General features: G+C 38.0%; 54 protein-coding genes, 1 tRNA gene, 3 pseudogenes and 1 riboswitch (1 of these 59 cut by a window edge). Of the genes and pseudogenes, 40 read left to right on the forward strand and 18 right to left on the reverse strand.

The genetic code is table 11. The features are described from left to right. On the forward strand, positions 1-1,082 hold the 3' portion of the coding sequence (locus BW721_RS01425; protein WP_076765447.1) for a M20 family metallopeptidase. 109 nt of this gene lie to the left of the window's left edge; 1,082 of the gene's 1,191 nt are visible here — the last part of the coding sequence; the start codon falls outside the window, past its left edge; the stop codon is at positions 1,080-1,082. Positions 1,083-1,098: 16 nt separating this feature from the next. On the opposite strand, the gene BW721_RS01430 is transcribed toward BW721_RS01425, so the two are convergent. The 4 genes and pseudogenes from BW721_RS01430 to BW721_RS01445 all read right to left on the reverse strand — a co-directional run bounded on the left by BW721_RS01430 (position 1,099) and on the right by BW721_RS01445 (position 2,529). Then, positions 1,099-1,584, reverse strand: coding sequence for a nucleoside deaminase (locus BW721_RS01430; protein WP_076765449.1), 486 nt, complete (start codon positions 1,582-1,584; stop codon positions 1,099-1,101). A 77-nt stretch (positions 1,585-1,661) separates the two neighbouring features. After that, positions 1,662-2,015 (reverse strand): annotated as a pseudogene (locus tag BW721_RS01435) (ATP-binding cassette domain-containing protein); the annotation flags it as partial. A 17-nt stretch (positions 2,016-2,032) separates the two neighbouring features. Continuing rightward, positions 2,033-2,170, reverse strand: a pseudogene (locus BW721_RS01440) (winged helix-turn-helix domain-containing protein); the annotation flags it as partial. Positions 2,171-2,250: 80 nt separating this feature from the next. After that, a complete protein-coding gene (locus BW721_RS01445; protein WP_076765451.1) occupies positions 2,251-2,529 on the reverse strand; it encodes a hypothetical protein in 279 nt (92 codons plus the stop codon). A 266-nt stretch (positions 2,530-2,795) separates the two neighbouring features. On the opposite strand from BW721_RS01445, the gene recQ reads away from it, so the two are divergent. From recQ to BW721_RS01465, 4 genes are all read left to right on the forward strand, one after another. Beyond that, entirely contained in the window at positions 2,796-4,619 is a 1,824-nt protein-coding gene (gene recQ / locus BW721_RS01450) for a DNA helicase RecQ (RefSeq protein WP_076765453.1), read from the forward strand. A gap of 299 nt (positions 4,620-4,918) precedes the next feature. Further along, a complete protein-coding gene (locus BW721_RS01455; protein ID WP_076765455.1) occupies positions 4,919-6,502 on the forward strand; it encodes a hypothetical protein in 1,584 nt (527 codons plus the stop codon). A gap of 147 nt (positions 6,503-6,649) precedes the next feature. Next, on the forward strand, positions 6,650-7,615 hold the full coding sequence (locus BW721_RS01460; RefSeq protein ID WP_076765456.1) for a tocopherol cyclase family protein: 966 nt from the start codon (positions 6,650-6,652) through the stop codon (positions 7,613-7,615). A 472-nt stretch (positions 7,616-8,087) separates the two neighbouring features. Continuing rightward, the gene (locus tag BW721_RS01465) at positions 8,088-8,702 is read left to right on the forward strand and encodes an NUDIX hydrolase (protein ID WP_076765458.1); all 615 of its coding nucleotides are present in this window, start codon (positions 8,088-8,090) and stop codon (positions 8,700-8,702) included. Positions 8,703-8,736: 34 nt separating this feature from the next. On the opposite strand, the gene BW721_RS01470 is transcribed toward BW721_RS01465, so the two are convergent. Together BW721_RS01470 and BW721_RS01475 are read right to left on the reverse strand one after the other, a co-directional pair. Next, positions 8,737-9,153, reverse strand: a complete 417-nt coding sequence (locus tag BW721_RS01470) for an acyl-CoA thioesterase (RefSeq protein WP_232222932.1) — start codon at positions 9,151-9,153, stop codon at positions 8,737-8,739. Between the two features lie 65 nt (positions 9,154-9,218). Next, positions 9,219-12,650, reverse strand: a complete 3,432-nt coding sequence (locus BW721_RS01475) for a pyruvate carboxylase (RefSeq protein WP_076765462.1) — start codon at positions 12,648-12,650, stop codon at positions 9,219-9,221. Between the two features lie 275 nt (positions 12,651-12,925). Here BW721_RS01475 and gcvT point away from each other — a divergent pair, with 275 nt between their 5' ends. The 15 genes from gcvT to BW721_RS01550 all read left to right on the forward strand — a co-directional run bounded on the left by gcvT (position 12,926) and on the right by BW721_RS01550 (position 29,200). Further along, complete coding sequence (gcvT, locus tag BW721_RS01480) at positions 12,926-14,044, forward strand: glycine cleavage system aminomethyltransferase GcvT (RefSeq protein WP_076765464.1); 1,119 nt, start codon at positions 12,926-12,928, stop codon at positions 14,042-14,044. 1 nt (position 14,045) lies between these two features. Next, positions 14,046-14,429 (forward strand): glycine cleavage system protein GcvH, encoded by a 384-nt coding sequence (gcvH, locus tag BW721_RS01485; protein WP_076765466.1) that lies wholly within the window; start codon positions 14,046-14,048, stop codon positions 14,427-14,429. Between the two features lie 3 nt (positions 14,430-14,432). Next, entirely contained in the window at positions 14,433-15,788 is a 1,356-nt protein-coding gene (gene gcvPA, locus BW721_RS01490) for an aminomethyl-transferring glycine dehydrogenase subunit GcvPA (protein ID WP_076765468.1), read from the forward strand. Further along, positions 15,781-17,235 carry an aminomethyl-transferring glycine dehydrogenase subunit GcvPB gene (gene gcvPB / locus BW721_RS01495; protein WP_076765471.1) on the forward strand — a complete coding sequence of 485 codons (1,455 nt, stop codon included), beginning with the start codon at positions 15,781-15,783 and terminating at the stop codon, positions 17,233-17,235. Before gcvPA ends, gcvPB begins: the two co-directional genes overlap by 8 nt. A 138-nt stretch (positions 17,236-17,373) precedes the next feature. After that, complete coding sequence (locus BW721_RS01500; protein ID WP_076765473.1) at positions 17,374-18,072, forward strand: hydrolase; 699 nt, start codon at positions 17,374-17,376, stop codon at positions 18,070-18,072. Between the two features lie 146 nt (positions 18,073-18,218). Beyond that, positions 18,219-18,590: a GntR family transcriptional regulator gene (locus BW721_RS01505; RefSeq protein WP_198031384.1), complete on the forward strand. Its 372-nt coding sequence runs from the start codon at positions 18,219-18,221 to the stop codon at positions 18,588-18,590. Beyond that, positions 18,583-19,272, forward strand: a complete 690-nt coding sequence (locus tag BW721_RS01510) for an ATP-binding cassette domain-containing protein (RefSeq protein ID WP_076765476.1) — start codon at positions 18,583-18,585, stop codon at positions 19,270-19,272. Before BW721_RS01505 ends, BW721_RS01510 begins: the two co-directional genes overlap by 8 nt. After that, positions 19,269-20,096: a hypothetical protein gene (locus tag BW721_RS01515; protein ID WP_076765478.1), complete on the forward strand. Its 828-nt coding sequence runs from the start codon at positions 19,269-19,271 to the stop codon at positions 20,094-20,096. The genes BW721_RS01510 and BW721_RS01515 overlap by 4 nt, the downstream gene beginning before the upstream one ends. A gap of 11 nt (positions 20,097-20,107) precedes the next feature. Next, entirely contained in the window at positions 20,108-21,295 is a 1,188-nt protein-coding gene (locus BW721_RS01520; RefSeq protein WP_076765480.1) for a hypothetical protein, read from the forward strand. Between the two features lie 17 nt (positions 21,296-21,312). Next, positions 21,313-21,693, forward strand: coding sequence for an SMU1112c/YaeR family gloxylase I-like metalloprotein (gloA2, locus tag BW721_RS01525; RefSeq protein WP_076765481.1), 381 nt, complete (start codon positions 21,313-21,315; stop codon positions 21,691-21,693). Positions 21,694-22,051: 358 nt separating this feature from the next. After that, a complete protein-coding gene (locus BW721_RS01530; protein WP_076765483.1) occupies positions 22,052-23,431 on the forward strand; it encodes an FAD-dependent oxidoreductase in 1,380 nt (459 codons plus the stop codon). After that, the gene (locus BW721_RS01535) at positions 23,409-24,869 is read left to right on the forward strand and encodes a helix-turn-helix domain-containing protein (RefSeq protein ID WP_076765485.1); all 1,461 of its coding nucleotides are present in this window, start codon (positions 23,409-23,411) and stop codon (positions 24,867-24,869) included. Before BW721_RS01530 ends, BW721_RS01535 begins: the two co-directional genes overlap by 23 nt. Before the next feature lie 185 nt (positions 24,870-25,054). Continuing rightward, complete coding sequence (gene glpK / locus BW721_RS01540; protein WP_076765487.1) at positions 25,055-26,569, forward strand: glycerol kinase GlpK; 1,515 nt, start codon at positions 25,055-25,057, stop codon at positions 26,567-26,569. 14 nt (positions 26,570-26,583) lie between these two features. Further along, positions 26,584-28,410, forward strand: coding sequence for a type 1 glycerol-3-phosphate oxidase (gene glpO, locus BW721_RS01545; protein ID WP_076768613.1), 1,827 nt, complete (start codon positions 26,584-26,586; stop codon positions 28,408-28,410). A gap of 85 nt (positions 28,411-28,495) precedes the next feature. After that, the gene (locus tag BW721_RS01550; RefSeq protein ID WP_076765489.1) at positions 28,496-29,200 is read left to right on the forward strand and encodes an MIP/aquaporin family protein; all 705 of its coding nucleotides are present in this window, start codon (positions 28,496-28,498) and stop codon (positions 29,198-29,200) included. A gap of 54 nt (positions 29,201-29,254) precedes the next feature. On the opposite strand, the gene BW721_RS01555 is transcribed toward BW721_RS01550, so the two are convergent. Further along, positions 29,255-29,587, reverse strand: coding sequence for an iron-sulfur cluster biosynthesis family protein (locus tag BW721_RS01555; RefSeq protein ID WP_076765490.1), 333 nt, complete (start codon positions 29,585-29,587; stop codon positions 29,255-29,257). Between the two features lie 140 nt (positions 29,588-29,727). On the opposite strand from BW721_RS01555, the gene BW721_RS01560 reads away from it, so the two are divergent. Genes BW721_RS01560 through BW721_RS01580 form a run of 5 tightly spaced genes read left to right on the forward strand, consistent with a single transcriptional unit; the run spans position 29,728 to position 33,360 of the window. Next, positions 29,728-30,300 (forward strand): chromate transporter, encoded by a 573-nt coding sequence (locus BW721_RS01560; RefSeq protein WP_076765492.1) that lies wholly within the window; start codon positions 29,728-29,730, stop codon positions 30,298-30,300. A gap of 3 nt (positions 30,301-30,303) precedes the next feature. Next, positions 30,304-30,873: a chromate transporter gene (locus tag BW721_RS01565; protein ID WP_076765494.1), complete on the forward strand. Its 570-nt coding sequence runs from the start codon at positions 30,304-30,306 to the stop codon at positions 30,871-30,873. Between the two features lie 18 nt (positions 30,874-30,891). Then, positions 30,892-31,470 carry a hypothetical protein gene (locus tag BW721_RS01570; protein WP_076765496.1) on the forward strand — a complete coding sequence of 193 codons (579 nt, stop codon included), beginning with the start codon at positions 30,892-30,894 and terminating at the stop codon, positions 31,468-31,470. Further along, positions 31,457-32,806, forward strand: a complete 1,350-nt coding sequence (gene gorA / locus BW721_RS01575) for a glutathione-disulfide reductase (protein WP_076765499.1) — start codon at positions 31,457-31,459, stop codon at positions 32,804-32,806. The genes BW721_RS01570 and gorA overlap by 14 nt, the downstream gene beginning before the upstream one ends. 11 nt (positions 32,807-32,817) lie before the next feature. Beyond that, positions 32,818-33,360 carry a DNA-3-methyladenine glycosylase I gene (locus BW721_RS01580; protein WP_076765501.1) on the forward strand — a complete coding sequence of 181 codons (543 nt, stop codon included), beginning with the start codon at positions 32,818-32,820 and terminating at the stop codon, positions 33,358-33,360. A 58-nt stretch (positions 33,361-33,418) separates the two neighbouring features. Here the strand turns inward: BW721_RS01580 and BW721_RS01585 are convergent, their stop codons facing one another. Continuing rightward, positions 33,419-36,133: a cation-translocating P-type ATPase gene (locus BW721_RS01585; protein ID WP_076765503.1), complete on the reverse strand. Its 2,715-nt coding sequence runs from the start codon at positions 36,131-36,133 to the stop codon at positions 33,419-33,421. 215 nt (positions 36,134-36,348) lie between these two features. Next, positions 36,349-37,812, reverse strand: coding sequence for an NCS2 family permease (locus tag BW721_RS01590; RefSeq protein WP_076765506.1), 1,464 nt, complete (start codon positions 37,810-37,812; stop codon positions 36,349-36,351). Between the two features lie 229 nt (positions 37,813-38,041). On the opposite strand from BW721_RS01590, the gene BW721_RS01595 reads away from it, so the two are divergent. Then, the gene (locus BW721_RS01595; protein ID WP_076765507.1) at positions 38,042-38,785 is read left to right on the forward strand and encodes a metallophosphoesterase; all 744 of its coding nucleotides are present in this window, start codon (positions 38,042-38,044) and stop codon (positions 38,783-38,785) included. A gap of 20 nt (positions 38,786-38,805) precedes the next feature. After that, complete coding sequence (locus BW721_RS01600) at positions 38,806-40,986, forward strand: Tex family protein (protein WP_076765509.1); 2,181 nt, start codon at positions 38,806-38,808, stop codon at positions 40,984-40,986. Positions 40,987-41,034: 48 nt separating this feature from the next. On the opposite strand, the gene BW721_RS01605 is transcribed toward BW721_RS01600, so the two are convergent. Beyond that, a complete protein-coding gene (locus BW721_RS01605; protein WP_076765511.1) occupies positions 41,035-41,703 on the reverse strand; it encodes a DUF421 domain-containing protein in 669 nt (222 codons plus the stop codon). A gap of 141 nt (positions 41,704-41,844) precedes the next feature. Between BW721_RS01605 and BW721_RS01610 the strand changes: the two genes are divergently transcribed. From BW721_RS01610 to BW721_RS01625, 4 genes are all read left to right on the forward strand, one after another. Further along, complete coding sequence (locus tag BW721_RS01610; RefSeq protein WP_076765513.1) at positions 41,845-42,363, forward strand: type 1 glutamine amidotransferase domain-containing protein; 519 nt, start codon at positions 41,845-41,847, stop codon at positions 42,361-42,363. An 88-nt stretch (positions 42,364-42,451) separates the two neighbouring features. Continuing rightward, positions 42,452-42,904 carry a SprT family protein gene (locus BW721_RS01615; RefSeq protein ID WP_076765514.1) on the forward strand — a complete coding sequence of 151 codons (453 nt, stop codon included), beginning with the start codon at positions 42,452-42,454 and terminating at the stop codon, positions 42,902-42,904. A 66-nt stretch (positions 42,905-42,970) separates the two neighbouring features. Further along, entirely contained in the window at positions 42,971-43,822 is an 852-nt protein-coding gene (locus tag BW721_RS01620; RefSeq protein ID WP_076765516.1) for a DegV family protein, read from the forward strand. Between the two features lie 172 nt (positions 43,823-43,994). Then, a tRNA-Leu gene (locus BW721_RS01625) sits at positions 43,995-44,077 on the forward strand. A gap of 53 nt (positions 44,078-44,130) precedes the next feature. Here BW721_RS01625 and thiT read toward each other — a convergent pair. From thiT to BW721_RS01640, 3 genes are all read right to left on the reverse strand, one after another. Next, positions 44,131-44,706: an energy-coupled thiamine transporter ThiT gene (gene thiT, locus BW721_RS01630; RefSeq protein ID WP_076765518.1), complete on the reverse strand. Its 576-nt coding sequence runs from the start codon at positions 44,704-44,706 to the stop codon at positions 44,131-44,133. A gap of 65 nt (positions 44,707-44,771) precedes the next feature. Beyond that, positions 44,772-44,875: riboswitch (TPP riboswitch) on the reverse strand. A gap of 69 nt (positions 44,876-44,944) precedes the next feature. After that, positions 44,945-45,241 (reverse strand): hypothetical protein, encoded by a 297-nt coding sequence (locus BW721_RS01635; RefSeq protein WP_076765519.1) that lies wholly within the window; start codon positions 45,239-45,241, stop codon positions 44,945-44,947. Positions 45,242-45,317: 76 nt separating this feature from the next. Beyond that, entirely contained in the window at positions 45,318-46,109 is a 792-nt protein-coding gene (locus tag BW721_RS01640) for an NAD-dependent epimerase/dehydratase family protein (protein WP_076765521.1), read from the reverse strand. Between the two features lie 172 nt (positions 46,110-46,281). Between BW721_RS01640 and BW721_RS01645 the strand changes: the two genes are divergently transcribed. The 4 genes from BW721_RS01645 (at position 46,282) to BW721_RS11585 (ending at position 49,760) form a co-directional block, all read left to right on the forward strand. Further along, positions 46,282-47,037, forward strand: a complete 756-nt coding sequence (locus BW721_RS01645) for a threonine/serine ThrE exporter family protein (protein WP_076768614.1) — start codon at positions 46,282-46,284, stop codon at positions 47,035-47,037. Next, positions 47,037-47,495 carry a threonine/serine exporter family protein gene (locus tag BW721_RS01650; RefSeq protein WP_083686751.1) on the forward strand — a complete coding sequence of 153 codons (459 nt, stop codon included), beginning with the start codon at positions 47,037-47,039 and terminating at the stop codon, positions 47,493-47,495. The genes BW721_RS01645 and BW721_RS01650 overlap by 1 nt, the downstream gene beginning before the upstream one ends. A gap of 85 nt (positions 47,496-47,580) precedes the next feature. Continuing rightward, entirely contained in the window at positions 47,581-48,240 is a 660-nt protein-coding gene (locus tag BW721_RS01655; RefSeq protein ID WP_198031388.1) for a YrrS family protein, read from the forward strand. A 75-nt stretch (positions 48,241-48,315) separates the two neighbouring features. Further along, positions 48,316-49,760 (forward strand): IS3 family transposase gene (locus BW721_RS11585; protein ID WP_442905233.1). Its coding sequence is split into 2 segments (ribosomal slippage): positions 48,316-48,858 and positions 48,861-49,760, totalling 1,443 coding nucleotides; the frame shifts between segments, so codons are not numbered across the junction. Between the two features lie 445 nt (positions 49,761-50,205). On the opposite strand, the pseudogene BW721_RS11590 reads toward BW721_RS11585, so the two are convergent. The 3 genes and pseudogenes from BW721_RS11590 to BW721_RS01690 all read right to left on the reverse strand — a co-directional run. Further along, a pseudogene (locus tag BW721_RS11590) lies at positions 50,206-50,950 on the reverse strand (KUP/HAK/KT family potassium transporter); the annotation flags it as partial. 142 nt (positions 50,951-51,092) lie between these two features. Then, a complete protein-coding gene (locus BW721_RS01685; RefSeq protein WP_076765531.1) occupies positions 51,093-51,320 on the reverse strand; it encodes a hypothetical protein in 228 nt (75 codons plus the stop codon). A gap of 11 nt (positions 51,321-51,331) precedes the next feature. Next, positions 51,332-51,775: a GNAT family N-acetyltransferase gene (locus BW721_RS01690; RefSeq protein WP_076765533.1), complete on the reverse strand. Its 444-nt coding sequence runs from the start codon at positions 51,773-51,775 to the stop codon at positions 51,332-51,334. Between the two features lie 124 nt (positions 51,776-51,899). Between BW721_RS01690 and BW721_RS01695 the strand changes: the two genes are divergently transcribed. The 3 genes from BW721_RS01695 (at position 51,900) to BW721_RS01705 (ending at position 54,134) form a co-directional block, all read left to right on the forward strand. Next, entirely contained in the window at positions 51,900-52,418 is a 519-nt protein-coding gene (locus BW721_RS01695) for a transcription repressor NadR (RefSeq protein WP_076765535.1), read from the forward strand. A 107-nt stretch (positions 52,419-52,525) separates the two neighbouring features. Further along, positions 52,526-53,065 (forward strand): hypothetical protein, encoded by a 540-nt coding sequence (locus BW721_RS01700; protein ID WP_076765537.1) that lies wholly within the window; start codon positions 52,526-52,528, stop codon positions 53,063-53,065. A gap of 97 nt (positions 53,066-53,162) precedes the next feature. Continuing rightward, a complete protein-coding gene (locus BW721_RS01705; protein WP_076765539.1) occupies positions 53,163-54,134 on the forward strand; it encodes a DUF1002 domain-containing protein in 972 nt (323 codons plus the stop codon). Between the two features lie 45 nt (positions 54,135-54,179). Here the strand turns inward: BW721_RS01705 and BW721_RS01710 are convergent, their stop codons facing one another. Continuing rightward, positions 54,180-55,094: an AEC family transporter gene (locus BW721_RS01710; protein WP_232222956.1), complete on the reverse strand. Its 915-nt coding sequence runs from the start codon at positions 55,092-55,094 to the stop codon at positions 54,180-54,182. Positions 55,095-55,228: 134 nt separating this feature from the next. Between BW721_RS01710 and BW721_RS01715 the strand changes: the two genes are divergently transcribed. Both BW721_RS01715 and BW721_RS01720 read left to right on the forward strand, forming a co-directional pair. After that, positions 55,229-56,326, forward strand: a complete 1,098-nt coding sequence (locus tag BW721_RS01715) for an iron-containing alcohol dehydrogenase family protein (protein ID WP_076765543.1) — start codon at positions 55,229-55,231, stop codon at positions 56,324-56,326. Between the two features lie 80 nt (positions 56,327-56,406). Beyond that, the gene (locus BW721_RS01720; protein ID WP_156892259.1) at positions 56,407-56,814 is read left to right on the forward strand and encodes a cytidine deaminase; all 408 of its coding nucleotides are present in this window, start codon (positions 56,407-56,409) and stop codon (positions 56,812-56,814) included. 35 nt (positions 56,815-56,849) lie between these two features. Here the strand turns inward: BW721_RS01720 and BW721_RS01725 are convergent, their stop codons facing one another. Beyond that, the gene (locus BW721_RS01725; protein WP_076765545.1) at positions 56,850-57,647 is read right to left on the reverse strand and encodes a hypothetical protein; all 798 of its coding nucleotides are present in this window, start codon (positions 57,645-57,647) and stop codon (positions 56,850-56,852) included. Positions 57,648-57,671 lie beyond the last annotated feature (24 nt).

Genomic DNA, 57,671 nt, shown 5'->3' on the forward strand with positions numbered 1-57,671 from the left:
TTGCTTGCGAAACATTATCAGACAAATTAAAAGCAGAAGGCTTTGAAGTTGAAGTGGATGTTGCAGGTCACAGAACAGGATTTGATGCACGTTATAAGAGCAGTAAACCAGGTCCAACGATTGCGTTCTTAGCAGAATACGATGCCTTGCCAGGGATTGGACATGCATGTGGGCATAATATTTTTGGAACAACGTCTTCTCTAGCTGCTGTTGCTTTAAAGAGTGTGATTGAGGAGATTGGCGGCGAAATTCGCGTTTATGGGACACCTGGTGAAGAGGGTGGCGAGAATGGTAGTGCAAAAGGTAGTTTCGTCAGAGAAGGCTTTTTAAATGACGTCGATGCTGCTTTATGTGTTCACCCTGGTTTTGGCCATGGTTTAACAGGTCCATCTTTAGCGAATGATCCTGTAGATGTTGAATTTTTCGGACGTTCGTCTCATGCTTCTGCAGCGCCTGAAAAAGGAATTAATGCTTTGGATGCCATTATTTTTGTTTACAATGCGGTAAATGCATTACGTCAACACTTAACCGATGATGTGCGTATCCACGGTGTGATTACACATGGTGGCGATGCAGCGAATGTGGTGCCTGACTATGCCAGCGCTCGTTTCTATTTAAGAGCGGCTAGCCGTCCAACATTAAATGATGTTTATGAAAAATTTGAAAACATCGTTAAAGCTGCAGCACTTTCTACAGGAGCAACATATAAATTTGGATTATTCCAAAATAGTGTCGATAATACGGTATTAACGCCAAGCTTTGATGCGATTTATGAAAAACATTTGCTAGCTTATGGTGAAGAAATTACTCAAGAAATCCCTGCAAAGGGTGGTGGTTCAACGGATGTTGGGAATATTAGCCAAGTTGTACCAACCATCCAACCTCATATTAGCATCTCAGATAGTTATATCGCTGGCCATAGTATTGAGTTTAAAGAAGCATCTAGAAGTGAAAAAGGGCTTGATTCGATTGCACTGGGCGCAAAAGTATTAGCTCAAACCGCATATGACTTAATTGTGGATGCAGATTTATTACAAACTATTAAAGAAGAACACGCAGAAAACGTTAAAAATCAAGATTAAAAAAAATGGGTTAGCGCTAAGCTAGCCCATTTTTATGCCTTTCTACATGAAGCTCTTTAACAACTTGCGCTAATTCTGGATCTGGTCCATCAACATGAGCATGGCGAATAACATCTTGAATAGCTAAGGGTTTGACAGGAGAGGGAGCTAGACCCATTTCAGCTAACCAATCTGCTAACTGCGAAGATGAAGAAGCACAAACGATTCGCCCTAAGCCTACCCAGCCATGAGCGGCGGCACACATAGGGCAGTGTTCACCGGAAGTGTAAACCGTTGCTTTTTTCCGTTCATCAGCGGATAGGTGGTTAGCTGCCCAACGCGCAATGGCAAATTCAGGATGCTGTGTGTGGTCGCCACCAGACACATGATTATGATCTTCAAATAAAATTTCGCCTTCTTCAGAAACTAGGAGAGAGCCAAAGGGTTCATCACCGACTGCTAAGGCTTCTTTAGCTAAAGAAATTGCCCGTTTTAGGTAAAATCTGTCTTGTTCACTAATCATAGATGTTAGCCTCCTTATATTGTCTTTATTATAACAAAAAATGAACCACTCCTTAATAGAAGCAGTTCTTTTTTAAATTAAGCAACTTCGAATTGACTGTTGTATAGGTCAGCATAAAATTGACCTTGTTCTACCAAGTCATCATGTGTGCCACTTTCGATTATATCGCCGTCTTTCATAACTAAAATTAAATCAGCATTTTTAATAGTAGATAAACGGTGGGCAATAATGAATGATGTACGGCCAACCATTAATTGGTCCATTGCTTCTTGGATTTTAACTTCTGTACGCGTATCAACAGAACTTGTCGCTTCATCCAAAATCAACATTGGTTTATCCGCAATCATTGCACGTGCAATGGTAATCTGTTGTTTTTGTCCCTCTGAAAGGGAGACTTGATCATTTAAAACCGTATCGTATCCTTTCGATAACCTAATCCACGTACAGATTATAGCTCAAATTCTGGCCAATCTTCAAAACGTTTACGCAGCCGTCCGATATGAACGTTGACGGTTTCCCAACCAGTATTTGAATCAACACCCCAAATGTCATCCATTAATTGGATGCGTGTAAAAATTTTACTAGGTCAGGACTTGGGAGCTAGATAATCCCCTAGTCTGTAAAAAACCCGTTTGACAAGTAAGAACCTGTCAAACGAGCGTTTGATTAAACCGCTGCTTGCCAATCCACTTCATAATAATCATTGCCTTCCTGAATAAATAAAGGGAAGTTAGTCCGATAAATACTACCATTGGGGTCTTGTTCAAGGTACATAACGAACTCATTTGGATAGAGAGATAGTAATTTGGAAAAGACATGGTCTTGATCAATAATAATGGTTTTAATTTCTTGGTCACTTTCAAACCAGTCTGTTTTTAAGTGAAAGTAGGCGCCTGGTGCAATGGTTGTTTCATAACGGCAAATAGTTAAAATCGATTGTGTCATACTCATTCATCCTCTCTAGTTCGGTTATGTTCATTTTATCACAAAATAAGTGTCGCTATAAGCTATTAACAATTATTTTAAAAAAAGGTCAATGATAACAGCTGCTCTCCTCTGACTAATCGTTTCAGCTGATAAGGACGATTGGACAATCAAATTGCCACTTTAAATGACGGATTGAACGGCTTCTTATTTTAATTAGACGAGGATCAGTGAAATTTTTTGTTTTTCATGTATACTAGATAAGTAGAAAATCATGGAGGGAACGAATGAAAACAATACAAAACGTGTTAGAAAGACATTATGGTTTTGATTCTTTCCGACCAGGGCAAGAAAATATAATTGAAGCTATTATGAATGGTGAAGATGCTCTAGCCATCATGCCAACAGGCGGTGGGAAATCTTTGTGTTATCAGATTCCTGCCATTTGTATGCAGGGGACAGCGCTCGTTATTTCTCCCCTCATTTCATTGATGAAAGATCAAGTAGATAGTCTACAGGCCATGGGTGTACGAGCAGGTTATATTAACAGTCAAATGGACAAACATACTTATTTAGATACGATGGATAAAGCCATGTTTGGTTATTATGACTTACTTTACATTGCTCCTGAGCGATTAGATAGTGATCATTTTATGGCGACCATTTCAAACATGCAGATTAACTTGATTGCAGTTGACGAAGCGCACTGTATTTCACAGTGGGGTCAAGACTTTAGACCGAGCTATCAAAATATCCCTCGCTTAAGAGATAGTATGGAATACCCGGTACCATTTGCGGCTTTTACGGCTACAGCGACAACGACAGTAAAAGAAGACATCAAGCGCCAGTTAATATTAACGAAACCGCACGAATATGTTGCCAGTTTTGATCGACCAAATCTGTATTTTTCGGTTATTCCGACTAAGAAGAAATCAGCTGACTTGTTAAAATATGTGAGTGATTCGGAGTCGGCCGTTATTTATTGTAATACTCGGAAAAATGTGGAGACTGTTTACCATAGCTTGGCTAAAAAAGGATTCTCAGTTACCTATTACCATGCGGGTATTCCAGCAGAAGAACGGAATAAAAACCAAGATGATTTTATTTATGACCGCAAATCAATTATGGTCGCGACAAATGCCTTTGGAATGGGGATTGATAAATCAAACGTCCGTAAAGTCATTCACTATAATATGCCACTCGATATGGAAAGCTATTACCAAGAAGCAGGACGAGCTGGACGAGATGGGGCACCTTCAGAGGCTGTTCTCCTTTATTCGAGTCAGGATATTATTACGAATACGTTCTTAATTGAACAAGGAAAGCAACCCCACGCAAAAGAAAAAATGAACCGCATCATTTCCTATTGTAAAACGGGTAAATGTTTAAGACGATATATTTTAAATTATTTTGATGAAGTGCCGAGTTGGGAAACTTGCGATCAATGTTCGAATTGCAATGGTGAAACGGAAACCATGGATGTGACGGTCGAAAGCCAAAAAATCCTATCTTGTATTTACCGCATGAATCAACGTTTTGGAACAGGGATGGTAACGGACGTTTTAAGAGGGAAAAACAATGAGCGTATTAGAAGTATGCATTTTACTCAGTTATCTACGTACGGAATTATGTCTGATTATAAAGATGATACGATTAAAGACATTATCTCATTGCTCATCAGTGAAGGATACCTTGCGCTATCAGGCGATCAATATCCTATTCTTACCCTCACAGCAAAAAGTAACCAATTATTAAAATCGGAAACCACCTTATTAATGACACGAAAAGTAGTGGAAGAGAGTCCTAAAAAAGGTAAAAAAGATCGGGCAGATGTTCAGGATTACAATGAATCTTTATTCGACGAATTACGCCATTTACGTTCTGAAATAGCGAGTGAAATTGGCAAACCACCTTTTATTGTTTTTACTGACCGCTCACTAATTGATATGGCAGCTAAACTCCCTCTAACAGAGGAAGAATTTTTAGATACACATGGCGTCGGGCAGAGTAAATTGGAAGATTATGGGGAAGCCTTTATGACAACCATCTCTGATTTTATCGAAGACAACCAGCTAGATGTTGAAAAGGAACGACAACGAAATAACGACTAAGAGGAGAGGCCGCTAGGTCTCTTTTTTTGTAGACTAGGGGATTATAAGTTCAGCCATCACTGTCTAGCTCCCAAGTCCTGACCTAGTGAAAAAAAGATAAATTTGCCCCATTGCGCGCTTCGCTGCTCGCTAACGCATATCATTCGACTAACCCGCTGAAGCGTGAAGTCTCCTGACAATTCAGGGTCAAATGTCCTATTTTTTCATAGGCCAAGGCGGACTTGTCCGCTTTTCTTATAAAAATAACGTTGGCACAATGAACTATGTTATAATTTTTATAGAAAGAGGTGGAAAAATTAATGAAAAAGTGGCAAACAACGGCTTTAGCTTACGGTGTTCCATTGATTGGTTTTATCATGTATTGGTATTTTTCTCTAACACCATTAACGTTTCAATCGTTAGAATTTTGGATTAACTTATTCATTTATTTTGCTATTAGTGCATTCATTGCTTATACGCTAAACCCAAAAACGAGTGTCGGCGTTATTCGGATAAATGGCGTACTAATGGCATTGGGTGTTTTAGCATTGATAGTGGGAAGTGTGATTAGCTCGCCGATTTTTAGATCGAGAGATTATGCTGGTTTAATCACTCATGAAGAAGGAAATTTTGAAGAAGATGTTAGTATTAATAATCCCAACCAAATTCCAACCATTGACCGTGATATGGCAGAACGCTTGGGAAGCCGTAAGATCGGTGAAGTGTTGGATTTGGTGTCTCAATTTAACGTCTCTAACGAATTTACGCAAATTTCCTATCAGGGCGAATCAGTTCGTGTGTCGCCATTGGAGTATGTGAATGCTTGGCGTTGGTTTAGCAACCGTAGTGACGGTATTCCGCACTATGTCTCAGTTAACATGGTAACAGGCGAGGCTGACTTAGTTGATTTAGATGAAACCATTCGTTATTCTCATTCTGGTTTGTTGAATGATGATATTAGCCGTCATATCTTTTTAAGATACCCGACAACTTTATTTGAGAAACCAGCTTTTGAGGTGGATGAAACCGGTCATCCATACTACATTGCACCGATTGTTGAGCGCCAATTTAGTTTCTTTGGCCCTAAAGATGTTGTGGGTGCCTTTGTCGTGGATGCCGCAACCGGTGATATTGAAAAATATGATTTAGCAGCTATTCCGGAATGGGTAGACCGTGTCTTCCCAGCAGAATTAGTCATGGATCAAATCAACTATAATGGCCAATACCAAAGCGGATATTGGAATAGTGTCGTAACTAAGCGCGGTGTTATTCAAAATGCTGAGGGGTATAATTACTTAGTGATGAACGATGATTTATATCTTTATACTGGCTTAACGTCTGTTGCTTCTGATGAGTCAAATATTGGCTTTTTACTAGTTAATTCACGTACAAAAAAATCCTATCGTTATAATATCTCTACGGCAACTGAATGGAGTGCGATGGAGAGTGCGGAAGGATCTGTTCAGGAAAAAGAATACGACAGTACATTCCCATTACTCTTTAATATGAATGGCAAACCGGTTTACCAGTTGTCACTAAAAGATTCAGCTGGTTTAATTAAACTCTATGCCTTTGTTGATGCCTTGAATTACCAACGCGTTGGAGTCGGTAATAGCTTACAACTAGCTTGGAATGCTTATAACGGCGAGACTGTTACGATTACTGACGAAGCAGATGACGATGAGATTGTTGTAACAGAAGAAGTTACTGGTGAGATTAGTGCCATTGAAGCTGTCGTCATCAATGGTGAAACGCATTATTATTTTACACTAGATAATAATCTTGATCTGGTTTATACCGCTAAAGTTAGCCTTTATAACCAATTGCCTTTTATAAAAGCAGGGGATAGGGTTATCTTAGAAGTAGAACAAACGAACGTAAGAAGTATTCAATTAACAGAATAACTGCTAAATAAGCGTCTCGGAAAATAATCCGATACGCTTATTTTTATTTTGGAGACTCAAGAAGGAACTATGGCTTATTATTTGACAATAAAGGCGGATGTCCATCATAGTTAAGAAAAGAGAAACGAAGAAGGTGGCGTATCAGACATGTGGAGAAAGAATGTTTTGCCTTTCCAAGGAGATAAAAATAAAAGCCCTTACTTTGAAGGTTGGTACTATAAACAAGTTAGCTATGACCAACAGACTGCACTCAGCTTAATAGTGGGAATGAGTGTGACGAAAGAGGATTCTCATAGCTTTATCCAATACATTTTTGTTTCAAAAAATACTCAAGGGGAATCGATCACTAAAACAGGCTATAGTCGCTTTTCTTTAGATGATTTTGTTTATCAAAAAGACCCATTCGTCGTTAAAATTGCGGATAATTTATTTAGCGAAAGTCTCATTTCAGTTCACTTAGAAGATGATGACATCAACATAGCCGGTAACTTGCGTTTAGGAAAATTTCAGGACATTAAGCGAACAGCTTATTCTCCAACTATTATGGGACCTTTTACTTATATCCCTCATATGGAATGCCAGCATGAAGTTGTCAGTATGAGCCATTTTCTAGAAGGGAGTCTGGAAATAAATAATCGCTCTATCGATTTTACAGGCGGAAAAGGCTATATCGAAAAGGATTGGGGGCGGAGTTTTCCAAAAGACTATATTTGGATTCAGAGCAACCATTTCAATGATAACCAACGCAGTTTATTTTTTTCTTATGCCCATATCCCTTTTTATGGCAAAGCTTTTCAAGGCTTTATTTGTAGTTTTTATGACAAGGGAAAAGAGTATCGTTTTGCGACCTACAACGCCAGTAAAATAGCGGTAACCTATCCCTCTGATGTTGCGGTTGCTATTGAGCTTGAAAATACAGAAGGTATACTAAAGTTAAATGCCATTATTAAAACGGAGGGGCAATTGATTGCGCCATTGGAAAGGGGTATGAAAAAAGCAATTAAGGAGGGAATCGAAGGTGAGGTTTATCTTTCCTTCTACAATAAAAAAACGAAACAGACAACTGAGGATAAGGGAATAATGGCAGGTATTGAATTAGTCGACGAATCTTGAAAGGAATAGTAGGATTGAATCAATCAGAAATTGAAACTCAATCGTATTGTCGTGTCTCAGAAAGCGTCCTAAATTTTGAAGTATTGTCCCATCATCAATCAACAGAAGCAGATCGAGTGATTAAGAAAAAGAAGATGTCTTTATTTATGCGACTGCAGAAAAGGGTAAATAAGCGAATCCAAAAGAAATGACTGCTTAGCAAAAATGAGCTATTAAGGGTGACTTGACCGTTTGTTTAGCCGAGATTCTCACTGATCTAAGGGTTGCTTTGACCACTTCCAATCAATTGCAGTTTCATCCGGTAAAATTCTTAACAGCCGTGTTAAATGATTTTATTAAAGGAGGGGCAAAGAATATGAAAAGGGTAGTGAAAAAATGGTAGCAGGTAAACGAACTCCTAAAAAAAGAGATGTTTCGAATTTGAAACATCTCTTTTTGTTTGCTATAATACTTTTAACAGAGGAGGTGCAGCATGTTAGATCAAATAGAAGACGTATTAAGAAATCGTCCGTGTCAGCCATTAGGTAAACAACGTTTTTTCTCAGTTATGTTACCCTTGATTCAACGAGAGGGTGAATGGCATATTTTATATGAAGTGAGAGGGACACATATTTCCCAACCGGGTGAAACTTCATTTCCAGGTGGGGCAGTTGAAGCCAATGAGAGTTTCGAAGAAGCAGCTGTTCGTGAAACCATGGAAGAATTGAATGTTGAACAATCAGATATTCGTGTATTGGGAGAAATTGACTACATTGTTAGTGAGTTTGCAGTCATTCATTGTTTTGTAGGTGTCATTAATAAGCCATTTGACTCAATTCAGTTTAGTAAAGCTGAAGTTGCTAGCATTTTTACGATTCCTCTATCCTATTTTTTAGAAAACCGTCCAACTTATTATGTGTCCGATTATCAATTAAGTCATCCAGAAGATTTCCCTTTTGACCGTATTCCAAATGGGAAAAATTATCAATTTAAAACTGGCCAACATCTGATTCCGTTCTATGATTTGAATGGGCATTCATTATGGGGCTTTACCGCGAATTTAACAGATCATTTTGTAGAAATATTAGAAGAAAATAAAACCAAGTAATTGAGCAAACTGACTCGATTACTTGGTTTTATTTTTACTTACTAGCATCTAAAAAGAGTTGATGAATGACTGGCGCTGTTCTTTTCAATGAAACAGGACGTCCAGCTTCATTTAGGAAGCAATGTAGGCTCGAACCCCTTGTTCGCAAATCACCTGTTTCTTTATCAGTAATCTGATAGTCCAAAGCCAGCTTCACACCGTTATACGAGCTAATAGTTATTTGAATAATAACTGTTTCGCCAAAACGAACCATGGATTTATAGTCAGCTGAAACAGAAAGAACAGGGATGATAACTCCCATTTTTTCCATTTGGTCGTAGCTCATTCCCAATTGATCCATAAAGTCAATGCGGGCTTCTTCAAACCAACGAATATAGTTCGAGTGGTGGATAATTCTCATTTGGTCAGTCTCATAATATTGGGTTTTATGTTTATAAAAATGCTTATTCAACAGGCAAAACTCCTTCAATAAAAAAATCGGGCTCATCTCATTTTAAATGAGTGAACCCAATTTTGCTATTTTTTAGCAATCTCAATTAATAAATCGCCAGCATCAATTTGATCACCTTCGATAACGTAGAACTGATCAGCGATACCATTGGCAGATGAACGAATGGTTGTTTCCATTTTCATCGCTTCTGTAATCACTAATGGATCACCTTTACGAACACGGTCACCTTTTTTAACTAAGAATTCTAGAACAGACCCTGGCATAGTTGCGGCAACGTGTTGTTTGTTCGTTGGTTCAGCTTTTTTACGAATGGCTTTTGTTGATGTAATACTTGCATCTTTCACTAAGACTTCACGGCCCTGACCGTTCAGTTCAAAGTAAACGACACGTTTACCTTCAGCGTCAGGTTCACCAACTTGGTTGAGTTTGACAATCAAAGTTTTACCTTTTTCAATGGTTACTTCAATCTGCTCACCAGGGCGCATACCGTGGAAGAAGGTTGGTGTATCAAGTTTTGTAATGTCACCATAAGCGTCATGGGTTTGTACGTAGCCAAGGAAGACTTCTGGATACATTAAGTATGAAAGGACATCCTCTTCGCTCGGTTCCCATGATATCTTATCAGACAATTCATTTTTAAGGGCATCAAAATCAATTGGCTCACGTAGACTACCAGGGCGGTCAGTTAACGGTGCTTCATCTTTCAAGATAATTGCTTGAAGTTTTTCAGGGAAGCCACCTACTGGTTGACCTAAGTCACCTTTGAAGAAACTGACAACCGAAGCAGGGAAGTCAATTTCAAGCCCTTTCTCATAAACATCTTCTTCAGATAAATCATTTTGAACCATAAATAGGGCCATATCGCCGACTACTTTCGAAGAAGGTGTTACTTTAACGATGTCACCAAACATGTCATTAACCACGGAATAACGTTCTTTTACTGTATCCCACTGGTCCTCTAAACCAACAGCTTTTGCTTGTTGTTGCAAGTTAGTATATTGACCACCAGGCATTTGATGGTTGTATACCTCTGTTGACGTTGTATGGATACCCGCTTCGAAAATATCGTAGTATTTACGTGTATCTTCCCAATAGCGGTTAATTTGTTGAACATTATTAATATTTAATTCAGGTGCACGTTTTGTTCCCTCGAGTGCATAGTAGAAACTACTCATCGAAGGTTGACTAGTTGTGCCACTCATCGCGCTTTGTGCAACGTCGACAATATCAACGCCAGCACGTGTTGCAGCAGCCAATGTATAAATACCATTGCCACTTGTATCGTGAGTATGTAAATGAATTGGTAAGGAAATTGTTTCTTTCAGCTCTGATACTAAGCGATAAGCTGCTTGTGGTTTTAATAAACCTGCCATATCTTTAATAGCAATAATATGGGCACCTAAACTTTCCAATTCTTTCGCCATATTTTTGTAGTAGTCAACAGTATATTTTGTTTCAGTTGGATCGTTGATATCACCTGTATAACAGATAGCCGTTTCAGCAATCTTACCCGTATCACGAACAAATTGGATACTTTTCTCCATTTGTTTCGTCCAGTTTAAACTATCAAAAATACGGAAAACATCGATGCCATTTTTAGCTGCTGCTTGAATAAAGGCTTCAATGCCATTATCAGGATAGTTTTGATAACCAACAGCATTTGATCCACGGAACAACATTTGGAAGAGAGTATTCGGCATTAATTGACGTAAACGGGCTAAACGTTCCCAAGGGTCTTCGTTTAGGAAGCGATAGGCCACGTCAAAGGTTGCGCCTCCCCACATCTCGTTAGAGAACAATTGTGGGATTCCTGCTTGTGTTGATTCTGCGATAGTTAATAAATCATTTGTCCGAATACGCGTAGCTAGTAAACTTTGATGAGCATCACGGAAAGTCGTATCAGTTAGTAAGACATTTTCTTGTTCTAATACCCATTTACTTACGGCATCGGCGCCTTTTTCATCTAATATCATTTTAGCTGTAATGATTTTTTTCTCAGGTAGTTGAATGTTTTCTGGTAAACGTGGTGTTTCATAGAATTTCTTTTCGCCACGAGGAATACCAGGGAAGCCATTGACAGTAATATTAGAAATATAAGACAGTGTTTTATTACCACGGTTCAATGTTTTCGGGAAAACAAACAAGTCAGGTGTTGAATCGATAAAAGTTGTTTTCGCATCGCCTGAAATAAATTCAGGGTGACGAATCACATTTCTTAAAAATGGAATATTCGTTTTAACGCCACGAATACGGAATTCTGTCAGCGCACGGTCCATTTTTTTGATCGCTTGCTGGAAGTTCAAGGAATGTACACAAGCCTTAACGAGCAATGAGTCGAAGAAAGGTGTGACAACTGTACCTTGGAAACCATTACCCGAGTCGAGACGGATTCCGAAACCACCTGGAGAACGGTAGGTATTAATTTTCCCAGTGTCAGGGAAGAAGTTATTCAATGGATCTTCTGTTGTAATACGACACTGAATAGCTGCACCAATCAATGGAATATTAGCTTGCTCAGGAATTTGAATATCTTTATGGATATCAAGTCCTTGGGCAATTTGAATTTGGGCTTGAACAATATCAATACCTGTAATTAATTCTGTAATAGTATGCTCAACTTGAACACGTGGGTTAACTTCAATGAAGTAGAATTTATCTCCCTCAACGAGAAACTCAACCGTTCCAGCATTCACATAGCCAACATGTTGCATTAATTGTAAAGCAGATTCACAAATCTCATTACGTAGGTCGTCTGACATATTGATACAAGGCGCAACTTCAACCACTTTTTGGTGGCGGCGTTGAACTGAACAGTCACGTTCATAAAGGTGAACGACATTGCCATGTATGTCCCCTAAAATTTGAACCTCAATATGTTTCGGATTACTGATGTATTTTTCAACGTAAATTTCATCACTACCAAATGATGATAGAGCTTCACTTTTAGCACGGTTAAAGCCTTCAATTGCTTCTTCATCGGAATGAGCGACACGCATACCACGTCCACCACCACCAAGTGCGGCCTTAATAATAATTGGATAGCCATGCTCGTTTCCAAATGCCACGACATCATCAACTGATGAGACAGGACCGTCAGAACCAGGAATCGCTTGAATACCCGCAGCTACAGCAGCTTTTTTTGCCTTAATTTTGTCTCCAAAAATATCTAAGTGTTCTAATTTAGGACCGATGAAAATAATACCTTCTTCTTGACAACGGCGTGCAAAGTCGATGTTTTCAGATAGGAATCCATAGCCAGGATGAATGGCTTCTGCACCGGAGTCTTTTGCGATTTTAATAAGTCCTTCAATGTCTAAATAGGCTTCAATTGGTTTCTTGCCTTCTCCAACAAGATACGCTTCATCAGCTTTAAAGCGGTGAACAGCACCAGCATCTTCTTGTGCATATACACCAACTGTTGAAATGTCCAACTCGCTTAATGCTCTAAAAATACGGATGGCAATTTCACCACGGTTAGCTACTAATACTTTTTTCACAGTTCCACCTCTTACCATAATAATTTTGATATTTATCCATTTTAACAGAAAAATGATTTTAATTAAAATTTAATCATAAATTTAAGAAAATGTTATTTTACTATTCTACTATGAAACAATTTGTCCTACAATAGAAAATGTGTGTGAAATGGAGAAGTAAATCTCTTTTTTGATACATCGTATATAGTCCATCATTGATAGAATATGCTAAAATAGAGAAAATCACAATAGAATAAAGACTTTATTTGCTGAGAAGCAGATGGGAGGAGGAAGAAATGACTGAGCTAAGACAAACGCCCCTTTTTGATTATTATCAAAAAAATCAGGTGAAACTTGTTGATTTCGGTGGATGGGCAATGCCTATTCAGTTTACTGGGATCATTAAGGAACATGAGGCTGTAAGAGAGCGATTAGGATTATTTGATTGTTCTCATATGGGGGAAATTGAGGTAAGCGGTAGTGGAGCAGAAGCCTATTTGAATCATTTAGTCACTAATAACGTGAGTAAGATGACTGATGGGTCAGTGCAATATAATATTATTTGTCAAGAAAATGGCGGTGCCATTGATGATGTGATGATTTATCGCTTTAATCAAGAAAAATTTGTGGTGGTGCCAAATGCATCTAACGCCGATCGCGTGTGGACATGGATGGGAAGCTATCTAACTGAGGATGCGCAGATTGAAAATAAAACAGCTGCAATTGGTCTGATTGCTGTACAAGGACCTTTAGCAGAAAGTGTGCTCCAGTCATTAACAGACCAAGCTTTGTCAGAGATAGGCCGTCATCGTTTTATTGAAGACGTACGTATTGCGGATTACCGCTTATCATTTATATCAAGAACAGGTTATACGGGGGAAGATGGGTTTGAACTTTACTTGCCTGCGGAAGACACAACTGCCGTATGGGAAGAAATACTAAAAGCCAGTGAAGCTGTTGGCGGATTAGCTTGTGGGTTAGGTGCACGAGATACCCTAAGACTCGAAGCAGGATTGCCTTTATATGGGCAAGAATTATCAGAAGATATTTCGCCGATTATGGCTGGAGTAGGATTTGCTGTTAAAACCAAAAAAGCAGCAGCTTTTATTGGTCAATCAGCTTTACGACAACAAAGAGAAGAAGGCACAACTCATAAAGTAGTTGGCTTTGACGTTTTAGAACGTGGCATTCCTCGTCATGGTTACACCGTATTGAATCAGGATGGTCATCCGATTGGAGAAGTGACATCCGGTACACAGTCACCAACTTTGAAAAAAGGGATTGGTATGGCTTTAATACAAAGTGATCATAGTGAAATTGGAACAGATATTCTAATTGAAATTAGAAATAAAACTGTGGCAGCTAAAGTAACGAGTAAAACATTTCTAAATGAACAAACACTTAGGAGGAATTAAAATGGCAGAACAAAAAACATATTATACAGAGGAACATGAATGGGTAACACTGATTGACGAAAACGTTGCACGAGTAGGTATTACAGACCATGCACAAAGTCAATTAGGTGATATTGTCTTTATTGATTTTATTGCTGAACTAGGCGATATTGCAGCAGGCGATGACATTGTAACGGTTGAATCTGTTAAGTCAGTATCAGATGTTTATGCACCTGTATCGGGAGAAATTACAAAACAAAATGTTGTTTTAAATGACAGCCCAGAAACAGTTAATGATTCTGCTATGGAAGATGGATGGATGATTGAAATTGTCTTATCTGACCTTAGTGAACTTGATAAATTAATGGATTTAGAAGCTTACCAAACATTTGTGGAGGAGGAATAAGTAATGACTGATCAGTTCTTCCGTTATTTACCTGATACAGAAGAAGATATTAAGGACATGCTTGAAACGATTGGTGTCGAAACCATTGACGGTTTATTTGCAGATATTCCGCAAGACATTCGACTGACTGAAGAGCTTGCTATTCCACAGCCCCTATCTGAAGGAGAGCTATTGCGTCATATGCAAAAGCTAGCAGCAAAGAATACAAGTTCAAATGAAATGCCTATTTTCCTAGGAGCAGGAAGCTACGACCATATGATTCCATCTGTTGTTGATGCGGTTATCTCACGGTCAGAATTCTATACGGCTTATACGCCTTATCAGGCTGAGGCGAGTCAAGGTGAATTACAAGCTATTTTTGAATTCCAAACGATGATGAGTGAATTAACAGGAATGGCAGTAACGAACTCGTCATTATACGATGGCTTTGCTTCTCTAGGAGAAGCAGTTGGCTTAGCACAAGCGGCAACTAAGAAAAAACGCATTCTAATTTCGCAGGCTGTTCATCCTCAAGCACGTGAAGTGATTGAAACTGCTTCACCGGGTAGAGGAACTGACATGATTACGATTCCCCTTTTAAAAGATAAAACAGACTTAGAAGCTTTGAAAAAAGAACTAGACGATGAGACAGCTGCTGTAGTCATTCAATATCCTAACTTCTTTGGAACAATTGAAGATTTGGCAGCTGTGAAAGACTTATTAGCTGATAGTAAAGCACGCTTTATTGTACTAGCTAACCCATTAGCACTTGCTTTATTAGAAGCACCGGGACATTTAGGAGCTGACATTGTTGTTGGAGATACGCAACCATTTGGCTTGTCAATGTCTTATGGCGGTCCACATTGTGGTTACTTCTCTGTAAACAAGGCAGATGTTCGCCGTGTTCCCGGTAGAATGGTCGGCGAAACAGTCGATTCAGAAGGTAAGCGTGGCTTTGTATTAACGTTACAAAGTCGTGAACAGCATATTCGTCGTGAAAAAGCGACCTCATATATGTCCTCAAATCAAGCATTGAATGCACTAGCATCAGCAGTTTTCATGTCTTCTTTAGGCAAGCAAGGCATTCAAGACATGGCACAACTTAATGTAAATAAAGCAGGCTACTTAGCTGATCAATTGAAAGAAAAAGGCTTTTCAATTATGAATGATGGTCCATTCTTTAATGAATTTGTTGTGGAATTACCATTTTCAGCTGACCATGCCAATGCTAAGTTATTAGAAATGGGTATTATTGGTGGTTATTCATTGGCGAATGATTACAAGAAACCTAACCATCTTTTAGTTTGTGCAACAGAGAAGCGAACAAAAGCTGAATTAGATCAATTTGTTGCTATTTTAGGAGGGTTACGTCATGAATAAACAACCATTAATTTTTGAATTAAGTCGTTCAGGCCGAGTTGGCTATAGTTTACCTCAGTCAGATGTAGCTGAAAAAAAATTAGCAGACCATCTGCCAGCCCACTTAGTTCGTAAAGAGGCCGCTCGCTTGCCTGAAGTGAGTGAACTACAGTTAATGCGCCATTACACACAGCTTTCTCATCAAAACTTTGGTGTTGAAAATGGCTTTTACCCATTAGGCTCTTGTACGATGAAATACAATCCTAAAATAAATGAAGTAACAGCACGCTTAGATGGTTTTGCAAACATCCATCCATTGCAACCTGCTAGTACGGTTCAAGGTGCCTTGCAATTGATGCATGAGCTACAAGAAGACTTAAAAGTTGTCACTGGCATGGATGCTGTTTCGCTTCAACCTGCTGCTGGTGCTCATGGTGAGTGGACAGGACTGATGATGGTTCGTGCCTATCATGAAAAAAATGGTCAGAGTCAACGAACGAAAGTCATTGTACCCGATAGTGCTCATGGAACTAACCCATCGAGCGCAAATATCGCTGGTTACGATGTGATTAGTATTCCAACTAATGACAAGGGACTTGTTGATACAGTTGCTTTGAGAGAAAAGGTTGGCGATGACACAGCGGCATTAATGTTAACCAATCCAAATACGCTAGGCCTATTCGAAAAAGACATTGTTGAAATTGCAGCGATTGTCCATGAAGCAGGCGGATTAGTTTATTACGATGGTGCCAACTTAAATGCGATCATGTCTAAAACGTCACCTGGTTTAATGGGATTCGATATTGTGCATTTAAACTTGCATAAAACCTTCTCAACGCCTCACGGTGGTGGTGGACCTGGTGCTGGCCCTGTGGGTGTTAAAAAACACATTATCCCATTTTTGCCCGTTCCTAGAATTGAGAAAAAGGAAAAGACCTACGAACTTGTTACTGACTTTCCAGATACCATTGGTCGCGTAAAAGCTTATTATGGTAACTTTGGTGTTCTTGTTCGTGCCTATACTTATATTCGTACAATGGGACCAGTAGGATTGAGAAAAGCATCAGAAAGTGCAGTTCTCCATGCCAACTATTTAGCTGCTCGCTTGAAAGATACCTATCACTTGCCATATGATTATATTTGCAAGCATGAGTTTGTATTATCAGGAACGCTTCAGAAGAAATTAGGTGTTCGAACAGCTGATATTGCTAAACGTTTGCTTGACTATAATTTCTATGCGCCAACTGTATATTTCCCATTAATCGTTGAAGAAGCGATGATGATCGAACCAACGGATACAGAATCGAAAGAAACATTAGACGAATTTGTTGAAACAATGATTGCGATTGCGGAAGAAGTCCGTCAAACGCCTGAATTAGTTCAAGAAGCACCTCATAGTCAACCAGTCACACGTCTGGATGAAACGCGTGCAGCACGTCAAATTAAAGTAAATTACTTTGCCGAGTAATTAATTTAAGAAGAAAGAATTGATCACAAACTGGTCAATTCTTTCTTCTTTTTTAACATTATTCACTTACCAAATGCTAGTCAGTTCAGGAAATATCAACTATAATAACACTATGAAAAGAAAGAAAGGAGCGTGTTTATGGCTAGAGAAAAGAAACATATTCCTGGCGTTATTAGTGACCTTCGTAAAGACATTGTAGAAGTTCCTGAGGTTATAACAAAATGTAGTGGTATTAACATAAACGGACGAAAATTAAAGTCCTTTTTATTTACAACGGATATTGCCATTATCTGTAACACAGATGCAGATGCGGTTTTAGCCGTTTATTCTTTTACACCACATCCTGGTATTATTCAAGCCATTACATCAGTGGCAGCCATGCCTGTTATTGCTGGAGTTGGCGGTGGCAAAACAAATGGTGCACGTTCAGCTAATATCAGTTTATTTGCTGAATCGTTAGGTGCAACAGCTGTCGTTGTAAACGGACCAACACCTGTAGAAACGATTCGTATGATTAATAATATGGTTGATGTTCCCGTTATTGCAACGGTTGTGTCGGACTATACTGATATTCAAGAAAAAATTGATGCTGGAGCTGATATTTTAAATGTGAGTGGTGGGGCGAATACGGTTGAAATTGTGAAGAACATTCGCAAGGACTATCCAACAATCCCAATTATTGCAACAGGTGGTCGAACAGACGAACAAATTTTAGCAACCATTGAAGCAGGTGCTAATGCAATTTCTTACACACCTCCTTCAGTAGCGGATATGTTTAAGAAAAAGATGGAAGAATACCGCGAAGTTGAAAAAGAAAAATTCGAAGAAGAAGCGTAATATAGGATGACACACTGGCTGGAAGTTTTTACTTCTAGCCCGTTTTTTTATTATCTAATTGACAGTTGGGTGTATGGTGCATATAATACAGTTAACAAGAGATGTGTATTAAGCGGTTGATACATAGAAAGAAAGGTGGGGAAGAAATGGAATTCGATAGGCGAAGCCCCGTTTATGAGCAGGTTATTCAGTATTTCAAAGAACAGATTGCAGCTGGAAACTTTTCAGCTGGTAGTGAAATTCCATCGAGAAGAGAGCTAGCTGCCCAATTTAAAATAAACCCTAACACCGCTCAGAGAGCTTATAAGGAAATGGAGGAACAGGGATTGATTTATACAGAAGGTAACTCACCAAGTAGAATAACAGAAGATAATACGACGATTGGTAAACTACGAATTGAGTTGATTGATTCTGCTTTAAATGAGTTTCTGTCAGTAGCTAAACAGCTCGGTCTATCTTCTGAAGAAATTTCTGTACTCATTCATGACCGTTATGAGGAGGTTACTAAGCATGATTGAAATACGTGATGTTTACAAGCGTTTTGGACGAAAAAAAGTATTAGATGGTGTGTCATTTACAATTAAACCTAATGAAGTCACTTGTATTACAGGGATTAATGGGACCGGTAAAACCACATTAATGAATAGTATTATGAGGTTAATGCCGATTGATAAGGGACACATCATGCTTGATAACCAACCTATCACCAACAATGATTTTGAAAAGGTTGCTTATATTGCGGATAGCTTAACAGTCCCAATATCAATGACCATTAAAGAAGCCATGGAATTTATGAGTATTTACTATGAGCGTTGGAATCAAAAGAAAGCAAATGAATTACTCACATTCTTCAGATTAAATCCTGAGGACAAATTAAAAAATCTATCAAAAGGTAGCCAAGCCAAGGCGAATTTCTTACTAGGACTTGCTCAAGATGCTGATTACTACTTAATGGACGAACCTTTTTCAGGTGTCGATGTGTTTGCTCGCAAACAAATTCTAGATGTCTTTACTAGCCAGTTTGTCGATGGTAAGGGTGTTTTAATTGCGACCCATCACATTGATGAAATTGAAGTCTTAGTTGATCGCATTGTGATGCTTCAAGCGGGGAAAATTGAACGTGATTTTTATGCAGAGGACATGCGTGAAAACGAAGGAAAAGCAATTATTGATGTCATGAGGGAGGTTTATCAAGGATGAATAAGACTATAAATTTACTCATTCATGAATTAGACCGTGTTAAATATGGCTTTATAGCGTTAATTATTACCATTTTTGGCTTACAAATCGGTCAAGTATTTTTAACATATTTCCATTTTAAAACTAATTTGACGTATTTTAAAAGAGAATCGCAAGGGAATATTGTGGACTACGTTAGAGACTATGGCCCAATTAGTATGATTAATAACATAAGTGAGAGCAGTATATTTTATTTTTCCATTATGTTGGCAATTGTTTGTCTGCTAGGCTACTGTGTTGTCATCTGGTACCGAGACTGGTTTGGAAAAAACAACTTCTTTTACCGCCTACTTAGTTTACCAGGTAACCGTATCAGTATTTACCTATCTAAGTTAGCAACTATTCTAGTGATGTTAGTCATCTTATTGGCTTTGCAACTTATTTTTGTTTATTTAGAACAGGGTTTGTTAAGCTTGCTGATCCCCAAAGAGGTGTTTCAAACTAACTCAGTATGGCAGATTATTCAATCCCATCAATTGTTAAGCATAATCTTACCGAATTATGTTCTTGATCTTATTCTTCATTATGCGGTTGGCATAGGGTCATTATCCGTACTGTTCCTTATTATTTTAGTGGAGAGAAGTTACAAATGGGTGGGCTTATTATGCAGTGCAGCGACAATCATTCTTGCCTGTTCAGCTGTTATCTATATTAGTTATGTAGAACTACAGTTTAACCTTTTTCCAATTGAGTGGCTTTTATTAATCATTGTCTTATCAGTAGGCATTAGTATTGGAGCTATTTTTGTTGGACGTTATTTATTGGAAAAGAAAATATCAGTTTAGGAGGAGATAGGATGAACCAAAAGAAATGGAATAGTTTGCTTGTCGTATTATGTTCACTCATTACCATAACAATATTCTATATCTCTTCCAAAGAAGTAGATAATCTAGGACGCGTTCAGTTTACGACCCTCGAAGGTGATGCTAGTCGAGTAGAAAATATGGTTTTAAAGGCAGATCTTGTTTCGTATACAGCAAATCAGAGTAAGCCAATCATTATTAAAAAAGATACAGTGGCATTAGATGAACATAATCAAATGAAAAGTAGTTATTTTAACTATGAAGATTCAATCGCTCAGTACATAGAATCTTATCCGTCTTTTATGAGAGGAAAAACACTTTATTTAGGAAATTTTGCTGAAAATGACACAAGCATTTATTATGTCGAAGATTTTTATAGTAGTCGTCGTCATGAAGCGATAACCGAGTTATCAATTGATATTGAAGAGTTAGACAAGGAAAGTGGCGAAATCACTGTTAAAGAATTTAATGTTCAATTTGAGAAAGCTGTTCAAAATGTTGTGTTTTATGGTATTTATGAGTGGCAAGGCTATTTGCTCTTAGATGTTTTACTAACTGATCCAGAAGGTTATAATGATCATAATAATTATTATGTCTATGATACAAAAGCAGCTAAGGTGATTGATCAGTTTAATACGGGAGATATTAGCGATTGGGGAAGTTCACAGTTATTTTTAGTAGATGAAAAAAAGGGTGATTTTGTTCTTGAAACAAGAAGCTACAATGAAGAAACTGATACGTTAGAAGAAAATCACCTATATTCCTACAATATAGTTAGTCAAAGCTTTAAGGAGCTATTTTTTGACAATGAAGCCATTTTAAATAATGAAGAGACTATTAGACATGGACAAGATGGTAAACTATACTATTTTGTAAGAGATAGAAAAACCATTGTAGTTCATGTTTATGATATTGCGACAGAATCATTTGTTTTAGAAAAAGAAGTTTCCATTAATCCAGATATTTTTACCGAATGGGCTTATATAGATGTTCAGAAAAATTCTAGTGATGGGTCTATCCTCTTATATGAGCCAACGATTCAATGGGATGTTGAAATGGATGATAAAATAGGGATGATGATTTTGAATCCCGAAACGCTGGAGTTGGAATTTAGTGGTTATTTAGAGTATCAATACGATGATGACCGGCAATTTCTAAGTGTGAAATCTCTTAAACTTTAAAAGGGGAGTTAGCCACTATGAATATTAAACAGATTCACCATGTTGCGATTATCGCATCTGATTATCAAGTTTCAAAACACTTTTATACAGAAATACTTGGGTTGCCTGTTATTAGAGAAACCTATCGAAAAGAAAGAGACTCTTATATGTTAGATTTGCAGCTAGGTAATAGCCAAATTGAATTATTCTCTTTTCCAAATCCGCCACAACGTTCGACTAGTCCAGAAGCAACTGGATTAAGACATTTGTGCTTTCAAGTAGAGGATTTTGATGCGGCCATCAAGCATTTAGAGAGTCATGGTATTTCGTGCGAAGCAATTCGGATTGATGAAAAGGATAATAAACGCTTTACTTTTTTCAGAGATCCCGATCAATTACCTTTAGAACTACATGAATAATGATTTAAATGGAGTCAGGAAGCTAAATGCTTCCTGATTTTTTATAGACTAGGGGATTATAAGTTCAGCCATCAATGTCTAGCTTCCAAGTCCTGACCTAGTGAAAAAAAGATAAATTTTCCCCATTGCGCGCTTCGCTGCTCGTTCAGGGTCAAATTTCCTATTTTTTCATAGGCCAAGGCGGACTTGTCCGCTTTTCTTATTTAGAGTGAATAGGACGATAAAAATTTGATTCTAGTCACTCTTCACCTTTAATGACTTACCTTTTTATTAGAAGTTTATCAATTTCTAGCATATGCTATTCTATCGAAGTGAAAACATTGGTAAGATAGTGATGAATAATAAGAGCGATTATAGAATGATGGGATTGACAGTGATGAGTCAATTAACAATAGCGATTATTGGTGCGTCTTTTGCAGGCATATCCAGTGCCTTAACCTTAAAAAGACTAAATCCATCTGCAAAGGTCATACTTATTGACCGACAATACCAAGTAGGATTTATTCCAAGTAGTATTAATATGGTTTTAAAAGGAAGAATAAAGCAGATCAATGACAAAATGACAGTGAACAAAGAAAGCTTAGTTGCTGCTGGCATTGAATTATTGTTAGGACATGAAGTGGTTGATATTGATACGGAAAATCGACAATTAGCGGTTCATTATCAAGAAAAGACAGAGACGATTCATTTTAATAAATTAATTTTAGCGATGGGAGCGAGACAAACATCCGAGCGGATAATTGGTGCCAACCACCCTCGTGTTTTAACGACTAAGTCATGGGCTGCAAGTCTAGACAGCCAAGCTAAGTTAGAAGAGTCTAAACATATTTTAATTGTGGGCGGTGGACAAGTAGGGCTAGAAGCAGCGGATGCCTATCATTCGGCCGGAAAAAAGCTGACCATAGTTGAAGTGTTTGAGAGCTTGGCATTTAAATACTTTGATCCAGAAATGGTAGAGGAATTGGAAAAACGGATAATCAATCGTGGTATTACGATTTACAAAAATCAACAAGTCGAAGCGATTAAGGAAGAGAAGGGTAGCTTGATTACCTTCACAACTCAACAACAAGCACTTCTATCAGATCATGTTGTTCTAGCCATTAATTTTCGGCCGAACAGCCAACTAATAGAAGAAAAACTTGAAACACATCTCGATCGCACAATCGTTGTTGATGATTACTTGCAAACTAGTGCGGACCACATTTATGCAGTAGGCGATTTAATTCGTGTGCCATATGCAGGAACAAATAGGGATTACTATCTTCCTTTTGTTAATAATGCCATTATGACTGGTCGATTAGCAGCTATGAATGCGTTAGGCATGAATGAGAAAATGACGGATGTTGTTCGTATTGTTGGTTCACAGCTGTTTGGTTTGTTTATGGCAAGCGTGGGGTTAACGGAGGAAGAAGCCAAGCTTTACCACAATATTAGAACAAGCATTTATCAACAAGAAGATATCAACCAAGTTCCAGTTACCATTAAATTGATTGTAAAAAAAGAAAGTGGGCAGTTGCTAGGGGCACAGCTCTATTCAGAAACTGACATCTTGCCTTTAGCTGATACCATTGCAATTGCAATAAAGGCAGCTATGACTGATCGTGATTTAGCTTTTCAAGATTGCCTGTATTATTCTATGGTATCTGTGATTAATCCTGTTTTGTATGCAGCAGCTTTTTCATGTTATGAAAAACGAGTGAAAGAGGTGAATGAGGATGCAGCTAGAGGATCTATTTGAAAAGAGAGAAAAGAGCCAGTTGATGCTTATTTCAACGCTCATGAATCAACCTATTGAGGCAGAATTAAAGGACGTGTTGGCTAAAACGTCACTATCACGTTCGACTTTACTGAAATATATTGACGATTTAAATGAATTAGCACAAACTAATCAGTTTGAACTGTCGATTCAGTTTGAAAATGACCGTCTCATGCTTCAGATGGGTGACCATGTTACTAAAGAAGACCTCATCCAGCTCTTATTACCTTTTTCAATCAAAAATAAAATTCTAACTTATCTCTATCAGTACGAAGAAGTTACCGTTCAAAAATTGGCTCAAGCCTTATTAGTGAGTGAAGCAACACTGCACCGTCAGCTGTCGACTCTCAATAGCTTGTTAGAGGAGTTTGGGCTTAGTATCAAAAATGGCCGTTTAAAAGGCGAAGAGCATCAGATTCGTTATTTCTTTTACCAACTTTTTTGGCTAACGATACCTAAAAAAGAATTCTCACACCGTTTTCGGTTAACGCAATTTACAGATATTATGGATGCTCTGCAACAATTTTGGGCGACTGAAATATCTAAAACAAACCAGTTTAAGCTAGGCCTATGGTTTTCAATTACCAAAAAGCGAATAGGTATTCGAAAGAAAAATTTTAAACACTTAAAGCAGTTAATGACGGTCTATTTACCCCATCGGTTTTATCAACAGGTACGCCAACAAATGTTGCGCTATTTAAGCCGATATGCTCTAGAAGTTGAAGAAGAAGAGGCCATGTGTCAATTTATATTTGTAACATCTATGTCTATTTTGCCTCCTCATGTTATGGAGCACAAACTCGGCTATGGTGGGCCAGTGAGTGATGCAACAACGACAGGATTAAGAGTCGTCCGTACGATTATTTCTTCAGAAGAAAACTTAAGTGAACAGGGAATGTATACCCTTAATCAAGTGCTAGGTCAATTGTATTTTTTTAAAGGCGCTTTACTTGATCGCGCTTATCGAACCAATCAAGATTTATCCATTGTTGCGAGCGTTATGTATCTAGAGTACGCCGATTTAGCTGAGAAGATTATTCAGTCAGTTGTAGAAGACCTTTATCAAAAAAAGATACAAGCTTTAGGCGACTTATACATCAAAATAAAATGGCGGTTGATTGAAGTCTTATCATTTGTTATTTATCAAACTCCTCGCAGTTTGATAATTGGAGTTGATTTGACGGGGTCTGAAACGAAGCGATTACCTGTACTATCAGTGCTCCGTCAGACTCTCGAAGTTAATCGCTTAGTTTTGATTGAACCATTTGAAAGAAAAAGGAAATTTGATCTTGTTATTTCGAATGTCTACGATCAAAGCTATCATTTTCCCTATTACTTTTTAAAGGGAGCGCCTAATTCATTTGATATTCAACGACTAGAAGCGCTCATTGATCGCTATTTATCTGATAAAAATAAGTAAAAAATAACCAGTTTCTCACTGTTAGAAACTGGTTTTAGCGTTGATACAGTAAAGCTTTCATGAGAGGGCTCTCATTTTTTTAAAAAAATTTAAAAAAAACGATAGTTACACCAAGCAGATAAACGGTAAACTGTCTATACAAATGAAAGCATTAACATCCATAAAATTAAACAGGGGGTCTTTCAATGGAAAAGTATATTTTATCCATCGACCAAGGAACAACAAGCTCAAGAGCGATTATTTTCAATAAGAAAGGAGAGAAAGTTAGTAGCTACCAAAAGGAATTTACACAGATTTTCCCAAAAGCTGGTTGGGTAGAGCACAATGCCAATGAGATTTGGACATCTGTTCAATCTGTTATTGCAGGGGCATTTATTGAAAGCGGTATTAAACCGACACAAATTGCCGGTATTGGGATTACCAACCAACGTGAAACAACCGTGATTTGGGATAAGAAGACAGGTCTACCGATTTATAATGCCATTGTATGGCAATCTCGTCAAACAGCTGATATCGCTGACCAGTTAAAAAATGCTGGCTATTCTAAAATGATTCATGAGAAAACAGGTCTTGTCATTGATGCTTACTTCTCAGCAACTAAAATTCGTTGGATTCTAGATAATGTTGAAGGAGCACAAGAACGTGCTGAAAAAGGCGAATTGCTATTCGGAACCATCGATACATGGTTAGTATGGAAATTAACGGATGGTGCTAAACACGTAACTGATTATTCAAATGCTGCAAGAACAATGTTATACAACATTAAGGAATTGAAATGGGACGAAGAAATTTTAGAATTATTAAACATCCCAACGCAACTATTACCTGAAGTAAAATCAAACTCAGAAATATACGGAACAACCATACCATTCCACTTTTACGGTGGCGAAGTACCAATTGGTGGTATGGCTGGTGACCAACAAGCAGCCTTGTTTGGACAATTAGCATTTGAACCAGGTATGGTAAAAAATACTTATGGAACAGGTTCATTTATCATTATGAATACTGGCGACAAAGTACAAATGTCTAAAAATAATTTACTTACAACGATTGGTTATGGAATCAATGGCAAAATTTACTATGCGCTTGAAGGGTCGATCTTTATTGCGGGTAGCTCAATTCAATGGTTACGTGATGGTCTGAAGATGATTGAAGACTCAGCAGAATCAGAAGCACTTGCTCGTCAATCAACTAATAATGATGAAGTTTATGTTGTACCAGCCTTTACTGGTTTAGGCGCGCCTTACTGGGATTCAAATGCACGAGGGTCCGTATTTGGTGTGACGCGAGGAACGAATAGAGAAGATTTTGTTAAGGCAACTCTTCAATCAATTGCTTACCAAGTACGTGATGTTATCGATACAATGCAAGACGATACAGACATCAAAATTCCAGTATTAAAAGTTGATGGTGGAGCAGCGATGAACAACTACCTAATGCAATTCCAATCAGACATTATCGGAATTGAAATTGCTCGTGCTAAAAATTTAGAAACAACAGCACTAGGAGCAGCGTTTCTAGCAGGTTTAGCAGTAGGATTCTGGGAAGATTTAGAAGAAATCAAAAAACTAAACGAAGCTGGCGAAACATTTACACCATCGATGAATAATGCGCGTAAAGAACAACTTTACCGTGGATGGAAAAAAGCTGTTCACGCAACCCGTGTGTTTTCACAAGATGAAGAACTAGAGTCTGAATAAGGAGAGATTAAATGATGAGATTTTCAAAAGAAACACGTCAAAGGGCAATTGAAAAGTTGCAAGATCGTACACTTGACCTACTAGTCATTGGTGGGGGAATCACTGGTGCAGGTGTTGCTTTACAATCTGCAGCAAGTGGATTGGAAACAGGTCTAATTGAGATGCAGGACTTTGCAGAAGGAACAAGTAGCCGTTCAACTAAATTAGTTCACGGTGGTATCCGCTATTTGAAACAATTTGATGTTGAGGTTGTTTCAGATACTGTAAAAGAAAGAGCAGTCGTTCAACAAATTGCACCGCATATTCCTAAAGCAGACCGTATGCTATTACCCGTTTATGATGAGCCAGGCTCAACATTCAGCCAATTCCGCTTGAAAGTTGCAATGGACTTGTATGATTTGTTAGCTGGTGTAACAGGCACACCATTAGCAAATAAAGAACTAACAAAAGAAGAAGTTCTAGAACGTGCTCCTCAGTTAAAACAAGAAGGCTTGTTAGGTGGGGGGGAATACCTAGACTATCGTAACAACGATGCACGCTTAGTGATTGAAAATATTAAACGTGCTAACCAAGATGGTGCATTAGTTGCTAGCCGTGTGAAAGCTGTTGGCTACTTGAAAGATGAAAAAGGCAAAGTAATTGGTGTAAAAGCTGAGGACGTTCTCACAGGAAATCATTTCGAGATTAAAGCTCGTATCGTGATCAATACAACAGGACCTTGGAGTGATATTGTTCGTAACCTAGATAACGATGAACAACAAATCCAACAAATGCGCCCAACTAAAGGTGTTCACCTTGTGATTGATAACAGCAAAATTAAAGTACCTAATGCAACATATTTTGATACTGGTTTAGGCGACGGCCGTATGGTATTTGTTATTCCACGCGAAAACAAAACTTACTTCGGTACAACGGATACAGATTACAGGGGTGACTTGAAACATCCAATTGTAACCCAAGAAGACGTGGACTACCTATTAGGAATCGTTAATAACCGCTTCCCAGATGTTAATATTACACTAGATGATATAGAAAGCAGCTGGGCAGGCCTAAGACCACTTATTTCAGGAAACAATGCGTCTGACTACAATGGTGGTGATAATGGTTCAATCTCAGAAGAAAGTTTCGATAACTTGATTTCAACAGTTAGCCGTTATTTAAACAAAGAAGCGAATCGTGATGATGTAACAGAATCAATTCTTGCAATTGAGAGCAATACATCAGAGAAAAATCCATCATCTATTTCTCGCGGAAGCTCACTTGATATTGATGACAACGGCTTAGTAACGTTAGCAGGTGGGAAAATTACTGACTACCGTAAAATGGCAGAAGGTGCTATGCGTAAAATCATTGAGATATTAGCAGAGCAACACAGCCGTCACTACAGACTCATTAATTCAAAAACATACCCAGTTTCAGGCGGCGAATTAAACCCAGCTAACGTTGAATCCGAATTAGAAACATTCGCACAACTTGGTGTGAAACGTGGCTTAGATATTGCAGATGCACGTTATATTGCCAATGTGTTTGGTTCAAACGCACCTCGTGTCTTTAATTTAGCAAACGAACTTGAGGCTGTTGAAGGCTTAACACTACGTGATACACTTGTTCTTCACTATGCAATGCGTGAAGAAATGGTATTAACGCCCGTTGATTATTTCTTAAGAAGAACAAATCACTTGCTATTCATGCGCGAAACAATGGATGATTTAATCCAACCGATTGCAAATGAAATGGCGAAATACCTAGGCTGGAGCGAAGAAGACAAAGCAGAACATCTTGCTGAATTAGACCGTGTTTTGGCTGAAAGTGATTTAAGAGAATTAAAAGCAGCAAACTAATAAATTAGCTTTAAAAAATAAAAAAGATAAGGATCAGCCTCTTAAATAGGGGCTGAGACTTCCATCTCATAAGGAGAAAAAGAATATGGGAGTAGAATTTTTAGGAGAATTCCTAGGAACCGTGGTTTTGGTATTACTTGGAAACGGTATCGTAGCAGGTAACTTACTAAGCAAAACAAAAAGTAATGGAGCGGGTTGGCTGTCCATTACAATTGGATGGGGTATCGCAGTAACAATTGGTGCATTCGTATCAGGTTACATGAGTCCAGCTCATTTAAACCCTGCAGTAACAATCGCTTTTGCTATTAATGGATCATTAGCATGGGGATCAGTTTTACCTTACATCGTAGCTCAAATGCTTGGAGCATTCGCTGGTTCTGTTCTTGTTTGGCTACAATACAAATCTCACTATGACATTACTGAAGATCAAGGTGCTATTTTAGGAACGTTCTCTACTGGAGCAGAAATTTACAACCCAATTAGCAACGTTATCAGTGAAGCAATTGGAACATTTGTATTAATGTTTGGTATTTTATCATTCTCTAACTACGATACATTCCCATGGGCAGGTAACTTGATTACTGGTGTTTTAATTATCGGAATTGGGTTATCATTAGGTGGTACGACAGGTTATGCGATTAACCCTGCTCGTGACCTAGGCCCTCGTATCGCTCACGCATTACTACCAATCCCTAACAAAGGTGATTCAGATTGGAAATATGCTTGGATTCCAGTTGTTGGACCGATCCTAGGAGCTATTCTAGCTGTTCTTGTTTACGGTATTATTTAATTAAAGTAAAAAATCCAGACCATGCTGCTATACGGCAGTAGGTCTGGATTTTTTTTAATGGACTTTTCGCTTGTCTTCAACTGGTAGATTCATATTTAAATAGCCACGTTCACTCTTTAAAATAAATGTTCCTTGACTCTCTTTATAATCAATCACATTGTCTGTATCTAAATAGACAAGAGCCCATTTTTGAGCAATGATATCACCTATATTTGTTTCAATAGTCGCATCATAAATCGCATCCGAATCATCATGACTTCTTAAGGCGAAAATCCCTGAACTTGGGCAGCCGCAATCCGAATCGGTATAGTAAAATAAACTCAATGATTGGGTCATGTCACGTTTTTTTAAAGCTTCAACAGCGGTGTCTGTAAATGTTAGTTTCATTATTAAAAAACCCCTTTCCTCGCTTTTAGTTTATCACATTTCGTCAATGGGATCGGCCATTTTGCTCAAACAGGCTTTTTTACAATAACATACAACAATGCTAAAATTGATATATAAATCAATCTTATGGAGGTCATCATGTGCAACGAAACGAAAAAACAAGAGAGACCTATTGGATATTATTAAAAACGACCTTTGTTTTAAGCGCATTTACTATAGGTGGTGGCTACGTCATTGTCCCCTTAATGCAGAAAAAATTTGTTGAAGAACTTAAATGGATTGAAACCGAAGAAATGCTTGATCTTGTAGCAATCGCGCAATCTATTCCAGGTGCACTAGCCGTCAATACATCTATATTAGTTGGTTACAGAATAGCTGGTGTTTCAGGTGCAATTGTCACAGTAGTGGGAACAGTTAGCCCACCACTCTTCCTTATTACAATTATTTCCTACTTTTATTTAGCTTTTCGTGATAATCCGTTAATTTCAGCTTTAATGGTAGGAATGCAGATTGGTGTTGTTGCAGTTATTGCTAATGTTGTTTATAAGATGATACAAGATGTTTTTAAAATGAAAGATTGGGCGACCACACTTATTCTTATAGGTGCATTTATGGCTGCTGTCTTTTTTGATATGAATGTCATTCTAATTATTTTTGTAGCTGGAACATTGGGGTTTATCAATAACATATTACGATTGAGAAGGAGGCGTTAATAGATGATTTACTGGAATTTGTTTGTCGCTTTTTTTAAAATTGGCCTCTTTGCAATTGGTGGTGGCTATGCATCGCTTCCTTTGATTGAGAATGAAGTCGTAAATAAATACGCTTTATTAACACAACAAGAGTACCTTGATATTGTAACTATTTCACAGATAACTCCCGGACCAATCGCTATTAATTCAGCTACTTTTGTTGGCACTAAAACGGGTGGTCTTATGGGATCGTTAGTTGCAACCGCAGGAACGATTCTGCCATCAATTATTATCGCCATGTTATTAGCAAAGCTGTATGATAAGTATCGAAATGTCGATGCTATGCAGGGGGTTTTAGCAGGTCTTCGTCCAGCGGTAGTTGCTTTGATTACAGCAGCAGGATTTAGTTTATTTATAACAGCCGTTTTTCAAACATCAGGTCTCAGAATACAAACTATAACCGTAAATATTGCAGCAATTATTATGATCGCTATTGCCTTCATCACTTTGAGGAAATATCGAGTAGGTTCAATTGTTATTATTTTTCTATGCGGCTTAGCTAGTGTATTACTTCATTTTTTAGGATTAATGTAGGAGAGTGTAAATTAAGCTATGGGGAAATATAAAAAGGGAAGCAACGAACCCAAACATTGGCATGGACTGCCACCATCTCGGTTTATCAAATATCGTAGCTGGATCAATAAACAAAAACCGGGGATTTGTGGCACTTATTGCAGTGCTGTTCTGATTCATGATGCTATTTATCAAGAAACAAAAAAATCCTTAAATCGGGATGTGTTATTAAATGGCTTGAAGACCGTTATTGATGATTTATTTCCTTATAAGGGGACTTATTTTTGGGATCTTGCTTTTGGCATTAGGCGTCTCTTAGCTGATATACCAGAATGGCGTGTTAAAACTGCTCTGATAGCTGAAAGAACGGTTCCCAAATTATTAGATGAAGGTGCTGGACCTGTCATAGTGGGTACGAATATGTTATTGAATAGTTCCTATAAAAATCATTGGCTCTTAGTCTATGCGTATGGTTACAATGAAAAGGGGAAACTCTTTTTCCGTGCCTATGACAACCATGGTCGTTATAAGGCTGTTGTGCCAGCTTCACAGACCATTGCTTGTGTCTGGTTAGAAAAAAATGAAATGTGGAAGGATGAGAATAATGAGAGAATTTGATTTTATTGCTATTGGCGGAGGAAGTGGCGGTATTGCAACAATGAACCGTGCTGCGGAATATGGTGCCAAAACAGCTGTCATCGAAGGGAATCTACTTGGAGGAACGTGCGTTAACATAGGATGTGTTCCTAAAAAAATTATGTGGTATGCGGCAGAAGTTGCCAATGCCATCAAAAAATATGGGCCAGATTATGGCTTTACCCATGAAAAAACATCCTTTGACTTTAAAACCTTGTTAAAAAACAGAGATGCTTATATTGAACGGTCAAGAAATTCGTATCAGCTAGGCTTTGAAAGAAGACAGGTTGAAGTGATTGAAGGATATGCGCGCTTTTTAGATCCTCATACCGTTGAAGTAAATGGAGAAGCAATTAAAGCGAAACATGTTTTAATTGCTAGTGGAGCAAAACCAGCTATTCCAAGTATTCCTGGAGCTGAATATGGTGAAACGTCAGATGACTTCTTTGAATGGGAAGTTTTACCTGAAAAGGTTGCGTTAGTCGGAGCAGGTTACATTGCGGTTGAGTTAGCGGGAGTCTTGCATACATTAGGCGTAGATACCCATTTATTTGTCCGTCATGACCGTCCATTACGTAGCTATGATTCCTTTATTGTTGATACCCTTGTTCAAGAAATGGAAAAAGACGGCCCACAACTCCATATTCGTTCGATTCCTAAAGAAGTTAGAAAAGAAAAAAATGGCCAATTAACGCTAGTACTAGAAGATGATAGAGAAGAAAGCTTCGATAAAATTATTTGGGCAATTGGCCGTACACCTAATACAGATGGATTAAATCTTGATTTAGCAGGTGTAAAGAAAGATAGACATGGTTTTATTGAAGTAGATGAATTTCAGACCACAAGCCAGCCCTCTATTTACGCAGTGGGAGATGTGACCGGTAATGTGATGCTAACGCCCGTTGCTATTGCAGCAGGAAGACGATTATCAGAGCGCTTATTTAATAATAAACCAAATGAAAAATTAAACTACGATAACATTCCAACGGTTATTTTCAGCCATCCACCCATTGGAACAGTTGGACTAAGTGAAGAAGATGCAATAGCAACTTATGGTAGTGACCAAATTAAAGTCTATATCTCAACATTTGCATCTATGTATACAGCAGTCACGATTCATCGCCAACCTGTACGTATGAAGATGGTTTGCTTAGGTGATGAAGAAAAAGTGATCGGTTTACATGGTATCGGATTCGGAGTCGATGAAATGATTCAAGGATTCTCTGTAGCGGTTAAAATGGGTGCTACAAAGGCTGATTTTGATAATACCGTTGCCATCCATCCAACTGGTGCAGAAGAATTTGTCACGATGCGTTAAGGAGGTCTGTTATGAAACGTTGTGAGTGGGTAGAAGGGAAGCCAGAGTTCTATCTCGATTATCACGATAGCATTTGGGGGAAAGCTTGCCATGATGACCAAGACTTGTTTAAATGGTTAGTTTTAGAGACATTTAGTACAGGACTATCATGGCAAATTATTCTCTCAAAAAAGGCCGCTTTTGAAGAGGCCTTTGATTCATTCGATGTTCTAACCGTCTCGGAGTACCAAGAAGAAAAGATAGCAGAACTGATGGCTAATTCAGCAATTGTTCGCCACCGTGGAAAAATAGAAGCAAGCATCCAAAATGCCAAAGCCTTTTTAGCTATCCAAGAAGAATTTGGACAGTTTGATACGTATATCTGGTCATTTACCGACCAAAAAACACGTTTTAGACAGTCTACTAAACATATAACCCAGTCAGACCTGTCAGATAAAGTAACGGCAGATTTGAAAAAAAGAGGGTTTAAATGGGTCGGAAGTGTCACCATCTATTCCTACTTGCAAGCGATAGGGGTCATTAACGACCATGACTTAGATTGCAGCTTTAAATAAAAGCATAAAAAACGACGCAGGGAAGATTAACTTCCTTGCGTCGTTTTGTTATGAGTGATTATTTTTTACCCATTGCACGTTGAATAGCTTTTACAAGCTCAACAATTGGTACGATTGCGAATGCAGCACCAATTGAAACAGCCCATTGTAAGCCAGTCAATTGTGAAACTCCGAAGAATGTGTTCAAGACAGGTGTTAAGATAACCCCTAGTAACAAGACAGCTGATAGGATTGTTGCATATACCAATGTTTTGTTACTGAAAATTCCAACTTGGAAGATTGACTTGTAAACAGATTTAGAGTTGTATGCGTGGAATAATTGAATCATACCCAATGTAATAAATGCCATTGTTTCAGCATCCATATGAGCTAATTCGCCTGTGTGTTCAAGCATTGGGTTTGAAGAACCCCACCAGTAAACGAATAAAGTGATTGAACCTTCAAGGATACCTTGGTAGATAATTGCTCCACCAACACCGTTAGAGAAGAAGTTCGAGCTACGGCCACGTGGTTTTTGTTCCATGATGTCCGCTTCAGCGTCTTCAAGACCTAATGCGATAGCAGGGAATGTATCAGTAACCAAGTTAATCCATAGAATATGAACAGGTTCTAAGATTGTCCAACCTAGGAAAGTAGCAACGAATAGAGATAGAACTTCACCCAAGTTAGCAGATAGTAAGAACTGAACTGCTTTTTGGATGTTAGCAAATACTTTACGTCCTTCTTCAACCGCAACAACGATTGTTTGGAAGTTGTCGTCAGCAAGTACCATGTCAGAAGCACCTTTAGAAACTTCAGTACCAGTGATACCCATACCAACACCAATATCAGCAGTTTTCAATGAAGGAGCGTCGTTAACACCGTCACCAGTCATTGAAACAACTTTACCATGGTTTTGCCATGCTTTAACGATACGAACTTTATGTTCAGGAGATACACGTGCGTATACAGAATATTTCTCTACATTACGTGCAAATTCTTCTTCAGATTGCTCGTTTAATTCAGCACCAGTCAATACAGCACCACTTTGTCCTTCTTCAATAATTCCTAAACGAGTAGCAATTGCTTGAGCAGTGTCTCTGTGGTCACCAGTGATCATAATTGTACGGATACCAGCTCCTTTAGCAGTTGCAATAGCAGCAGCAGCTTCTGGGCGCTCAGGGTCGATCATACCGATCATACCAGCATATACAAGGTCATGCTCGACTGAAGCACTATCCATAGTAGCAGGAACAGCATCAACAAATTTGTAAGCCATAGCTAACACACGTAGTGCTTGAACAGCTAGAGAGTGGTTAGCATCAAGAATACTTTCGCGATCTGCGTCAGTCATTTCTCTTACTTCACCATTTACATCGATATGTGTACAACGTTTTAGTAATTCATCAGGAGCTCCTTTGGTCGCTACAAAGTAGTTTCCAGAAGCTTGCTCATGAATAGTAGACATCAATTTACGGTCTGATTCGAAAGGGACTTCGGCAACACGAGGTTCTTTAACTAATTCTTCTTTTAGTCTAAGACCTTTGTCGATACCAAATTGAATCATAGCAGTTTCAGTAGGGTCTCCGATTAGACGGCCTTCGTTACTGATTTCTGTATCGTTAGCAAAGTTCATAACTTTCATAACAGGAATAGATAGGCTGATGTCATCAGAAACATCATGGATTTGACCATTGTAGTAAACTTTTTCAACAGTCATTTGGTTCATTGTTAATGTACCAGTTTTATCTGAACAAATTACTTCAGTACCACCAAGTGTTTCAACAGCTGGTAATTTACGAACTAAAGCATTTCTCTTAGCCATTTTTTGTGTACCAAGAGCAAGGATGATTGTTGTAATAGCTGGAAGACCTTCAGGAATAGCAGCAACTGCAACAGAGATTGAAGTTAGTAACATTTCTAACCAATCACGACCATTTAATAAACCAACAACGAACATAATAGCAGCAATAGCTAGGATAAGAACTGTTAGAGATTTACCTAATTGGTCTTGGTTTTCTTGAAGTGGTGTTTTGCTTTCTTCAGCATTTGCTAACATATTAGCAATATGACCAACTTCAGTATTCATACCAGTACCAATAACGACACCAGCACCACGTCCATAAGTAACGTTTGTACTTGAGAATGCCAAGTTAACACGGTCACCAAGTGGGGCATCATCTTCAACAAGAATCATTTCTTTCTCAACAGGAACAGATTCACCTGTTAAAGCAGCTTCTTCAACCTTTAAAGAATTTGCTTCGATTAAACGTAGGTCAGCAGGAACAACATCTCCTGCTTCTAGAAGAACAAGGTCACCAGGGACAATATCTTCACTCTTGATTGAAACAACGCTTCCGCCACGTTTAACACGTGCCATTGGAGAGGCCATTTGTCTTAGCGCATTGATTGCTTCCTCAGCTTTAGCTTCTTGGAAAACGCCAAGTGCCGCATTAAGGACAACAACCATTAAAATAATAAAAGCATCTGAAAGTTCGCCAAGTGTACCTGAAATAAATGCAGCAGCTAATAATACAAGAATCATAAAGTCTTTGAATTGATCAAAGAATTTTTGAAGAAGAGTTTTTGTTTCTCCTTCTTCTAAGGCATTGGCACCGTACTCCTCAAATCTTTTCTTAGCTTCTACTTCGGATAATCCGTCAGCTGTAACGCCAAATTTATTTTTGACCGTTTCAACATCTTGTGCGTAGAAGTTTTCACGCAATTGTTCTTTTGACACTATTTTTCCCTCTCTCTTGTTTATTTGTGTTAAAAAGAAAAGAGACCTATGCATGCTGAACTAACCCTTTACGGGTATTTTCAAAATGCATAAGTCTCACCATTTAAGATAACACCAGCAGAATAGTGAAACTCTACTTATTGTTGATGTTACCACAGCCGGAGCTGCTAGTTACTCCCCTATGGAGATATTCCGATTAACACTTAACTTATTATAGACATAAAATGTTTGGTTAGCAACTAAAAAACATAAAATAAATGATTGAAATTTTATAGGAAAGCCATAATCACATAATTAATCAAGAACAGAATAGTTGATCCCCATAGAATCGGGTGAATCTCTTTTGATTTTCCTAAAGTAACTTTAACGATGACATAGAAAATGAAACCAGCAGCGATACCTGTAGAAATGTTATAAGTTAATCCCATAAAGATTGAAGCAAAGAAAGCAGGAATTGCTTCTTCAAGGTCTGTCCAGTTAATATCTTTGAATGATGCCATCATCAATACCCCAACAATAATTAATGAAGGAGCAGTTGCTGCAGCAGGGACCACACCAATTAAAGGCGCAAAAAATGCACTAATAACGAATAAAATCGCAACGACAACAGCTGTTAAACCTGTACGTCCGCCAGCACCAATACCAGCAGCACTTTCAACGAATGTTGTTGTGTTTGATGTCCCAAAAATAGCACCAAAAATTGTGCCGATTGAATCTGCAAACAAAGCTTTGTCCATTTTTGAAGAGAAACCTGAACCCTCTTCTAATGCTTTTTCATCTTCAGAAGAGAATATACCTGTACGACGGCCAGTTCCAATGAATGTTCCTAATGTATCAAATGTATCAGATAAACTAAATGCAAAAATAGTCATTAAAATTAGTGGGTATTCAGCTGGTTTAGATAGTAAAGATAATAGACCATCTTTACCAAAAGCAGCCATGAATGTTACGCCTAATTCTGAAATAGCAGTACCTAATGAGTTAGCAGCTAATACTTCAGACGAAATATGAACAACACCCATTGGGATACCTAGTAGAGTTGTTACGATAATACCGATAATAATGGCACCTCTAACATTTTTAATCATTAAGATGATCGTTAGAACAACACCAATTAAAGCAAGTAAAGCAGGACTTTGTGTGAAGTTAACAAGGGCTGGAACAATACCACCACTAGTAATAACAGTGTTAACGCCACCTTCATAGACTTCTAACGTTGGATCAAAAGCACCATTGTTAATTGAAAGCATAGTACCAGCATCAGATGTAAATTCTAAGAAACCAGCATTTTTAATTCCAATATAAGAGATGAAAACACCAATACCAGCACTAATCGCGTGTTGTAACGATTCAGGGATTGATTTAATGATCATTTTTCTAACTCGAGTAACGGTAATAAGAACGTTAATCACACCACAAAGGAAAACCATTGCGAGTGCTTCTTGCCAAGTAAATCCTAGAGCAAAAACAACTGTGTAAGTGAAGAAGGCATTCAACCCCATACCTGGAGCTAATGCGTAAGGGACGTTAGCGAATAATCCCATAACTAATGTACTAATAGCAGCTGCAATAATTGTTGCTAAGAAAACTGCTTGCGATGGCATGCCTGATAATGACAGAATGCTCGGATTAACAAAAATAATATATGACATCGCGAAAAATGTTGTAAAACCAGCCACGATTTCAGTTGAAACTGTTGTACCGTGTTCTTTTAATTTAAAAAACTTATCCATTAGATAGAAAGCTCCTTTTATAGAAATGTTACTAAAAGCAGATGATAGACTTTTTAACGTTCACATTTGCTTTAGCACTGTTATATTATACCCAATACCCTCAGTTAATTCAATAAAAAATGTTAATGATTAATATATTTATCATAATGAATGTTCGTGTTTTGGTGTTAGTGAATAAAAAGGGTCTTTATGGTAAAATAAAAGCTAGCTAAAAATGGGAGGTGTATGAATGAAAGAGCAACGATTTGTTATCGGTGATGTTCATGGCGAGTATGAAATGTTAGAGAAATTACTAACGTTTTGGGATGAAAGCCAACAAGACCTCATTTTTATTGGTGACTTAACAGATAGAGGAGAAAACTCCTTACAGGTCCTTGAACGTGTTCGCCAACTCGTTGAAGAAGGTCGAGCCCTATGCCTGAGAGGTAATCATGAGGAGATGTTACGCCATTTTTTACAGCAACCAGAAAAAAAGGCTGCCTTATATATGATGAATGGTGGGTTAAAGACCATTGAGAGTATCGTTGGTAAAGACCTGGTCACTGTGAGTCAGACTCACGTGATGGCAGAAGCTGTGATAACACAATTACCGTGGTTAACTGAATTTATCGAGAATCTTCCTTATTATATAGAGTGGCAAAATTATGTGTTCGTTCATGCTGGTGTTGATTTGACACTTGATGATTGGAAAATGACTCAGCCTCACGAATTTATTTGGATTCGTCAGCCTTTTTATGAAGGCGAAAACCGAACTGGAAAAACGATCGTCTTTGGTCATACGCCTACCCCTAGTCTCCATCAAGATGAGAGCCAGTTTCAAATTTGGCAAAGCGATCATAAAATTGGTATGGATGGCGGTGCTGTATTTGGAGGCATCCTACATGGTCTTGTTTTAGATAAAACCGGAATCGTTCACCATTATGGTGTTCAAAAGGATGATAGCGGCCTTATTCAAGCAACAACTTATCAGTAGATTGAAAGGAAGTCACACACATGTCTGAAGCTACAAATGAAATGGTATTACACTTACTCAAAACAGAACTAAAGCAATATTCAACCAAACAAATTGATACGGTTTTGCGCTTATTAGGAGAGGGGAATACAGTCCCTTTTATTGCGCGCTACCGTAAGGAAATGACAGGAACATTAGATGAAGTTCAAATCCGTGAGATTGAAGAACGTCATAGTTATATATTGAACCTTGAAACAAGAAAAGAAGAAGTCATTCGCGCAATTGAATCGCAAGATAAATTAACGAAAGAACTAGAAAAAGACATTCGTGCTGCCCAAAAAATGCAGCAAGTCGAAGACCTTTATCGACCTTATAAACAAAAGAAGCGTACAAAAGCAGCTATTGCTAAGGAAAAAGGATTAGAGCCGTTTGCCGAGTGGTTATTATCGTTCCCTCAAAGCGCTTCAATTGAAACAGAGGCAGAAAGATATTTATCAGAAGAGCATGAGCTTTTAAATCTTAGTGATGTTATACAGGGCGGACATGAGATTATAGCTGAAATTGTCGGTGACAATCCAACTTTCCGTGAGAAGATCCGTTCATTTACTAAACAAAATGGCTCAATTACAAGTAAAGCTAAAGAAAGTGATAAAGATGAAAAAGCAGTTTACGAAATGTATTATGATTTTTCTCAAACGATTAAAACGGTTCAACCTCATCGTATGCTTGCCATGAATCGTGGTGAAAAAGAAGGCATTTTGAAAGTGAATTTATTGGTCGACGCTGAAAAAATACAAGCTTACCTTCATAAACAAATGATTACGAGCGCTGATAGTGTGACAGCTCCTTATGTAAAAGAAGCTATAAACGATGCCTATAACCGTTTTATTGGTCCAGCTATTGAACGAGAAATTCGTAACGAGCTAACAGAAGTTGCAGAGGAGCAAGCTATTCATGTCTTTGGCGACAACTTAAGAAATCTTTTACTACAACCACCAATGAAAGGTAAAGTCGTTATGGGATTTGACCCAGCTTACCGTACTGGTTGTAAGTTAGCCATTGTGGATGAAACAGGTAAAGTACTAGCTAAATCAGTCATTTATCCTCATAAACCTGCGCCAGCTAACAAACGTGAAGCGGCTGGTTCAGAATTTATCACTTTAGTTGAAACGTATGGCGTTGAAATGGTAGCTATTGGTAATGGTACAGCTAGCCGTGAATCAGAAGTATTTGTTTCTGAACAAATCAAAAAAATTGAACGTCAGGTTTATTATGTGATTGTGAATGAAGCGGGTGCATCTGTTTACTCGGCTAGTGATATTGCCCGCCAAGAATTTCCAGATTTCCAAGTAGAAGAAAGAAGTGCTGTCAGCATCGCAAGACGTCTACAAGATCCACTGGCGGAGTTAGTAAAGATTGATCCTAAGTCTGTTGGTGTTGGCCAATACCAACATGACGTATCGCAAAAGAAACTGACTGATCAGCTAGACTTTGTAGTCGAAACCGCAGTAAACCAAGTTGGGGTCAACCTAAATACAGCTAGCGCGCCACTCTTACAACATGTATCTGGTTTAAATAAAACAATCGCTAATAACATTGTTGCATTTAGAGAAGAGAACGGCATCTTTACAGGTAGAACGCAATTGAAAAAAGTTGCTCGTTTAGGACCAAAAGCCTACGAACAAGCAGCAGGATTCTTACGTATTATCAGTGGGAAAAATATCCTTGATAATACCGATATCCATCCAGAAAGCTATAAAGAAGCCAAACAAGTTCTAGCATTAGCAGGACTAGACTTAACAGATGTCGGAACGGATGCAGCACGAACAGCCCTAGCAGATTTAAACCGCCAGACTGTCATGGCAGAAACGGGCTTAGGAAAAGAAACCTTGCAAGATATGATTGAAGGACTAACGAAACCAGGCCGAGACCTCCGTGATGCGGTGGCACAGCCTCTATTAAGACAAGACGTCTTAACGATGGAAGATTTGAAGGTCGGCATGGAGCTAGAAGGAACCGTTCGTAATGTTGTCGACTTCGGTGCTTTTGTTGATATTGGGGTTAAACAAGACGGTATGGTGCATATTTCAAAATTGAGCAACCGATTTGTGAAACACCCCTCTGATATTGTTAGTGTCGGTGATATTGTCAAAGTATGGATTGACGGTGTGGACTTGAAAAAAGCTCGTGTCGCTTTAACCATGTTGAATGAAAAAAATTAAAGACGAAAAAGGAGTTAGAGATTTCTCTAGCTCCTTTTTGTTTAGCTTTTAACCATCAATATCGATTGTTTTATTTAAAGTCATCTCATAAGTTTGAATGTAAAAGCCATATTCTTGGGACCATTCGGCATAAACAATATCTGAAACATGATAACTACCGATTTCAGCTAGTTGATCATAGAGCCACTTACTATCTTTTTCAATGGCAGCTAATGCCTTGTCTTCCAAAACACCTTCATCTATCAGTAAGTAGGTGAAGTGGCCTGAAATGTCGTCTTTTTTCATAACAGAGACTTGGCCGTTAATTTCCATAACGGCATAATCAACTTCTTGAAGAGAAAAAGATCCCTCTTTGCGTAATAAGCTACGGAGTTGTTCCATTTCGACATGGTTTGATTTTAATTGGCTTAGATTCAGTTTTCCTTCAAAAATTAAAACAGAAGGCCTGCCTTTCATTGTTTTGGCAACAGAATCTCGCCTTTGAATAAAACTCTCTACCGTATAAATAATAATTGCCCAGATAAAAAAGGCAAATAACAGATGGCCAACATGTACCTTATCATCATAAATGGACTCTTCAACAATGCCTCCTAAAACAAAGGAGTAAATAATGTCATAGGGAGTCACTTCGGATAAGGCTTTCTTGCCAACTATACGCATAACGATAGCAAGGGCAATAAATCCAAAAAATAATTTCATCGCAATTCCTAAAAACATGACCAATCCGTCCTTTCTAAACTCACTACTAGTTTAAGTCAATAACTTTATAAAAGCGAAAGATATGACACTAGCCATATCATTTGGACTGACTTTTTGTTTTTGTTACACTAAATATAATCAAGGAAGGAGAATGGCATGATGAGTAAAAAAATTGCAGTTGTTGTAACTGATTTATTTGAAGATTCGGAATATACCTCTCCCGTTGAAGCGTTAGAAAAGGCAGGTCACCAAACGGTTGCGATTGAGAAAGAAGCCGGAAAAGTTGTTAAAGGGAAACGCGAGGAAGCAGAAGTCACCATTGATTTGGGGATTGATGATGCGAATCCGTCTGATTATGATGCCTTATTGATACCGGGTGGTTTTTCACCGGATAAATTAAGAGCTGATGATCGTTTCTTAGCATTTGTTCGTCATTTTGACACTGAGAAGAAACCTATTTTCACGATTTGCCATGGACCGCAATTAATGATTAATGCAGAAATTGTTGCAGGCAAAAAAATGACCTCTGTTAAACAAGTTGGCATTGACTTAAAAAATGCTGGAGCAGAGTGGGAAGACAGTGCCTTAGTCATTGACGCTAGCGGCCTCATTACTAGTCGCACACCAGAGGATTTACCAGTCTTTAATGAAGCGATTGTTAAAGCATTAGCAGAATAAATATATAACGATCTGTTCCTCATCCTATTGGAGTTGAACAGATCGTTATTTTTTGTTACATTGTTCGATGTGAAAGGGGCACATTGCATTGAATCAAACTGACTTACAAGCGCTTGTTGAATCCATTTCGTTAGAATTTTTCCAGATGCCGTTTCAGCATCAAGCCACGTTCAACAATCGACTGCGTACCACAGGTGGTCGCTATTTATTGGCGAGCCACCATTTAGAATTTAACGCTCGTGTTTTAGAATTACATGGGATGGATGAATTTTTAGCTGTCATTAAACATGAACTTTGCCATTATCACCTCCATTTAATGGGGAAGGGTTATAAGCATGCCGATGCAGATTTTAAACATCTACTAGCTAAGACAGGCGGCACCCGCTACGTTAAGAATTTAAGAACCCAAAATGAACTCGAGCAAACCAAGCTTTATCTCTGCCAAGATTGCCAACAATCGTATCATCGGAAAAGAAAAATTAATACGAGCCGCTATGTTTGTGGCAAGTGCAAGGGCAAGCTTATACTTTCAAACAAATAAACAGTACACAAAAGCGACATAATGAGTTAAAATGTAAATTAACTATAAATGAAAGAGAGAACGATGATGAAAATTTTATGTGACTCCGCAAGTGATTTGAGTCTATCTTATATAGAAGAAAACAATATTCACCTTTTCCCTTTGACAATCTCCATTGGGGAAGATGAGTACCGCGATATTTTTGAAATAACCACTGATAAAATTTACGACAGTATTTTAGCCGGTATTCGCCCTAAAACAAGTCAGGTTTCTTTATCTGAGTTTGTTGACCAATTTTCCGCTATGGCAAAAGCAGGAGAGAGTGGTATTTATATTAGCTTGTCGTCGAAGTTATCAGGAACTCACCAAACAGCCTTATTAGCTTATCGCGCAGTTAAAGAAGATTACCCAGACTTTGACTTGAGAATTGTCGATTCTAAAAGTGGTTCAATCGGTACAGGCGTTATTGTCATTGAAGCTGTTGACTACTTACAAGCTGGAAAAGATTTAGATACTATTGAAAACCGCTTATTATTTATGGCGGATAATTTGATGACCTTATTTACTATTACTGACCTCAATTATTTAGCAGAGGGAGGGCGTATTTCTAAAACGTCTGCCTCAATTGGGTCACTCTTACAAATTAATCCCGTACTTGTTTTAGTAGATGGGGCTGTAGAAGTTGCTGAAAAAATTAGAGGGAAAAAACGCGTTGTGAAACGTATTCTCGATATTTTAGATGAAGAAGCCGATCAGTTGTCCTTGCAGACAGTGGGTATCGCTTATAGCAATGATTTAGAATCAAAAGAAAAGCTAGAAGCCGCTATTGCTGATAAGTTCTCTCCCAAAGCCATTGTTGCTCGCCCAGTAGGCGCAACAATCGGTTCCCATACTGGATTAGGAACACTCGGTGTAACTTTCCTTAAAAAATACAGCTAAAGCGGTCTTTGCAAACGAAAAATGACTTTCAAAGACCGAAAATAGCCAAAAAGCGGTCTTTGCAAACAAAAAATAGCTTTCAAAGACCGCTTTTCATTTATACAACACCCTTTAAACAACAGTTGCAATATATATGAGAAATTTGTATAATATTACTTGTAATGTTTATAGAGCGGTCATGGCGGAATGGCAGACGCGCCAGCTTGAGGGGCTGGTGGGGGCAACCCCGTGGAGGTTCAAGTCCTCTTGGCCGCATAAAAATCAGAATAGGTAAAAAGCCTGTCCAATTTGGACAGGCTTTTTCTTTGCTAATACCCATGCTTTCTATTAGTTGCTGTATAAAGTTGGGGTGTGGTTCTGTAAACAACTAGTAGGACTACAATGGTAAAGAGGCCGGTAGCCAATGCACTAGCACCATTCAAGACGATAGAGTAGAACCACGGGCTCCAATCTTCTGGTGCGTATTGTCCCCAAAAATAATAGCCTGCAATGGTATGCCAGAAGTAGCGACCAATGACTCCAACTAGAGTAGCGATAGTGATATACATGGTTGACATGCCCCAGTTTTTTGCCGCAATAGCTTCTTTAGTTTGAGTAGACCAAAGTCCCGCTAATCCTGAAAACCCAAAGGCGATAAAATACTCAATAAATCCTTGAAGAGGGGTAAGAATATCAGCGTTACCGACGAAAATGTGTAAGACTCCCCAAAGGAAACTTGCTACAAATCCTGGGCCGAGTCCACGACGTAAACTATAAAGGATCAAAACAGGTTGGCCAACTGTTATAGAAAAGCTAGGGCCAATATCTAAAGGTACGAAAGAAAGGGCGGTTGCTAAGGCAGCCATAATGGTTCCTTCAATCCAAATATTTAAATTTTTTGACATAAAAAAATCTCCTCCTTATTGTAGAATGGAACAGACCTACTACAAAGGAGAAGAATACATAACGTGTTCTTTACTCACACAATCCCTACGCTCGTGTTAACGAAGTCAGGTTCGAAGGGTTAGAATTTTCATTCAGTCTCAGCCAGTGAAGGCACCCCTTTGTGATAAGTGTTCTATTCAGTTAAGTCATACTTTATCACAGACTATTTGCTAATGCAACACCTTAGCAAGAACTGTCTTATTTTTCATCAGTGTTATCCTGTTTAGCCATCAGTTTCTTTTGTTTTTGGCGATTAATTATAAAGTCAATAACCGCTCCAATAGCGATACCGATGATAAAGCCTAACGTCATTTGGTTTAAAATAAGACCAATGACCATCCCTGAAAACATCCCAATAATGGTAAATAGGAAGGTATTCTCGTTCTCTTTTTGAAGCTGCTCCTCAGCAGGCGTCAAGCGTGATGAATCGAATACGCTTGTTACTTTAGGTTGAATATTACGTTTTTGGATTTGACTATTTTTTCGTTTTGCCACAGTAAGATCGTCCTTTCTAACTAAAAGATCTTACTTATGATAGCAAGAAAAGCTCATTTTGTGAACCTTTCAAAAATTAGTCTTCTGGGTCAATCTTAATCGGTTCTTCTTCTTTAAAATCATAATGACCATTCTCATGGATTTCAAAAGCATCATCTTTTGGCTCGTAACCAATATCAAAATAAGCTTGGGAAATATCCATACGAGGGAAGCGATTGTTAGAAACGCCATTGACTAGTAGGAAGGGTTGCTTTAAGTCAGCTGTTAAACAACAGTCTATTAAATGACACATATCGCCTTTTGACAGGTGTGTCGCTAATCCATCAGCATTCGCTACGCCGGGACTAATATCGCTATCAAAGCCACCGACACGAATCCCAATAAATTCCTTTCCATACTTATAGGCATGATAGCTAGCTAGAGCTTCCATATAGACTTTAGAAACGCCATACAAATCTTCAGGATGAGGGTAGTCACTCGTTTTGACTTGGACGTTTTCAGGATAGCCACCTATAGCATGAACAGAACTAGCAAAAATAGTTCGTTTAACAGAGCTGTCTTCCTTAACGGCCTCTTTAAACATATTATGGGGAACTTTGTAATTTAAATCTAATAGAGAATCGTAAAACTCCGCGTCGGGTCGAGGATCTCCAGCAAGATGAATCACATAATCAATACCGTCTAGTAACCCAGTGACATTATCAGGAACAGTCAGGTCTATTTCTTTTAAATGCGAGACATTTTTTAAATGATCAGGAAAATCAGTGAAATCGACATCAACTAATGTTAAAGTGTGTTTATCTTTCAAATATTCAGTTAAAACTGTGCCAATATTACCAGAAGCACCGCTTATCAAAATGTTAGCCATTCTTTTTCCTCCTCATATGATTGGTTAATTTCTATTAATAAAGTATGCTTCTTTGTGTAAAAAGTCAAAAGATAACATTTCTTTAAAAGCAATTTTAAAATAAGGCAAGAGAATCAATAATACGTTATACTAAAACAGAATGGAAGAGGAAGGGCGTGATCAATTGCCAGAAATGGATTATGAATTATATATGGATACTGCTGTTTTAGCAGGCAAGATTATGTTGGAAAGTAATGCAGAAACCTACCGTGTGGAAGAGACCGTTACACGCATTCTTCAAAAAACAGACCTGGAAATGATTGACGCTATTGCGATTACAACGGGTCTGATTGCGACGCTTGATAACTCAAATATGGATGCTATTACCGTCGTTAAGCGCATCTCTAATCGAACGACCAATCTAAGTAAAATAACGCGAGTTAATGATGTCTCTCGTAAATTTACAGAAGGGTCGATTACGATCCAAGAGGCGTATTCCTTCTTACAAAATATTGATGATATTCAATACAATTCGTTTCGTAAAAATTTAGCAACGTTTATTTTTGTTCAAATGATTTTTTTGATGTATGGCGGAAGTTACTTTGACTTTCTTTTCTTAATGCCGGTGTCTGCATCGATTGCGTGTATTACACATTATGGAAGAAGGTGGATGGTTAGGCCTTTTATTCTAGACATGTTTGCTAGTTTTTCTATTGCTGTCTTGACGACCTTTATGCAACGCGCCTTGCCTTTTGATATCCAGTTTGATTTATTAATTATTGCAGGAATCATGCCGCTATTACCTGGGACTGCCATGACAAATGGGGTTCGGGATATTTTTAAGGGCGATTATATGTCTGGTGGTGCAAAAGTGCTTGAAGCATTCGTGATTGCCATCTTTATCGCACTTGGAATTGGTGCAGGATTAGTAGTAGGAGGGATAGGCTAATGATGATTGTAATGCAATCGCTGATGGCTTTTATTTCTGTTTATTTCTTTGCCATTCTTTTGGAGGCTCCTAAACGCTCGTTAATATACGCCGCTTTAACAGGAGCAATTGCATGGTTTGTTTACTTGTTGGCAGGCCAGTTTTATGAAAAAGTTCCCTCAACATTATTAGCGGCAGTAGTGGTATCGTTTTTATCCCATTATTTTGCTCGCTATTTAAAAACACCAGCAACGGTTTACTTTTTACCTGGTTTTATTCCATTAGTGCCGGGGGAAGCAGTGTATCGAGCCGTTTTTTCATTTATAAATGGGGATTATCCCCATGCTGAGATGCAATTAACAGAGGCAGTTATGGTATCAGGTGCGATTGCCTTAGCGATTTTTGTAGTGGATGCGATATTTAGTTTACAAGCTCGCTTAATTGTTATTAGTAAAGTGAAACGGCAAAATAAATTGTAATGTAATGAAATAGTCTCGTAATCAAATTAATAACTTATGACGTGTTATAATATGCTAGAGTATAATGCGGAGGGAGAGAAGAATGATGTCTGAAGAAAAAGAAACGCGTGTTAATCGCCATAAAAAAAGTAATCAATCACCTTTAATAAAAAAATTATCGATTGGTTTAGTTGTAGTAGCTGCTCTAATATTAGGATTTGAGTTCTTGTTTGGAGGATCAGACAAAGATTCTGGTCAGTTCGGACAAAATGGTGATAATCAATCGTTTGTTATACCGCCAAAGGATAGCTCATCGTCACACTTAGACGATTTATCTGATGAAGAAGAGTCAGACCAAGAAGAGACAACCTCCGACGAAGAGGAAGAATCGCATGATGAAGAAGAAGCTTCGAGTGAATCGTTTGATGATTCAGGAATCAATGAAGTGCCTTCGGATGATTCGAATGTTATTCAAGCTTATGTTGGAACTTGGGAGCCAGTTGGAACACAACAAAGTGAACCACATGTTACTCAGTTTGATGAGACAAGTGTTGATTGGGCAGAGATGAAAGAAGCAAGCGCCCAAACAACAGGTGTTTCAGTAGCTAACATGGTTGTGAATTGGATCGGAAATAACGGTGAACAAAAGGTAACGGTGACTTTCACTGATTCAACGAGTGGACAAATCTATAAAGTCTATTTATCTTGGGTCACTAACGAAGGTTGGCAGCCGACACGTTATGAAGAATTAAAGGCAATATCTTAAATAAAAAGCGGATTGTGGAATTGTAGAGGCCCCCAAAAGTTAGACCAAAAATCTAACTTTTGGGGGTTTATTTTTATGGCAAAATATTCACTAGAATTTAAATTGGAAATTGTAAAACATTATCTGGGGAACTATGGTGGCTACCTAGCGGTAGCAAAGAAATATAATATACAAGAATCTATTGTAAGAAGATGGGTTAATAGCTATCAACAATTTGGAATCGAAGGACTGAAACGTAGTAAGAATCAAACTCATTACTCTGTTGATTTTAAGCTTAGTGCTGTAAAATTATATGAAACAACAGAGATGAGTTATCGAGAAGTAGCCAATTCATTAGGGATGAATAACCCTAGTTTAATTTGTAATTGGCGCACTACTATCCTCAAGAAAGGCGTCGATGGCTTATCAGAACAGAGAGGTAGGCCACCGAAAATGGGTAGACGGAAGAAAGCTGATAAGAAAGTATTTCAGGATCCAAAGAATATAACTAGAGAAGATGTAAACGTTGAGCGTCTGAGACAACTTGAAAACGAAAATCGTGATTTGAGAATCGAGAATGAATTTTTAAAGGAATTAGGGAGATTGCAGGAAGCAGAGAAACAGCAACAAAGAAACAAATAGTTCAAGCAATCTACAATCTCCATAATATTAATAAATTCAAATTAGTTGATATTTTGAGAGTAACTGGCTTTCCAAAGGCAACTTATCACTATATTAGGAAGCAATCTAAACGCCCAGACAAGGATAAAGTTTACAAAGATGCTTTACTAAAACTAAGAGAGAAAAATAAAGATTATGGGTATAAAAGACTGACTCCCGAGTTAAAAAAATTAGGTTATCACATAAATCGGAAGAAAGTATTACGCTTAATGCGTGAATTAGGCATTCTTGTAACTGCCTTCTCACACAAAAGCAGAAAGTATAAGTCTTATAAGGGGACTGTAGGGAAAGTAGCATCAAATCGTTTAAAACGACGTTTTAACACATCAGTTCCACATCAAAAAATTACGACTGATACAACTGAATTCAAATACTATTATATGGACCAGTTAGGCAACACTCAGACAGGCAGACTTTATTTAGATCCTTATATGGATTTATTCAATAGCGAAATCATCAGTTTTCAAATAACAAAACGGCCAAACGGTGAAAGTATGATGGAAGCTTTGAAGGCAGCTATAGAACGTACAAATGATTGCATATTCAGAAGAACGTTTCATTCAGACCAAGGCTGGGCTTATCAAATGAAACGGTATTCAAAAACTTTAAAAGATAATGATATCTTCCAAAGTATGTCTAGAAAAGGGAATTGTTATGACAATTCACCAATGGAAAATTTCTTTAGTATACTCAAACAAGAAATGTATTATGGTCAAACTTATCATAGTTTTGAAGAATTGGCTGAATCAATTACCACCTATATTAACTATTATAATGAAGAACGAATTAAAGAGAAACTAGGATGGCTAAGCCCCGTCCAGTATCGCAGCCAATATACTAATTCCATTGTCTTTTCATAGTTTCACATAAAGTTTCAATCTATCAAGAGTCGCTCCGCTACTACTCTTGATAGATTGAAATTTATGAGAAGTATTGTCGACAACAGGAATTAAGCCAAATTGCATGTATTAAAAAAGAGCTGACCAATCGGTCAACTCTCATAAAATTTAGTCTAACTTTTTGGGTCCACTATAAATTTAGCTTCTTCCACAACCCGCTTTTTTTGATTAATGATACACACGTTTGAGTTGTGTTTTTTTACGTTTACCAACTAAAAGAGGAACGGTTTCGAGTTTGACGTCAGTATACTCTAAGCCAAACCATTTAATCGGGGATAGGGCAATTTTTTTATGGTTAATTTAATTTGCATCACAAAGCGGTCGAGAGAAGATAGTTCTGAATCGGTGGAAAGCTCTTCACGAACGAGAACAAAACAGAAGTCTCCCACATTCCGATTTGATTCAGCTGTCGTCCAACGTGCCCTAAGTCAGAATAAAGGGCTTCGGAACCTGTCGTTGAAAGAAAAATACTTCCCAAAATCAAAAAGCCGGCTTTATTATGGTCACTAAATAGTAATTTAATGCCATGTACCGGTGAAAGAGCAGCTAGAATTTCCCAATTGCCCATGGCGCGATAAATACCTATAATGGCAATCATTGAAAACCACAAAAAAATAATCGGACCAAAAAAGCGACCAATGAGTTCAGTACCAAAGCGTTGAATCAAAATAGAAAACTAATAATACTTAAGGTAATGATAATAACCGTTTGTTGGCTACTACCAAACGTATCAACATAAAATGGAATACCTCGCAACCCCTCGATAGCAGTTGTAACAGTAACAGCTGGTGTTAAAATACCATCAGCCAAAAGGGACGAGCCGCCGATAATAGCGGGATAATCAACCATTTCGCTTTTTTACGAATGAGCGCAAAGAGAGAGAAAATACCACCTTCACCGTGGTTGTCAGCTCTCAGAGCGATTCCAACATATTTGACAGTGGTAAGAAGCGTGATTGTCCAAAAGACGAGTGAAAGCGAACCGTAAATAAACTCCTTAGAAATTGAAGCCAATCCACCATTCCCACTAATGAGTGATTTCATAACATACAACGGTGATGTACCGATATCGCCATAGACAATACCGATTGTGACAAGTAATCCAGCAAGTTTTAATTTATTTTGCTGATTGTCGGATGTTTTGCTTTCCATTTTTGATACTCCTCTAAAATAATGTTATAAAATAATACTTATTATAGGTTTTTAGTGGGATTAGTCAATCAAAATATTTAGGTTCTTTTCAAAAAGAAAAAGCTTATAAACTTTGATTTTATAAGCTTTTTCGGAACATTATCTACATTTCCGCATCATATTGAATTTCCATTGCCTTCATGTCTTGAAAACTCACTTGATCAAGCGCTTTTGATGCTAAGAACAAGTTGAAATCGTCTCTGGCATTGTGGTCTGCAGCATCCCAAACAGAAAAGTCGGCTTCCTCAGACTCTTGCCAACTTAAGTCATCTTGAAAATCAAACATACCAGAACGCCATTCTTGATAAGCTTCATAAAGATCAACTCTCATTTATTCACCTTCTAACGTAAAATAAAAATCATTTCGTTTAGTCGATTGTCGATATCGACAATGCCACGCATGAAACCAGCAGCTTCAAAAGTTTTACGCGCTTCTAAGTTGCCCATGTCGACCAGACTATATATTTTATCATAGTTTTCAAAATTTTCAGCTAATTCTAAAAAGCTTATGAGAGTTTGCCTACCATAACCTTTTTCTTGCATCCATTGGTCGATAAAAATATCAACAATGCGAATACGGTTGTTATTCTTTTCGAACCTGAAAATTAGGAAACCGATAATTGTTTTATTTAATTGAACTGCTAATGGAATGAGTGTTTCGGGTTCGATGTAAGCACGGGATAAATGTTCTGCCACGGACTTGCTATATTTTTCTTGCCATACTTGTGGTGCTAGTGCTAAGCAAGCGTCAATATTCTCCTGGCTAATATTAACTAAGTCAACCATGCGACCATCCTTTCTATTAATAGGTGTAATACTATTATAAAGGAATGTTAGGGAAATGTCAGTCTCTACATGGTATGATAGGACATAGAGAGAACGTAATTTTTTAGAAAAGGTAGGTAATCCTATGAACGCTTCAAAAAGAAGAGAGGCTATTATTTCCATTTTAGAAAATGAAACAAATCCAGTTGCAGCAAGGCAACTGGCAGATGAATTTCAAGTGAGTCGACAAATTATTGTGGGCGACATTGCTTTGTTAAGAGCGGAGGGGAATGAGATTTTATCAACACCTAGAGGCTACTTGTACGGAGACAAAGACGTTATTTTAAATGGCTTTGCAGCCAAGCTAGTGTGTCAGCACTCAGAAAGTCAAACTCGTCAAGAGTTAGATATTATTGTTCGACATGGTGGGGAAGTGTTGGATGTTCAAGTTGAGCACCCACTCTACGGATTGTTATCAGGTGTCTTGCGAATAAAAACACCCCATGATGTAGATGCCTTTATTGTTGAAATGGAGAATAATAAAAGCAAGATGTTATCTTCACTAACTGATGGTATTCACATTCACACTGTAAAGTGCAAGGACAAGCAAGCCTTTGATCAGATTCAAGCTGCTTTAAAAAATGCGGGTATCCTGTATCAATAATTTGGTATCGGTAAAACAGTGTTGACTTTTTAATATGTCGTATTATAATAAATAGGCAGTTGTCTTGACACCTGTAACTATGACATGTGAAGGAAGGGTTTTAATTTATGAATATACGATCACGAACAGGAACACTAACAACGGCCGCCTTATTAATTGCGGTTGGCATTTTAATCCCTATGATTTCCCCCTTAAAAATTATGTTGGAGCCAGCCTCTTTTACGTTGGCCAGTCATGTGGCTACCTTTATTGCCATGTTTATATCGCCCTATGTTGCTCTGGCGGTTGCTTTTGGTACAGCAATGGGATTTCTTCTAGGAGGATTTCCCATTGTGATTGTATTGCGAGCAGCTTCCCATATGATTTTTGCTTTTGTTGGGGCTAAGTATCTGGAAGCTAAGCCTGAACTTATTATAGATACTAAAAAGAGCTGGTTATTTAACTTATTAATTGGATTATTACATGCGATTTGTGAAGTTATCGTGGTTAGTATCTTTTATTTTGCTGGTAATTTAACTGCAGCTTACTACGATAAGGGACTGCTTACATCAGTGATGTTACTCGTTGGTGTGGGGACAGTGATTCATAGTATGGTTGATTTTTGGTTGGCTCAGATTGTATGGAAAACACTAAAAAGAAGAGGCTAAGGTCTCTTCTTTTTTAAACTTTTCTTAATCGGCCTCAAGGTTGAGGAAATAAAAGAAGATTTAGTTTAAAATAAGGGAGAAAAGGAGGTCAGAAAAAATGAGAAAAAGAAATAAATCATTACTCTTACTGACAACACTATTAACGATGGGAAGTAGTGCCATATTCCCAATCTATACTCAAGCGAGTTCAAATGGTATTGATACGACGGTTATTAATGAGAAATGGGGCAAACCAACTTTCGTATATGGCGGAGGCTTGTCAGAAGTTCAGATTGAAGAAACGATGACCCTGCTAAACATTGAAAATCCTGATAATGTTCATTCAGTTGCTGTTACGGGTGAGGATTTACAGCATTATTTAAATGATGGCGAAACTGACACATCAGCGATGATTTCATCTGTTATTGTGCAGAAACAAGATGCAGGCAAGGGTGTGGAAGTCGTTATTCAAACGCCTGAAAATATTACTCAAATTACGACAGATCAATACATCAACGCCGCTATCACAGCTGGGGTTTCAGACGCTAAGATTAGTGTGGCGAGTGTGAGTCGTGTAACAGGTGAGAGTGCCTTAACAGGTATTTATAAAGCATTTGATGCAAATGGTGAAGAATTAGAACAAGACCGTATGGAAGTGGCTCAAGAAGAATTGGAAACAACGAACCAAATCGTTCAAGAAAATGAAGGTGTTGAAGGATTTGATGGCTCGCAACTTGATCAAGCTATTATTGAAATTAAACAATCATTAGCTGATCTGAAAGAAAGCCAAGGTGAGCTAGCTACCCGCGAAGATATTGAACGTATTATTAATGAAGCATTGGCTAATGCTAATTTAGGCGATTATGTGACTCAAGAGCAATTTGATCGTTTGCTAGATTTATTTGAGAAATACCAACAAACCTCTGCTATTGATTCGCAAGAAGTAAAAGACCAACTAACTGACCTTGCAAATAGTGTACAAGACAAAGTCTCTGACTTAATTACGAAAGCAGAAGAAAATGGCGTTAAGGATAAAATTGCTAAATTCTTCCAGGATATTTGGCAAGCGATAACCGGTCTATTTAACTAGAAAAAAACTGTCCCTTTTCATGGGGACAGTTTTTTTATAAGGTATTTATAAGGTATAAATAAATTCTGCAAACTGCATCATAAATGGAATCGTAAAAATAGAGAATATAGAAGTCAGAACAACAATTCTAGCGCCGTATTCATAGTCACCACCAAACAAACGACCGAGTATAGCCGTATTCACTGCTGCAGGTGCTACCGAAGCAATTGTCAAGACAATCTCTACTTCGAAGTTATTAATTGGTAACAGATAAATCATTAAAATAGCAACAAGTGGTGTGAAAATTAGCCGCACAAATACAGTTAAGTAGGCCGACTTATTTTTGAAAATGGTCATCAAGTCACTATTAGCAAGGTAACTACCAATAATCATCATGGCTAGTGCAGTCTGTAGGGAGGCGACATTACTAACCGCAGTCCACATAAATTGAGGAAGAGGAAGCCGGCTGATGTAGATAGTAAGACCAATGACAGCCCCAATCATGCCGGGATTAGTGAAAGCTTTCTTTGGAGTCATAGCTTTTTTATCGCCTGAAATGAGTGCGCGACCATACGTCCACTGTAAGATATTATTACACATAATATACGGTGTTAAGAAAAAGACACCTTCATGACCAAAAAGAGCGATAACAATAGGAATACCAAAAAAACCAGAATTTGCAAAAGTTGCTGCATATTTTTCAATGCGTTGGTCTTTTTTGAAAATAAATTGATTGATAAAAATACGACCGATAATGGTAGCAAGTGCCGCAACTACGGCCCAACCAAATAACTTTAAACGAGCTAAATCAAAATTAGCATTAAATGAAGCAATCATGGATGCTGGCATAACGAACATGGCTAAAATAGTAGAGATTTGCTTCGCACCCTCACTGTTTATCACTTTCGCTCGAACAAGGATAAATCCAAAGGCAATCAACAATGACATCGTCATCATCTGATTAAATAAAATAGCGAACATATTCAATCGACTGGCTCCTTTCTTTAAGAAAACGAATGATAGCCCTATAATAACATAAGATAATACACATTTTAGGGGAGAATTGTTTTATAATAAAGAAGGATTAAAACAAATGTTTTGGAGGCGGGTCACAAATGCAAAATCAGCCCTTGTCATTCGTTCGGGTGGGACCACAACAATATCGTTGTGCAGAAGGCGCCATTGACGAATTAATTCATCAACTTTACCAAATGAACGCAAAAAAAATACTGATTATTCATGGGAATTTATCATGGAAGAAAGCACGCATTTATTTTAAGAATATTTACCGGTCTAACTTTTCAATTGAAGAATACCAATTCAGTGGCGAGTGTACGGATCCGACAATAAATAGCATTAAAACAGTGATTGAAGATTCCAAGGCTGATGTTGTTATTGGAGTAGGTGGCGGGAAAATCATGGATACGGTTAAGTATGCAGCTTATTTAGCTAATCGTTGCCCATTCGTTCTAGTGCCGACTTTAGCTAGTAATTGTGCACCTTGGACACCGGTGAGTGTACTTTATCATGAAGACGGCAGCTTTGATCGTTTGGATGTTTTACCTGTTCAAGCTCTGCTTTTACTCATTGAGCCGCGTTTAATTTTTGATGCGCCGAGGGATTACTTTATTGCAGGTATGGCAGATACGTTAGCTAAATGGTACGAATCAGATGAAATTTTAAGTCAACCTCATCTTCAAACACAACCATTCTTAACTATGGCTCAGACAGCTGCGCAATTGTGCCAACAAACCATCTTGGAAAAGGGTGGGAAAGCACTTGAGGACCTTGATCAAAATCACTTAACGGCAGATTTTGTTGCAGTGAGTGAGGTTATTATTTCTATTAGTGGGTTAGTAGGAGGATTTGGTGATGACTTGGCACGAACAACAGTTGCTCATGAAATTCATGATTCACTGACTATTTATCCAGAAGCACATCACTTTCTTCATGGCCATAAAGTGGGCTATGGTATTCTAGTGCAGTTAGCCTTGGAAGAAAAATGGGATGAAATTACCCGCTTACGTCAGTTTTATACTAGCTTGGATATTCCGACATCATTAGCTGATATGAAACTGGATTATTTAACAGATAAGGCTTTAACGGATATTGCCCATCGTGCTAGCTTGCCAGAGCTAGCTGTTCATAACCTACCTTACCCGGTTAATAGTGAAAATCTTGTTCAAGCAATTAAAAAGTTGGAATCTTTTTAATTTTTAGCAGTACATTTGTTTGAAATAAGGTATAATGGATAAACATCACATCTATTCGAAAGGACTTTCAAACGTTGAAAATTCAAGAGAATCAAATTAAGTTATTAGTTGAAAAGGCGCAAACGATTAAAGAACGTGCCTATGTTCCTTATTCACATTTCCCAGTTGGTGCAGCAGTTCTTTACAAGGATGACACCATTATTCAAGGCGTAAACGTTGAAAATGTATCATTTGGAGCAACCAATTGTGCGGAGCGAACAGCCTTGTTTACAGGAATTGCTAATGGCTATTCAAAGGAAGATATTGTAGCGATTGCAGTATCAGCTAATACAAAGGATTACATTACACCATGTAGTATTTGCCGCCAAGTAATGGTAGAACTCTGCCAAGCAGATACACCTATTTACTTGACTAATGGTAACAATGATATTAAGGAAGTAACGGTTGACGAGCTTGTACCGTATGCATTTTCTACATTAGATAATTAAAAACAGATCTGGGAAAGATCCCAGATCTGTTTTTTTTACAATTTAATTAAGAAATAAGCGATAACACTCATGATTAAGAAATGGATGCTGATTCCAACTAGACTTTGGTAAAAGGTGCGGTTAACCGTCGATTTCCGTTCCATTGTAAACAGGCAACTAATAAATGAGATAATATAAGAAATAGCATGTAAGATAACAATTAATAGACATGGAATAGCTAGCGCTAGAGGTAAAACCAAAGCTAAAAGGAAGGTAATGATTAATACAAAAAAGAAAAAGGTATTACTAGCTGTATACTGCGTTACCCAGCGATTAAAATTAACACGCTCAGTCGCGGCAGCTTTTTTGAATAGGAAGCTAAAGAATGTTAGCAGTAGGAAGTAAATGACAAAAAAGACGCTCACTTTCCAGAACCACTGCACAGGCTGAAATTTGACAGTCAGAGTAGGTAAAATAGAAATTGACATCATAAAATGATAAGCCTCATCTAATGCACCCACGACTTTGGTGACAATACTTGCTGAGAGGAACGAGGCAAGTAAAATGGTCACATAGCCAAAACCTACTGTATGCTCCGTTTCAGAAACACTAATGGGGTCTGAGAAACGATGAATATGGTAGTTTACATAGCTAACGACTGAATGAGCTAGTTTTGTAATACTAAAGTTCTTTTCTAATCTTCTTGATTTAACATCTTGATTAAAAATATAGGGTTCAGGATTTGGTGTTGCATCTACAGTTTTGCTTTCAACTTGTGTTAAGTCAGAATCACACATCGGACAAACCGTCGCATCCTCGGGGATAATACTTTGGCAAAAATAACATTCTTTCATCGGACCTGGTCTCCTTTATATTCT

It is taken from the genome of Jeotgalibaca sp. PTS2502 (assembly GCF_001975685.1).
GTDB lineage: Bacteria > Bacillota > Bacilli > Lactobacillales > Aerococcaceae > Jeotgalibaca > Jeotgalibaca arthritidis.

Excerpts from the sequence above, each read along its gene's own strand:
- BW721_RS01430 (WP_076765449.1), bottom strand. The coding sequence starts at position 1,584 with ATGATTAGTGAACAAGACAGATTTTACCTAAAACGGGCAATTTCTTTA.
- BW721_RS01445 (WP_076765451.1), bottom strand. The coding sequence starts at position 2,529 with ATGACACAATCGATTTTAACTATTTGCCGTTATGAAACAACCATTGCA.
- recQ (WP_076765453.1), top strand. The coding sequence starts at position 2,796 with ATGAAAACAATACAAAACGTGTTAGAAAGACATTATGGTTTTGATTCT.
- BW721_RS01455 (WP_076765455.1), top strand. The coding sequence starts at position 4,919 with ATGAAAAAGTGGCAAACAACGGCTTTAGCTTACGGTGTTCCATTGATT.
- BW721_RS01460 (WP_076765456.1), top strand. The coding sequence starts at position 6,650 with ATGTGGAGAAAGAATGTTTTGCCTTTCCAAGGAGATAAAAATAAAAGC.
- BW721_RS01465 (WP_076765458.1), top strand. The coding sequence starts at position 8,088 with ATGTTAGATCAAATAGAAGACGTATTAAGAAATCGTCCGTGTCAGCCA.
- gcvT (WP_076765464.1), top strand. The coding sequence starts at position 12,926 with ATGACTGAGCTAAGACAAACGCCCCTTTTTGATTATTATCAAAAAAAT.
- gcvH (WP_076765466.1), top strand. The coding sequence starts at position 14,046 with ATGGCAGAACAAAAAACATATTATACAGAGGAACATGAATGGGTAACA.
- gcvPA (WP_076765468.1), top strand. The coding sequence starts at position 14,433 with ATGACTGATCAGTTCTTCCGTTATTTACCTGATACAGAAGAAGATATT.
- gcvPB (WP_076765471.1), top strand. The coding sequence starts at position 15,781 with ATGAATAAACAACCATTAATTTTTGAATTAAGTCGTTCAGGCCGAGTT.
- BW721_RS01500 (WP_076765473.1), top strand. The coding sequence starts at position 17,374 with ATGGCTAGAGAAAAGAAACATATTCCTGGCGTTATTAGTGACCTTCGT.
- BW721_RS01505 (WP_198031384.1), top strand. The coding sequence starts at position 18,219 with ATGGAATTCGATAGGCGAAGCCCCGTTTATGAGCAGGTTATTCAGTAT.
- BW721_RS01510 (WP_076765476.1), top strand. The coding sequence starts at position 18,583 with ATGATTGAAATACGTGATGTTTACAAGCGTTTTGGACGAAAAAAAGTA.
- BW721_RS01515 (WP_076765478.1), top strand. The coding sequence starts at position 19,269 with ATGAATAAGACTATAAATTTACTCATTCATGAATTAGACCGTGTTAAA.
- BW721_RS01520 (WP_076765480.1), top strand. The coding sequence starts at position 20,108 with ATGAACCAAAAGAAATGGAATAGTTTGCTTGTCGTATTATGTTCACTC.
- gloA2 (WP_076765481.1), top strand. The coding sequence starts at position 21,313 with ATGAATATTAAACAGATTCACCATGTTGCGATTATCGCATCTGATTAT.
- BW721_RS01530 (WP_076765483.1), top strand. The coding sequence starts at position 22,052 with ATGATGGGATTGACAGTGATGAGTCAATTAACAATAGCGATTATTGGT.
- BW721_RS01535 (WP_076765485.1), top strand. The coding sequence starts at position 23,409 with ATGCAGCTAGAGGATCTATTTGAAAAGAGAGAAAAGAGCCAGTTGATG.
- glpK (WP_076765487.1), top strand. The coding sequence starts at position 25,055 with ATGGAAAAGTATATTTTATCCATCGACCAAGGAACAACAAGCTCAAGA.
- glpO (WP_076768613.1), top strand. The coding sequence starts at position 26,584 with ATGAGATTTTCAAAAGAAACACGTCAAAGGGCAATTGAAAAGTTGCAA.
- BW721_RS01550 (WP_076765489.1), top strand. The coding sequence starts at position 28,496 with ATGGGAGTAGAATTTTTAGGAGAATTCCTAGGAACCGTGGTTTTGGTA.
- BW721_RS01555 (WP_076765490.1), bottom strand. The coding sequence starts at position 29,587 with ATGAAACTAACATTTACAGACACCGCTGTTGAAGCTTTAAAAAAACGT.
- BW721_RS01565 (WP_076765494.1), top strand. The coding sequence starts at position 30,304 with ATGATTTACTGGAATTTGTTTGTCGCTTTTTTTAAAATTGGCCTCTTT.
- BW721_RS01570 (WP_076765496.1), top strand. The coding sequence starts at position 30,892 with ATGGGGAAATATAAAAAGGGAAGCAACGAACCCAAACATTGGCATGGA.
- gorA (WP_076765499.1), top strand. The coding sequence starts at position 31,457 with ATGAGAGAATTTGATTTTATTGCTATTGGCGGAGGAAGTGGCGGTATT.
- BW721_RS01580 (WP_076765501.1), top strand. The coding sequence starts at position 32,818 with ATGAAACGTTGTGAGTGGGTAGAAGGGAAGCCAGAGTTCTATCTCGAT.
- BW721_RS01585 (WP_076765503.1), bottom strand. The coding sequence starts at position 36,133 with ATGCATAGGTCTCTTTTCTTTTTAACACAAATAAACAAGAGAGAGGGA.
- BW721_RS01590 (WP_076765506.1), bottom strand. The coding sequence starts at position 37,812 with ATGGATAAGTTTTTTAAATTAAAAGAACACGGTACAACAGTTTCAACT.
- BW721_RS01595 (WP_076765507.1), top strand. The coding sequence starts at position 38,042 with ATGAAAGAGCAACGATTTGTTATCGGTGATGTTCATGGCGAGTATGAA.
- BW721_RS01600 (WP_076765509.1), top strand. The coding sequence starts at position 38,806 with ATGTCTGAAGCTACAAATGAAATGGTATTACACTTACTCAAAACAGAA.
- BW721_RS01605 (WP_076765511.1), bottom strand. The coding sequence starts at position 41,703 with ATGTTTTTAGGAATTGCGATGAAATTATTTTTTGGATTTATTGCCCTT.
- BW721_RS01610 (WP_076765513.1), top strand. The coding sequence starts at position 41,845 with ATGAGTAAAAAAATTGCAGTTGTTGTAACTGATTTATTTGAAGATTCG.
- BW721_RS01620 (WP_076765516.1), top strand. The coding sequence starts at position 42,971 with ATGAAAATTTTATGTGACTCCGCAAGTGATTTGAGTCTATCTTATATA.
- thiT (WP_076765518.1), bottom strand. The coding sequence starts at position 44,706 with ATGTCAAAAAATTTAAATATTTGGATTGAAGGAACCATTATGGCTGCC.
- BW721_RS01640 (WP_076765521.1), bottom strand. The coding sequence starts at position 46,109 with ATGGCTAACATTTTGATAAGCGGTGCTTCTGGTAATATTGGCACAGTT.
- BW721_RS01645 (WP_076768614.1), top strand. The coding sequence starts at position 46,282 with ATGGATTATGAATTATATATGGATACTGCTGTTTTAGCAGGCAAGATT.
- BW721_RS01650 (WP_083686751.1), top strand. The coding sequence starts at position 47,037 with ATGATGATTGTAATGCAATCGCTGATGGCTTTTATTTCTGTTTATTTC.
- BW721_RS01655 (WP_198031388.1), top strand. The coding sequence starts at position 47,581 with ATGTCTGAAGAAAAAGAAACGCGTGTTAATCGCCATAAAAAAAGTAAT.
- BW721_RS01685 (WP_076765531.1), bottom strand. The coding sequence starts at position 51,320 with ATGAGAGTTGATCTTTATGAAGCTTATCAAGAATGGCGTTCTGGTATG.
- BW721_RS01690 (WP_076765533.1), bottom strand. The coding sequence starts at position 51,775 with ATGGTTGACTTAGTTAATATTAGCCAGGAGAATATTGACGCTTGCTTA.
- BW721_RS01695 (WP_076765535.1), top strand. The coding sequence starts at position 51,900 with ATGAACGCTTCAAAAAGAAGAGAGGCTATTATTTCCATTTTAGAAAAT.
- BW721_RS01700 (WP_076765537.1), top strand. The coding sequence starts at position 52,526 with ATGAATATACGATCACGAACAGGAACACTAACAACGGCCGCCTTATTA.
- BW721_RS01705 (WP_076765539.1), top strand. The coding sequence starts at position 53,163 with ATGAGAAAAAGAAATAAATCATTACTCTTACTGACAACACTATTAACG.
- BW721_RS01710 (WP_232222956.1), bottom strand. The coding sequence starts at position 55,094 with ATGTTCGCTATTTTATTTAATCAGATGATGACGATGTCATTGTTGATT.
- BW721_RS01715 (WP_076765543.1), top strand. The coding sequence starts at position 55,229 with ATGCAAAATCAGCCCTTGTCATTCGTTCGGGTGGGACCACAACAATAT.
- BW721_RS01725 (WP_076765545.1), bottom strand. The coding sequence starts at position 57,647 with ATGAAAGAATGTTATTTTTGCCAAAGTATTATCCCCGAGGATGCGACG.